Source organism: Homoserinimonas sp. A520 (assembly GCF_054489245.1).
Genome location: NZ_JBTMWX010000004.1, coordinates 1 through 54,990, shown reverse-complemented (window position 1 = coordinate 54,990; position 54,990 = coordinate 1). Strand labels below are relative to the sequence as shown.

The following is a 54,990-nucleotide window of genomic DNA, read 5'->3' as shown; positions in this document are numbered from 1 at the left end:
GCCGGCACCATCCACCACACCGGGTTGTCGCCAGCACCCCAATCGAGCGGGATGAACGGCAGCGCCCAATGCGCGACCGGGTCGCTGATGCGGCTGAACGCCAGCACGATGGTGATCCAGTTCAGCCAGGCGAAGTTGCCCGTCGTCACCAGCCACAACTGGGTCAGGATGATCACAGCGGCGGCAGCGGATGCCACCGGTTGCGGGGCGAACAGCAGGAACGGCACCACCAGTTGCGCGAAATGGTTGCCCAGCACCTCGAACTTGTGCACCGGCTTCGGCAGCAGATGAGCAAACCGGCTCACCGGGTTCGGCATCGGCTGCGTCTCATGGTGGTAGAACAAGGCGGTCAGGTCGCGCCACGACCGGTCGCCCCTGATCTTGATCATCCCGGCCCCGAACTCCAGCCGGAACACCAGCCATGCCGTCAGGATCAGGATCGTGATCGGCGGCGCCACGGCATCCGACCCCAGGAAAGCCACCGTGAACCCGGCCTCCAGCAGCAGCATCTCCCAGCCGAAACCGTAGAAGGTCTGCCCGATGTTCACGATCGACATGTAGAGCAGCCACATCGCCAGGAACACCAGCATCGGCACCCACGGCGGCCCCAGCTGCGGCAGCCCGAGAATGACGGATGCCGCCAGCACCATCCCGACGAAACACACCGTGAGCAGCAGGCCGTCGCTGTACCTCCAGCGGAACAGGGTCGGCCCGCGCAGGAACTTCGCGTGCCGCAAGAGCTCGGGCGCGGGCAGCAGGCCGTGCTCCCCCAGCAGCGCGCGGAACTGGGCGGCCGTCGACGCGAACGCGACCAGGAACATCAGGGCGACGCCGCGTTGCAGCACCACCCTGGCGAACTCGTAGTCGTGCGCGTTGAACCAGTCCACGCTGCGAAGTTACGCCCGTCGGTCGCCGCGCGCTCCCAGCGAGATCGGAGTTGTAATACCGAACTTCTCCCGCAGCGCGAGCGTCGCCGCGTACCACCCGTTCATGCCGTGCACCGCCGGCCCGGGAACCGTCGCCGACGAACACAAGTAGACGCCGTCGAGCGGTGTTCGCCACGGATTCGGCGACACCACCGGACGCTTGATCAGCTGCCGCAGGTTCAACTCGCCACTGTAGATATCGCCGCCGACGTAGTTCGGGTTGTAGTCGGCCAGCTCCGCCGCCGAACTGGAAGCGGTCGCCAGGATGAGGTCTCGGAAACCGGGCGCGAACCGCTCGACCTGCGACGTGACCAACTCAGTCGCATCCGCCTCTGACCCCTTCGGCACATGGATGTACGCCCACAACACGTGCTGGCCGGCCGGTGCCCGCGACGGGTCCAGCACGGTCGGCTGCGTCGCCAGGATGTACGGATGCGACGGCACGCGACCGCGGGACACCGCATTCTCGCCAGCCGCGATCTCGGCCCGGGTGCCGCCCAGATGCACCGTCGGGGCGAGCCGCACGTCCGGGTTCGTCCACGGCACCGGTCCGGACAGCGCGAAATCGACCTTCGCCACACCGGATCCGTAGCGGAACCGCTTCAGCGCCCGGCGGTATCCGGCCGGGACGTCGGCGTCCAGCAGCAGCTTCGTCGACGTGTCCAGCAGTGTCACCCGAGACGGCTCCAGCTCGGCGAGCGACTCCACCATCACGCCGGTCTCCACGCTGCCACCGTGCTCCAGCAGGTCAGCGACCATCACATCCGCGATCGCCTGCGACCCGCCGGCCGGGAACCCCCACCCGCCACCGTGCGCGTGCATGGCCAGCAGCAGCCCGGCGCCGGCGGTCGCCAGCGACGGCTGACGCCCGGCCGCGTGGGCAGCAACACCGGTGAGCATGGCGGGGGCTGCCTCCTCGCGAAAACGGATGTTCCACAGCGACGAACCCTGCTCGAGAGTGCGCAACCCGTAGACGAGGGCGGCCAGCGGATGCGGCGGCACCCGAAGCAGCGTCGACCCCGTGAAATCGACGATCTCGGGCAGCCGCTTCAGCAGGGGCTCGAAGAGGCGCCACCAGGCCCGGCCGTCGCGGCCGAGGGAGTCAGCCGTGCGTTCGAGGTCACGCCAGGCCACGCCGGCCCGGCCATCATCGAGCGGATGCGCGTACGACACCTCGGGGACGATCCACTCGATCCGGTCGGTCAGGCCGAACTCCTGGAAGAATGGGGACGCCATGGCGGCAGGGTGCACAGCGGAGCAGACATCGTGCCGGAAACCCGGCAAGGTGAGTTCACTGGTGCGAACGCCGCCGCCCAGAGTCGGTGCCGCCTCGAGAACCCGCACCGAAAGGCCAGCCCGCGCCGCCGTCACCGCCGCCGCCAGTCCGTTCGGACCGCTCCCAACGACCGTGACGTCGACCATGGGTCCAGTCTGTCACCGACGAGGCCGCTGGACTCGGCGAAGCGCGCAGTCGCTGGGAGTTCCGGGAGAACCCCTGCACTCCCAGACACCCGGTCCTAGCGTGGAGGCACTACGAAAGGAACCACCATGGCCACCATCCAGCACCACGAACCCCCGTACACCGTCGGATATTTCGTCGGAAGCCTGGCAACGGCATCCATCAACCGGAAGCTGTCCCAGGCACTGATCAAACTCGCGCCGGATGAGCTCGAGTTCACCGAGATCCCGATCCGGGATCTCCCGCTCTACAGCTACGACTACGACACCGACTACCCGCTACAAGGCAGAGCCCTCAAGCAGGCGATCGAGTCTGCTGACGCCGTGCTGTTCGTGACCCCGGAGTACAACCGCGGCATCCCGGGTGCACTCAAGAACGCCATCGACTGGGCGAGCCGGCCGTGGGGCGAGAACTCGTTCGCCGGGAAGCCATCCGGTGTGATCGGCGGCTCCATCGGCGGCATCGGCACGGCGGTCGCCCAGCAGAGCCTGCGCAGCGCACTCAGCTTCTGCGACTCCCGCCAGATGACCGCGCCGGAGGCGTACATCCACATCACCGAGGGGCTGATCACGGATGAAGGCGACGTCACCAATGAAGGAACCGCCCAGTTCCTTCGCGGGTTCATGGAGTCATACCTGGAGCACATCACCCGGGTGCTGACGGTGGTGCCGCAGAGGTAGGCATTCCTCGGAGAGCCTCCTCGCGACGCGGTGTTTTCAGTGAAACGCCGCCGCATCCGCGAGCGCGTTTCACTGAAAACACCGCGCGGCTGGTGAGAGGTGAGTTCGGTGGGCTAGTCGCGGGTGAACCAGGGAGGGTAGACCGACACCTTCGTGGTGAACTCCGACGCCGCCAGGATGTCCCTAACCTCATTACGAGCCCGGTCATTGGCGACGCCGATCAGGGTCACCGCATCGAACGGCAGGCGCTCGCGCACCAGCAGTTCGGCGCGCCCCAGCAGGTCCTCGTCGCCACGCATCCGCCCCAGCTCGCGGGTCGCCTGCTCGGGCGTCGTCGCAAACCTGGTGTCGGCATCCGTCGCATCGCCGCTCGCCACCACGCTGTCATCGCGCCCGGCCTTGCCAATCGTGGTCACCAGCACCACATACTCGGCCGGCGTCGTTTCGCGCACGGCCGGAGCCAGCCGGGGGTCAGGCGCAGAGCTGCGGATGTCACGCCACAGCGCCGAATCGGGGCTCACGAAGAAGGGCACGAAACCGGCCACCGGCTCGCCGTCGACGTTCGCCGCACGGCGCTCCTCGCGGTTGTCGGCAGAGGAGATGTCTACAGTCGGCTGGGCTCCGTGCGAATCGGACAGCAGGCATCCGCTGTGCACGATCGCCTCGAGGTTGCGCAGGTGCGTGACGTGGTAGATGCGCTGGTCGACACTCTGGATGGTGGGTCCGGCAGCACCAGCAATTCGCGCCTTCGACTTGGCGCGGGGGCGCACCACCTTGGGGGCCGAAGCTTCGATCTTCGGAACGGGCTTCGGATTGCAGAGGTCGCACAGCGCCTCATCGAGACCGTGAATACATTCGACGACCAAAAACTTCCCCTCGTAACGCGGTGACCCGCCCCTTAAGAATACGTGGTTCGCCTGAACGTGGGGCGGTGCAGACTGGAATGCATGATTCGCAAGCGGGTAATCGTGCGCGGCCGGGTGCAGGGAGTCGGTTTCCGGTGGAGTGCGCAGGCCGAAGCCGAGCAGCTGGGCGTGGCCGGATATGCGCGCAACCTGCCCGACGGCACGGTGCAGGCGGAGCTCGAAGGGCCGGCGGACGCGGTGCAGCGGATGCTCGACTGGCTGCACCACGGACCTCCATACGCCCAGGTGGAGGCGGTCGACGTGACCGACATCGACGGTGCCGATCAGGACGGCGACGGGCGGCCGGGCAGCAACCGGTTCATGATCAGGTAGTCGGCACTGCACCCTCACAAACTCGAGCTGTACACCCGCAACCCGCCCGGGACGTTCCGGATGCGCCAGGCGTAGCCCCCGCCCCGCGCGACCAGCCACACTTCGCCGTCGTGGGCCAGGCCCGGAGTGCCATCCGGTCGTGGACTCACCGCCACCGACAACTCTCCCGCCGTGAAGCTCTCATTTGTCGGAGCGCCCCACAGCAGTCCCAGCCGCCGGAGGAACACTCCCCCACTCCGGCCGAACACCAGCGAGCCGACGGCACGCGCGCGGGTACCGGCGTGGAGAATGCGCACATCAAGCTGCCCATCATCCAGGCGAAGGCGACGCAGCGGGGTCACCGACCCCGCCTTGTTTCGGTTCACCCCGACGAACAACGACCAGACCATGGCCGGTCGCCCGTCGATGGCGAGGTCGACCGGGTCGGAACGCCACAGCACGCGCACCGCAGCCAGCAGACCGGCCACCCACTTGCCGAGCCTCTCCTCGCCGACCGTCCGCTGCTCGACGAAGTCCGGGTAGAGGCCCACGGATGCGGCGTTCAGCACGGTCACCGGAGGGTTGTCGTCAACCGTCAGCTCCGCGACATCCGCCAACACGCCGTGGCCGGCCTGCAGCGCGTCGATGGCGGCCGCCGCCGAGGCGATACCGGCCGTGCCCGCGAAATGGTTGAAGGTGCCGCCCGGAATGAGCAGCAAGGGGAGGTCGGCCGCGCGGGCGAGCTGCGCCACCGCCGCGACTGTTCCGTCTCCCCCGCACACCCCGAGCACGACCGGGCGAGCGGATTCCACGGCCTCCCGCACCACGGCCGCCAGGTCGTCGCCCTCCCGCAGCTGGTGCACCCGCGCAGCCGGCAACCGTTGCTCGACGAGCGGGAGGGGGTCAGCCGAAATCGTGCTGGTGCCCGACGACGGGTTCACCACGATGAACGCCCCGGCGCCGTCGGCCAGGGCCGGCAGCGGAACGGGAACGCCGCCCTCCCTGGCCGGTTGCGCGGGCGCCGGCCGCGGCTTGACGATGAGCGTGCAGAGCCAGGCGACGGATGCTCCGAGCGCGACGCCGCCGACCACATCCGACAACCAATGGGCTCCGGTGTGCAGGCGGGAGTAGGCGACTCCGGCGGCGACCGGCGTGATCGCCGCCCCGACGCGCGGAGACTCGAACGCCACCCCGGCGGCGAACCCGGCGGCGCTCGCCGAATGCCCCGACGGAAACGACCCGGAGGTCGGCGACTTCTTCAGCTGCCGCCCGATCGGAATGTTCTTGAGCAGTGGACGGTCGCCGCCGAAAATCTGCTTTCCGACCAGGTTCGCCAGCATGCTCGCACCGAGCAGCGACGCCGACCCGCGGATGGCTGCCCTCGGGCGACCGAACACCAGCAGCACCGCCGCGATGGTGAACCACAGCGCACCGCGGTTCGCCGACCTGGACAGGCGCGAGTACCCCCGGTCGACCAGCGGATGCGTGGTGCGGGAGTTGATGCGGCGACCCGCGGCCGCATCCATCCTGCGGACCCACCGCGGCAACACCTGCCGGCGGCGCAGCGCGACGAACGGATTGCGGCTCTTCGGCATCAGCCGTCAGCCCTCGTCGTCGATGCGATTCAGCAGGTCCTTCGACGCTTCCGCAATCTCGTCGTGGTCGTACTGGGCGGCCCGGCTCTCCAGCGAGATCACCGCGCAGCGGTGCACCTTCGCGAAGTCGCCGAACGGAAAGCTGTAGTGGCCCTTGGTGTCGTCCGGCATGTCGTCGTCGACGCCGAGGTGCCACTTCGAGTACTCCGCGTATCCGTGCTTCTCGATGAACTTGTTCTCGTCATCCGTGCTCGGAGCGTGCTCACTCCAGTCGTCGCGCTCATCATGCGTCGCCTTGCCGTCGGCGATGAGGCTCTTCGCGTGCGCGTAGGCCTTGTTGTTCAGTTTCACCGTCATCGAAACCTCCTCGGCTTTACGAGCGAGAGTAAAGCGCAGGCGGAAGGCCTGCTTTCAGGGGATGCTCAGCGGTGCGATTGCCGTCCTGCGGCGCGCGGTGTTTTCAGTGGATCGCGGCAACGGATGCGACGGCGTTCCACTGAAAGTACCGCGCGGCGGGTGAGAGGAGCTCAACAGGCGGATGAAGAGGGGCCACGGCTCCGGCCTGACGCGTCAGCCGGCGAGCTTGTCGGCCAGCTCCTCGCGGTACGACGCCGTCACCAGGATCGGGAGGTGGTCCGACGTTCCGCGCGGCAGCGTCTGCACGCTGTCGATGTCCAACCCGACAGACGTGGCCAGGTCGAAGTGCCCGCGGAAGAACTTGTAGCGCGTGTAGGTTCGCTTGTCGCTGAGGGTCAGGTCGTACCCGGACGCGAGCATCCGGGTGTTCAGGCTGTCCTTGAAGATCGGGTAGTTGTAGTCGCCGACCATGAGCGTTGGCAGCCCGGGACCGAGGGCACGCAGTTGCTCGTGCGCGGTCTTGATCTGGTGCCGGCGCAGGGAGTTGAGCGCCGTCAGCGGCGCCGCGTGGAACGACGCCACAACCAGCTCGCGGTCGTCCTTGCCGTCGATCAGGCGCGTGCCGATGAGTCGCTCATGCGCCGGGGTGAGCACCCGATCGTGCAACGACTTCTTCAGCTCGAACGCCTGTGTCTCGACAGCGGTGAACCGCTCGCGCGAGTAGTAGAGCGCCAGGCCCAGGCGGTTGCGACTGGTCGAGTCCGCCAGGTGCAGGGCACCGATCTCGGCAGGCAGGGCGCTGGTGTCGGCCTCCTGCAGGCACAAGACACTCGGCGTGAAATGTTCTGCGAGATCCACGAGTTCGGTAACCGCGCGGTTCTTGCGGAGGTTATAGCTGATGACCTTCACTGCAGTGAGCATCCCCAAAAGTTGTGTGGCGTGAATCTCCAGCCTACGTTCCGAAACTAGCGCACGGAGCCGTCCCACCCCTGTAGTGGGGTGTCGCGAAAAGCTAGCCGCCCAGGAGTTTCGCCTCGATCGCCGGGTCGAGCCCGAGCGTCGGGCGGTCCGGCCGCTGCGGCGCCTCCCCGCCGATCGACTGCAGCCACTCCCAGGTGTCGGCCACCGTTTCGAGGAGGGGGCGGATGCGCAGACCGGCCGCCACCGCCTTCGACACATCGCCCTGGTGCATGGCTTCGTGGTCCTCCCCCGGCGGCAGCCAGACCGGCAGGTCCATCCACGGTTTCACGCCGGCGGCGAGGATCTTCTCGGTGTCGATCCACCGTAGTTCTGCGTCGGAACCGGTCACCTCGAGGCACGCCCGCAGCAGGTCGCCGACCGTCGCCTGACCCACCGGGCTCACCACATTGAACGGCCCGCCGTGGCCGCTCTTGGCGATGGTGAGGCAGAACACGGCCAGGTCGCGGGCGTCCAGATACTGGATGCCGGCATCAGGTGATCCTGGTGCCACAACCGGGCCGCCGGCTGCAATGCGGTTCAGCCACCAGGGCAGGCGGCCGATGTTCTCCCGCGGACCGATGATCAGCCCGGGGCGGGCCAGGATCGCGCGCACCCCGAACTCCTCGACCACGGCCAGTTCGGCTCCGGCCTTCGCCCGGGCGTAGTCGTCGAAGTGCTCGTCGTCGGGGTCGGCGATCACCAGAGCCGCGCCCTCGTCGGCGCCGGCCGGGACCGGGTCGGCGTAGACCGAACGGCTCGACACATAAACGTAGCGTTCGGTGCGATCGCGCAGCAGCGTGGCTGAGCGGCGAACCGCGACCGGAGCCCACGACCAGGTGTCGACCACCACATCCCACTCGCCGTCGCCGAGTGCGGTCAATCCATCGATCTCGTTGCGGTCGCCGTGCAGCGCAGTGACGCCGACTGGTGCCGGACTCGTGCCGCGGCTGAGCGTGGTGACCTCCCAGTTCGCCGCCAACGCCTCATCGACGAACGCGCGACCGACGAACTCGCTGCCGCCCAGCACAAGAAGTCTCATGGTGAAAGCCAACAACACGGCATGGCTCCGCGGAAACAGCTTTCGCTGCAGGCGTACGTCACCGCGCTGCCGCACCGTGGCATCCGCAACCGAAAAGAAGGCGATTCAGATCGATCAGGCACGGTTTCTCCTCCATTCTCCGCTGATCGGCGAAAACCTCCTTCATTTCTGCGGCTCACGAAGGGCACGGCGACCCGCTCATGGATGGCGAACCGACGGCACTCGAAGACAGGTCGACCCCGAAACCAGCCTCCCGGTGCGCCGGGAAGGCTACCGCTGAGCCCGGTGGCCGCCGAACGGCATTATTGAGTCGTCTGCCTAGACGAAGCGGATGGCGTTCTGCAGCCGGGTGCGGATGTCGAACAGCTCGGTACCGCCGATCTGACCCCTGCTGGTCTGCTCTGGGCCCGGAAGCCCGTTGCGCAGCAGGTCGAGCAGTCGCGACCGCTGCACCACCACCGACGGCACGCCGCGCATCTTGCCGAGCACCATGAGAGACTCATCGGTCGCGTCATCCGGAACCACGATCACCAGCGCCGTGAACTTCACCCGAGCAGCCCGCGCCACCCACTTGGCCTCAAGGGACAGCTGGTGCATCGGGCGCTCCCCCGGCATCAGCACCTCGCCGATCAGGTCGCCCTTGCGGGCTCGCACCGGTCCGCCCCAGTCCTCGGACAGCACCGCGAACAAGCCGGTCGGGCCGAGTACGACGTGGTCGACCTTCGAGACACCGCCCGTGAAGCGCGGATTGGCGGCACGAACATCCGTCGCCACGTCGTGCCAGAGCGTGTAGCCGATGCCGAGCGTCGCCAGGGTGCTGGCCGTCGCCTCCTCGGCCAGCGCATCCGCCAGCATGTGTCGAAGCTCGCGGGGGGCGGAACGCACCAGGGCCGCATCGTACGGGTCGGCGATGTCCGTTCCGCGGCCGGCCCACTCGCGAACCAGCGTCAGGTAGCGCTCGCGACGCCAACCCCCCGGATGCCCGTACGACCGGGCCGTCGGGCGGGAGTCCCGGCGAGCGCGCGGCGGCGCCGGAACCCAGGACGCTCCCGGCTGGGCGGCACTGTGCCTGACAGAAACCTGACCCCGGTCGTAGGCGGCGCGGCTCGATGATGTGCCGACCAGTTCCCACGCCCGCTGCACCGCATGGAAGCGCGCCTCGGAACCGCCGGTGTCCGGATGCGCCTCGCGCAGCATCCGCCGGTACGCCTTACGCAACTCGTGAGTGGTCGCCGTCGGCGGGACCCCGAGCACGTCGTACGGCGACGGCGTCAACGGGCTCTCGGGCATGGGTTAAAGGGTAGGGCTACCGTGGGGGTATGGAGAACACCGTCACCGTCGTCGCCGATATCCGCGAGCTCTCGCCGATCCTGCCCGACAAGTTGGGACACACCACAGCGCTGAAGTCGGAGGACGTACGCGTCGTCGTGCTGACCTTCCCGGCCGGACACACCATGAAAGACCACGCCGCACCGAAGACGCTGCTGCTGCAGGCGCTCGACGGTCACCTGCGGGTGACCGCGGGCGGGGAGGTCACCGATCTGGTGCCCGGCGGGATCATGCGGATCGAGAAGCTGGTGCGGCACGAGGTTGAGGCGGTGGGGGAATCGCGGTTGATGCTGACGTTGGTTGGCTAGCCTCGGCAAGCTCGGCTGGTCTCGACGAGCTCGACCCGCTTGACGGTCACTTCGACAGGCTCAGAATAGCGCTCGACGGGCTCAACCAGCAGGGCAGCTAGACGCCTCCGCCGCCACCTCCTCCGCCGCCACCGCCGGAGGAACCACCGCCGCCCGAACCTCCGGACGAGCTGCTGTACGCCGAGGCGGTACTCGCCGCCATCGCGCCGATGCTGCTCGAGAACAGTGCAGCGTTGAAAGGGCCGTGCCCGGCGTACCAGGTCGGCTGCTGGCCGAGCTCCTCGTAGTAGCGCCCGAGCTCGGCCGCCCACTCCTTCTCGTGACCGAACAACACCGCGTACGGCAGCAGCTTCTCGTTCAACTTCACCACCTCGGCCGTGTCGCCAGCGGCAACCGGAGTGGTGATCGCACCCTGCGGTGACTGCAGGTAGCGGATGCGATCGGCCTCCGCCAGCTCGATGTACATTTCCAGCCCACCCAGGTAGTCGCGCAACTCCACGCCAGTCTCCGTCAGTGGGACCTTTGCGACGAACACGAAGCTCGCGATGGCTGCCGCCACTCCAACCCCCATGGGCAGCAGCGGCCAGGCGCCGCCGTACGACTCATCAAGCGAGATCACGCCGAAGATGAACGAGCCGACCGCCGCCGCGACAGCGAGCAGGCACACCAGGGCGATCGCGCCGACCGGAACCTTTCGACGGAAGCCGTTCGCCGTCGCATCCGCCGTCACCCGCTTCATCAGCTTGCCGATGGCGGTGGCCGCCTTCTGGTCGGCCTTCTGCAGGCTGCGAACCTCCTCGAAGTCGAGGGTGTAACCGAACAGGGCGTGCAGGAACTCGCGCTCGTCGGCGTCCGTACCGTCGGCGGTGACGAACTGCAATTGGTAGTGCGGCTTCTTGCCGCCGACCTCGAGCACGCGGATGTTCCCGGCCACCGCCAACCTGAGGATCGCCGCAGTGGTGGCCTTCGCCTGCTTGCCGATGATCACCGAGGAGAGGAACACGTTCGCGTTCTTCGGCACCACGTACTCGGGGATGATCACGCCGCGTCCAGGGGCGTCGCGCAGTCGGCGAGCGCGGGTGAAGCCGGCCAGCGCCGCAGCGAGGAGGCCGATCAGCGCGAAGATGGAGGACACGGCAGGCCACGCGGCGGCGAAGAATCCGCTGTCTCGCGGCTCGAACGTCCCGGGCTCGAAGCCGATCGCGAAGGTCAGGTTCTCTCGCGACCCGAGATCCATCGCGGTGAACGTGAAGCCAGAGTCGGTGGTGGCGACGGACGCCGCCCCACTCTCGCCTTCCCGCCCGGTGAACGCCGCGACGTTTCCATTCAGTGCAGCCAACAACCCGGCATCCAGCGTGACGGTTGCCGTCACCTCGCCGAACGGTTGCCCCCAACCGGTTCCGTTGGTGTCCCAGTAGAACTCGTCCGCATCCGTGTCCGCGAAGAAGCGGGTGACATTGCGCTGGGTGTAGGTGATCACGTAGGTCTGCTCGCCGTGCACATACACGCCGTCGTCGGCGATCGTCAGCTCGAGGAACTCATCCTCCGTTTCGGTCTCGTAGTGCCGCCGGTCACCGTTCTCATCGGTGACGCTCTGCACCTCGATGTCGGTCGGATGCCCGTCGTAGTCGTCCACCAGCAGGCGGCGGATGCCACGGTTCTGGTCGAAGTCGGGGAACACCGCCACCAGGGTCTCGGTGGTGGTCAGCAGGGAGTGTCCGTCGGCATCCCGCGACAGCTCGTACCGGCCGTCGAAGCTCTCGAAGAAGAAGTCGTCGACGTCAGCGGATGCCGGCGCAGCCACCCCGAGGACGAGGGCACCGACCACGGCGATGAGCGAGAGGATGCGTTTCACCCGACCGAGCCTAGCGAGGCCACTGTCGCCGACGCCTCCCCCTCACGGGTGAACCCACCCCACGACATAGCCGGCCGTCACCATAACGGGGGTGCAACTTGCCGGAGGATGTTCATACTTCGTCCATCTAAGAGTGTTGGACTGTAGGCATGACCGGTTATACGGCTCAACACCCGAGACCAGACCACTTCATCCTGCACCTCAGCGACACCCACTTCGTCGCCGGGGACGGCCCCCTATACGGGGCCGTCGACGCCGAGGGCAAGCTGCGCGAACTGTTCGCCGAGCTTGAGGCATCCGGTTCCCGCCCCGAGGCGATCGTCTTCACCGGGGATCTTGCCGACAAGGGCGAGACGGATGCCTACGCCAAGCTTCGCGCCATCGTGGAGCCGGCCGCCCGGCGGCTCGGCGCCGAAGTGATCTGGGTCATGGGGAACCACGACGATCGCGGCAGGTTCCGCGACTCGCTGCTCGACGAGCATCCGTCGACCAGCCCGGTCGACCGCGTGTTCGACGTCAACGGCCTCCGAGTGATCGCACTCGACTCGACGGTGCCCGGTCACCACTACGGCGAGGTGACGGATGCCCAGCTCGCCTGGCTCGCAGACGTGCTCGCCACCCCGGCACCCCACGGCAGCATCCTCGCCATGCACCACCCGCCGGTGCCGAGCGTGCTCGACCTCGCGGTCACCGTCGAGCTGCGCACCCAGAAGCAGCTGGCGGCCGTGGTGCGCGGCAGCGACATCCGCAGCATCATCGCCGGCCATCTGCACTACTCGACCACGGCAACCTTTGCCGGGGTTCCGGTGTCGGTCGCGTCGGCCACCTGCTACACGCAGGACCTCAACGTGCCCGTCGGGGGGACTCGCGGCCGCAACGGCGCGCAGGCGTTCAACCTGATCCACGTGTACGACGACACCGTGCTGCACTCGGTGGTGCCGATCGGCGAATACTCGACGGTCGCCTACGTCACGGCCGAGGAGACCGCGGCCATCCTGGCGAAGAGCGGCATCACCATCCCGCCGGCGGTCAACCCGCACGTCCCCGCGTACGCCGACGACCGGCATCCGCCCACCCGCGAGCTCGCCGTCGTCGGCTAGCTCCGTTGCCATAGTGCCCGTTCCGGAGGATTGCGCCTGTTGCGCGGGGCACTATCCTCCGGAACGGGCACTTCGGGTAGCGCTACTGCGCCTGCTCGACGGGGACGACCACCAGCTTCTCCCAGGGTGCAGGGATCGGGAAGTACTGTTCCAGGAATGACTGCACCGCCACGGCACGCTCGGCGGCTGAGAGCTCCGGGAAGCTGCCGTCGTTCAGGCAGAAGAAGTCGAATGACCGCTTCTTCAGCAGCGAGCTCATCAGGCGGATGCCGGAAAGCGCCGTGGTATCGACGTACTTCACCTTGGCATTCGTCTGCACGATCGCCCGCCCGGTGAGCAGCGCGTAGTAGTGGTACAGCGAGTTGGTCACCGACACGTCGGTGGCCTGGCGGAACGCGCTCGCACTGGTGCGGGCGAAGTCCTCCGGGAACTCGTTCTCCAGTTCCTGCAATACCGACTTGCGCAGCGGTGTCGCCGCATGTTCGAGGTGGCGGGTGATGACGCGGCCGAACTTCTGATGCAGCAGCGCCCGGTTCACCCGCGCCGCGTTCTCGAACCCGCTGCGGGCCACGTTGTTCTCGCCGAGGCCGATGCGGGTGCGTGCCTCGATGAACTTGCTGACGCCTCCTGGAGAGAAGAACATCTCCGGGCGCACCGGGCGACCGAAGAACATGTCGTCGTTGGAATATAAGAAGTGCTCGCTCAGCCCCGGGATGTTGTGGAGCTGGCTTTCGACCGCGTGCGAGTTGTGCGTCGGCAGGTCGTCGAGGTTGCGGAAGAACTGCTCGCTGCGCATCAGCGTGACGCGCGGATGCTCGTCGAGCCAGGCCGGACGCGGCGAGTCGGTCGCGATGTAGATGTTGCGGATCCACGGTGCGAACAGGTTCACCGAGCGCAACGCATACTTGAGCTCGTCCAGCTGGCGGAAGCGCGCCTCAGAACCGTCACCCTCCCCGACGACGTAACTGGCCATGCGGCGGGCCCGCGCACGCTGCCACTCCAACTCGGCGCCATCCACCCAGGAGAAGACCAGGTCGATGTCGAAGTCGACGTCGCCGCCCAGGCGGTCGAACATGCCGACCAGCGTCGGCCAGGTCTCGCCGTACCGTTCGACGGTGTCCTCGATCGCCTCTGCGCGGGGCAGCGACGGGCGCATCAACGCGTTCGCGTTGGGCGCGCTGATCTCGTCGTCGTCATGCCTCCAGAACTCCACCCGCACGCCGTTGGACGCGCCGAAGGCAAGCAGCCCGACCGGCTCGACCCTCGGACGGAACACCGAGAACGCGCGGATCTTCGACCCGGGGGCCCAGGAACCCTCGGCCAGCAGCATGGCCGGGCGCCGGGCATCCGCCTTCACCACCTGGCCTGCCTCGGTGACGCGGGCCGGCTTCGCGTAGAACGGCTCGTTCTGGCACGCCTCGGCGAGGGCCTCCTGCAGCAGTTTGCGGTCGCGGCGGTCGACGGCGAGCACCGGCTGGGCGTGGTCGTCGCGCACCAGCAGGTAGCGGATGCCCGCAACGTCCAGCACGCGGCGGATGAACAGCAGGTCTTCGATCAGTGCGTCATGCGGCGTCGTGTTGTGATTCACCAGGGACAGCAGGCCATTGTGCAGGACAATGTCATCGCGGTTCAATACCCGCGGGGTGGGGACGTTTTCAATCATGGGGGCCCAATCGTTCGAGCCTCGGCAGACCGCCCGGTAGACCGAAGGCTCGGCGGACCGTTAGCTGCCGCCATCTTACCCGCAGAAGCTGGGAGCAGGTCAGGAGCGCGATGCCAGCCAGGCCTCGAACGCCTGGCGGCTGGTGTGCTTCGGCGTGTAGCCGAACTCCTGCTTCAGCTTGGTGTTCAGCAGCACCGGCCGGAACTGCAGGAACTTCGCCTGCTCCGGGCCGTGAGCGGTCGCGCCGATCGCCTGCCCGGCCCAGAGTCCCAGCTTCAACATCCACGGCTGCACCGTCACGGTCTTCTTGCCCATGAGGCGCGCCAGTTCCCGGACGGTCAGCGCACCGTCACCGGTCAGGTTGTAGACACCCGGGGGGCCGTCGGTCGCAGCGCGCGCCATGGCGGCGACGACATCCTGGTCCCAGGCGAAGACGAACGGGCTCTCGGAGCCGGAGACGCGCAGCAGCCGCTTCTTCCGGAACAGGGCGGTGACCTGGTTGTCGACGGTTTCACCGAGGATGGTGCTGATACGGAACACCACCTGCTCAAGTTCCGGATGCCAGACGCGCGCCTCCTCGAGCATCAACTCGACCAGCCGCTTGTGGTGGGAGTAGGAAAAACTCTCGTTGCCGCGGATCGAGTTCGTCTCGACCAGCCAGGCCGGGTTGTCGGCGTGGTAGCCGTACGCGGCGCCGCTCGACGACACCACGATGCGCCGCACCCCGGTGGCGAGGCAGGCATCCAGCACATTGCGGCTGCCCTCGACGTCGACTCGGTACTCGTCCTCCCTGGACAGGTCGCGGCCAGGGTTGACGACCGCGGCCAGGTGCACGACGGTGTTGATCTTGTGGCGCTGGAACTGTTCCAGCAGGTCGTTGGCCTGCGTGACATCCGCTGTCTCGTAGACGACGCCATCGACCCGCGTGGGTGGCTCACGGAGGTCACCGCTGACGACCAGGTCGACGCCCACCCCGAGCTGGGCGGCGAGGCCGGCCACGACCGAGCTCCCGAGGAATCCGTTGCCCCCGGTCACGTAGACCCGACGACCTGCTCTTTCAGATGTCACCGAAGCTCCCCCTTTTTGGCGCGTCGCCTCGCCCAGAAGGTGGCGAGTGCCAGCCCGGCGATGATGTCCCAAATGCCCCACCAGCCGGCGACGATCGCCATGCCGCCGAGGCCGTCGAAGAAGGCGAACACCAGGCCGAGACCCAGACCGGCGTTGCGGATGCCCACCTCGAAGGTGACCGCCTTGGTGCTGGGGACGTCCAGCCCGCTCAGCCTGGCGGTCGACCAGCCGAGGGCCAGCGCGACCGCGTCGTGCAGGAAGACGGCGAGGAGAACGACGCCGATGTAGGCCATGAAGTAGGCCCAATTGCCGATCAGCGCGATCACGATGAAGGCGAGCAGGGCAACCAGGCTGATGCGGCGCACCCACGGCTGCACCTTCGCCATGACCTTCGGCCAGCGGTTGCCGATCAGGATGCCGAGCGCGAACGGCAGTCCGATGATCACCACGATCTTGATGAGCATGTCGACGGCGTCGAGTTCGACCGCCTCCAGGATGGTTGACGCTGTCGGATGCAGGCTGCCCCAGAACGCGAAATTGATCGGCATCAGGAAGATGGCGAGCAGGTTGCCGACCGCCGTCATCGACACCGAGAGGGCGACGTTGCCGCGGGCCTGGTTGGTGAGAACCTGCGAGATGTTGCCGGGCGGGCAGCAGGCGACCAGGATCATCCCGAGCGCGATCGACGGGCCGACGTTCAGCAGGAAGGTGAGCCCGAAGGTGACCGCCGGCAGCAGCAGGAACTGCGCGGCAAGGGCGACGGTGATGGCTTTCGGCATGCGGAGCACGGCCCGGAAGTCGTCGACCTTCACGGCGAGCGCGATGCCGAACATGATCAGCGCGAGCACCACGTCGAGCGCGAGCAGCGACGTCGGATTGAAGTTGAGGGTGACCTCGTCGATGCTCACTTGCGCTCCCCGCTCGTGTGCCCTTCGGCAGGCTCAGGGGGTCTCGACGAGCTCGACCCGCTTTTCTGCAACCGCTTGATGTGGCGCTTCACCACGCCGCGGTAGGCGTCCTTGTTCACGTAGTACGACATCCGCTCCAGCGCCAGGTACTTGTAGCCGCCGGTCAGGTCGGGCCAGGGTCCCGCCGCCTCCGCCTCGAACAGCCGCCGGGCATCCGCTGGCGCCGCCAGGTATTGCGCGACCAGTTCCGCCTGCTCGTACCGCCCCTGCCAGCCGATCCCGCTCGCTTCGATCATGCCGAGCACATAGATGCCGTTGAAGGCATGTGTGTCGGTTTCGAGACCAAAGATGTTCAGGAACAGCTTCGGTGCCATGCCGGTCCAGTTCAGGTGCTTCCGGTCGATGAACGGGTAGTTCAGCTTGTAGCCGGTGGCCAGCACGATCAGGTCGTAGTCGGATGCGCTCCCATCCTTGAAGTGGACGGTCTCACCCTCGAAGCGGTCGACATCCGCCCTCACCCGCAGGTCGCCCTGACCGAGGTGGTGCAGTACCAGGGTATTGACGATCGGGTGCGACTCGTAGATCTTGTAGTCGGGCTTCGGGAAGCCGAACCGCACCGGGTCGCCGGTGAAGACCTTGAGCACGCGCGAGTCGACGAACTGCTTGATGCGGGCAGGGAGCGGGCGGCCCTGGTTGAGGGTGTCGGCCGGCTTCCCGAACAGGTAGCGCGGCACGAAGTAGTAGCCGCGGCGCACGCTCATGTCGATGGAGTCGGCGTGGTGCACGGCGTCGACCGCGATGTCGCAGCCGCTGTTGCCCGCTCCGATGATCAGCACGCGCTTGCCGCGAAACACGTCCGGCGACTTGTACTGGCTGGTGTGGATGATCTCGCCGGAGAACTCCCCCGGGAAGGTGGGGACTGACGGCTCGGCGAGGGTTCCGTTGGCGAGGATGACGCCGTGGTACAGGCGGCTGCCCTTCGACGTGGTCACCCGCCACTTGCCGCCCTCGGGCCCGACCGACTGGACCTCGGTGTTGAACACGTAGTGCTTCACGAGGTCGAAGTGTTCGGCGAACGCCGCGAAGTAGCGTCGCAACTCGGCGTGGTTCGGGTAGTCCGGCGTGCCGTCCAGCATCGGGAACTCGGTGAACTCGGTGGTCGTCTTGCTCGAGATCAGGTGCGCCGACTGGTACACGGTGCTGCGCGGGTTGTCGATGTTCCAGAGCCCGCCGACCTCGCCGGCCGCCTCATACCCGTCGAACGGGATGCCCAGCCTGCTCAGGTTGCGCGCACCGGCCAGACCGGAAGGCCCAGCGCCGATGATGGCGTAGCGAGCGGCGGAGTCACCCACACCTGCCTCGCCGCGCATAACCCACCCTGCAGTTCGATTCCCCCGAAAAACTGTCTCGAACAGTATGGCAGTTGGGGTCGGATTCTTCGTGCCTTATGGCAGCACCGCCACCAGCGTGGCGAAGGCTAGCGCAAGGATGGCGGGCACGCCGAGGATGTGCGCGCCAGCCGCGCGCAAGGCACAATGACACCATGGCTGCCAGAGTGAGCACCACCGACCGCGTACACGGGCTGCTGCGCGAAGAGATCGTCACCGGCACGCTGGCCGGCGGCTCCCTGCACTCCATCTATGGGCTGGCGGAACGACTCGGTGTCTCCCGCACCCCGGTGCGCGACGCAGTGCTGCGGTTGGCGGATGCCGGAATGGTCACCATCGAACGCAACCGCGGTGTGCGCATCCGCGGGGTCAGCGTGCAGGACATCCAGAAGGTGTTCGAGGCCAGACTGCTGTTGGAGGTGCCTGCCGCCGCGCACGCAGCCCGCCACGGTTCTGACGAACTGCTGCAGGAACTGGGCGATCGCGTGCGCGGCCTGACCGGCGCTGTGGAGCAGCATGACGTGGGCGAGTTCACGCGACTCGACCGCGAGCTTCATCGCGCCATCATCCTGTCCACCGGCAATGAGCGACTGGCCGGGATGGTGGAGTCCTTGCGGGATGCCACCCAGGCGCACGGCGTCTCGACGATCGACCGTTCCCGCAGCATCCGTGATGTGCAGGTGGAGCACGTGCCGATTGTGGATGCCATCCGCTCCCGGGATGCGGATGCCGCCGCAGCCCTGATGCAAGACCACCTCACCACCACGGGGCTGCTGTTGATGCGCCAGGTGGCGGCGACCGCCGGCGAGACGCCACCCGATCACTGGGTGTCGACACTAGCCCCAGCAGAGTGAACTACGGTTCAGGTGAGGACGAGGTTGCTGGGAACTGCGCCTGCGGCGTCCAGCAGTGCCGCCCTGTCGCATCCGGCGTCGGCGAGCGCCTCAACCAGACGATTCAGCGCCTCGGGCGGGGGTGGGCTGTCGGGTTGACCTGCATCAGAAGAGAGCACGAGCATAGGTCCGGCTTCGCGAGCGACCTTCGCCAGCAGGTCGATATGAATTCCCGGTTGGTGCCACAGTTGGAAGGCAGTGATCTCGACGTGAACGCCACGCTCTGCCAATTCACCGATTTCCGCGGGGCCCATTCCCGGAACCGTATACGACGGATGCGTTAGAAGAATCCGTGAAATTCCCCGAGACTGTGCCTCATCGACCAACCAGATGCACTCCTTCCGGCTGACATGGCCGGTACACAGCACAGCGTCATGTTCCGCGATCAGGTCCAGGATATGGCGAGCGCGTTGCGCCGTGCCCCCATGACTGCTCACAAGCGGAGGCAGCGACAACGCTCCAACCTCCAGTCTCGCATCCAGGTCGCGGAGCCTCGGCAGCCCCGCCTTCTGCTGGGTATGAGAGTCTGCCGTGGGAAACCACACCATCCGTCCGCCGCTGGCCAGAGCCGCAGCCACCGCCGCCGGGTTTATCCCACCAACCGCGTGGTTGAGTGCAACGCCTCCGACGATGTCCAGGGAGCTGCGTCGACTCAACGCCGCAGCACGACCAACCGTCGGTTCATGATGGGACTTGAGCACGAACCCGGTGAAGCCGGCTGCCTCATACTGTGCGCAAATTTCGTCATCGAAGCCGATCCGGTCGATCACGTCGGGGGCGGCATGCACGTGGGCATCAAACACGGCTGTCCCGGTCAGGGTCGGCAAGCAAGCTCGCTATCAGCTGTGGCCTGGCTTCTTCAAGCAGCGGAACATCGGCCCTCAGGCACCGCAGAGCGTCCAGGTCAAGTGTGGCGTGGATGATTTCAGTTCCGCTGCCGGCTTGAGCAAGCACTCGGCCCCACGGGTCAATGATCCTTGAACCGCCCCAGAAGTTGTGGCCGTCCTCTTCTCCTACCCGGTTGGCGAAAACCACGTAGCACTGAAGTATGCGTGCTGTGTGAGTGAGGATGAGCTCCCAGCTCTGCGCCGACTCGCTGGCCGAGTTGTCGCCGATGCTCGCGGTGGGGACGAGGAGCACTTCAGCGCCCGCGTGGGCGGCCAGCCACGGCATGACCGGATGCCACGCATCGTTGCAGATCAGAGTGGTGACAGCGACACCGTTCACGCTGGCTGGTTCCATGCGGTCGCCGGGCGCATACAGCAGGTGCTCGTTCCACGGTGCGTACGAGACCGGATGCAGTTTGCGCTGAACACGTCGAGCGGCCCCGAATAAGACGGACGAGTTGTAGGGCTGGCCGCCGGCATTTCTCTCGACCAGTCCGACACTCACCACGCTGCCGGACGCCGTGAGGACAGCCAGTCGTGGGTCGTCGACATCGAGCGCTGGGGGCAGTCGATCAGCATTGAACGCGTACCCGGAGACGGAGAGTTCGCAGGTGACGATGAGGTCGGCAGGCCCGGCAGCCGCGGCCAACTCGTGGATTTCGCGAAGGTTCTCGACGACGGCGCCGCGGACTGGCGCGGTCTGCAGGACCGCCACTGAAAGTGAAGTGGCGGTCCCGGGCATTACTCGGGAGGTAGTGGTCAAGCCGAGAGACCGTTTTCTTTCAGCCAGGCCGCAGCAACAGCCTCCGGGGACTGGCCATCGACATCGACGGATCCATTCAACGCCTGAAGCGACTCGTTGGTGAGCAATTCGGTCACGCCTGCCATGACCTCCTCGATCTCCGGGTGGGCGTCCAGCACATCCTGCCTGACCGTCAGGGACAGATTGTAGAACGGGAAGAAGTTCTTGTCGTCTTCGAGAACGACCAGACCGAGCGCCGCAATCCTTCCGTCGGTGGCAAAAGCTTCACCGAAGTTGCACGGATTGCCGGTTGCGATCGAGTTGTAGATCGGCCCTTCGGCCAGCGTCGCGACCTTGTCCTGCGGCACATTGATACCGTACGACTTCTTGAGTCCCTCCCACCCGTCATCACGCCCGAAGAATTCGGCTGCCCCGCAGAAGCTGGCTTCCTCTGGAGAGCTCATCGACAAGGCTGCGTAGTCCGACAGCGTCTTCACCTTCAACCGATCGGCGGTTTCGGCACTCACCGCGATCGCGTAAGTGTTGTTGGCGGCGGCCGGTGGCAGCCACACGATCTGATTCTCCTCCAGGTCCATGTCGCGGACCTTCTCGTACTGCTCTGTCGCGTCGGGCACGACCTCCGTCTGGGTCAGGTGGGCCGTCCAACCGGTCCCCGTGTATTCCCAGTAGAGATCGATGTCACCGCTTTCCTCGGCGGCACGGACTGTGGCCGACCCGCTGAGGCTGCAGACACGCTCGACCGTCGCACCTTGTGACTCGAGTCGCTGCGCGGTGATCTCGCACAGCACCAACTGTTCGGTGAAGTCCTTGGACCCGACCGAGATGGTGACGCCGCTCAGCGGTCCGTCGACCTTCTCACCGGTCGACGTGTCACCCGGCGCATTGCCGCTGAGCGAGCATCCGCTCAGAATGAGCGCGCTAGCGCCCACCATTGCCAGAAGTGCAGTTTTCCGCATATCAATCTCCTTTGATCGTGATGGTGGTGAAACTAGACCTGCTATCAGAGGCCTTTCGGCCGTAGATATCGCTCACCGACGCCAGCCAGCCAATCCACGAGGAGGGCAAGGGCGACAGTGAGCAGGCTCCCGACAACGAGCACCGGAAGACGATTGAGGACGATGCCAGTGGTGATGATGGACCCGAGTCCACCGGCATTCGTGAAGGTGGCAAGCGTTGCCACTCCGACATTGAGGATCAATGCGACCCGGATGCCGGCGAGGATCAGCGGCACTGCCAACGGCAGCTCGATGCCGCGGAGCACCATGCCCCGGGTCATGCCCATACCGCGTCCGGCATCAATCACGGTGGGGTCCACCTGCTGAATTCCCACCATTGTGTTGCGTAGCACCGGCAGGAGGGCGTAGGCAACCAAGGCGACCACCGCCATCCAGAAACCGACCCCGAACAGGATGGCAAGCAGCACCAGCACGCCAATCGACGGGATCGCCTGGCCTCCGCTGGCGAACGCGAGCACTGCCGGGCTGATGCGCCGGGCGACACTCCGAGTAAGAAGGATTCCCAATGGGATGCCGATGAGGATCGTCGCAATCGTCGAGACAACAACGAGGCCGACGTGCTCCCGAGTGGCGGCCAGGATCGTAGACGGAGCCAACGCTCGCGCCTCAATCGAGTCCAAGCTGGCGAGATTGATATAGAGAAAGACTCCGGCGATGATCGAAACCGCGATCGCAGGCAGCACCCAAAGGCTCGCCGAGCGTTGCACGCCGGTGGACCGCGTGGTCAGGACGGTGCTCATACCGGTACCTCTGCCGTATCGGCTGCCGTCAGCAACAGTTCCTGGAGGCTGATCTCAATGGTCCCCTGCTCGACGGACTCAACGCTGATCCCGGCTGCGCGCCGGGTCAACGCCTGCTCAAGTGCACCTTGCACCGTCATGTCCTCCGCGACTGTTATCGGGTTCATCACCGGTTCGGTGGCGCGAACCGAGTCCTTCCGGATGATGTCGCCCACCGTGAGCAGGGAGAGCCGCCGGACTGCCGCGCCGGCACCCACGAATTCCGTAACGAATTCGTCCGCCGGATTGGTCAGGATCTCAAGCGGGGTTGCGAACTGCGCCACCCGCGAATTGTTGTCGAAGATGGCGATGCGATCACCAAGCCGCAGCGCCTCGTCAATGTCGTGGGTGACGAAGACGATCGTCTTCTCCAGTAGTTTCTGCAACCGCCGGAACTCGTCCTGCAGCATCTTTCGGGCGATGGGGTCAACCGCAGCGAAGGGCTCATCCATCAGCATGATCGGCGGATCGGCAGCCAACGCCCTGGCCACACCAACCCGCTGCTGCTGACCACCGGAAAGCTGGCGCGGATATCTGGCCGCGAATTGTGCAGGGTCGAGCCCGACCAGTGAAAGCAACTCGTCGGAGCGCTGCCGACGCTGGTCCTGCGGCACTCCGTTCATCTTGGGCACGATTCCGACGTTGTCGCCGACAGTCAGATGCGGCAACAGCCCAACATGCTGGATGACATAGCCCATCCGCCTGCGCAGGATGTCCGCATCCACGTGCGTGACGTCTTCACCGTCAATCCAGATCTTGCCAGTTGTCGGCTCGACGAGCCTGTTGATCATTCGCAGGGTCGTGGTCTTGCCGCAACCCGAAGGGCCGACGAAGACGACGAATTCGCCAGCGTTGATAGACAGCGACAGCTCGTTCACGGCCGCGCGTTCTTGGTTTGGATAGTGCTTGGTAACACTTTCGAGCTGAATCATGGTGCCGGAACCTGGGGTGGATGCGTTAGACATTGAGACCTCGCGGTGTCGTGAGTTTTGCGGTGAGCAGGAAGATCAGATCGAGGGCGAGCGCCACCAAGACGACGCCGATAACGCCCGTGAGCACCTCGTTGAGAGCATTGGCGCCGCCGATTCGAGCCAGGCCACGGAAGATGAGCTCACCTAGTCCGGGCCCATTGACAGCGGCGGCAATGGCGGCCGTTGCAACCAGCATGATCGTCGCCACCCGAATCCCGTTGAGGATCACCGGCCAGGCCAGAGGTAGCACGATCGTCCTCAATCGTCGCCGATTGCTCATGCCCAGGCCGCGTGCCGCGTCGATGATGGCTGGATCGACCCCGGCGATACCGGTGACCGTGTTCTGGAGGATCGGGAAGATGCCGTAGATGACGAGTGCGGCCAACGTCGGGCCGGCACCCAGGCCGAATAACGGGATCATCAAAGCGAACAGGGCATATGACGGAATGGTCAACAGAGTGCCGGTCACCGAAAGCAACGCCCGACGGAGCATGGGCCGGGAGTCGGCCCAGAATCCCAGGCCGACTCCGATCACCGCAGCTGTTCCAACGCTGATCAGTACGACTTCGACATGCTGCTGCATGAGGAAGAGCACTTGACCGGCATTCGCCGCCAGGTAGTCGACGATGGTCATACCGAGTTGACTTTCCCTGCTGCAGTGATGTTTGCGAAAGCAGTGGAAAAGAACCCGTCGAGACGATCGACAACGCTTTGGAAGATCGGGTTGTCGTCGAACATCCATTCCGTGTGCCCGTGACCTTCGAGGAGCATCAGCTCCTTCGGCTCCTTCGCGGAGTCGTACATCAGTTGCGCCTCCTCGACCTTGTGGAGTTGGTTGTCAGTCCCGTGCACAACCAGCAACGGGCGCGGAGAAAGCTTTGCGACCTGCTCTCGCGGCTGGAACTGAAGCAGTCGGTCTGCCGACTCGAGGGTGACTCCTGAGCCGAAGCCAGGAGCCTGGTACAGGGTCTCCCCGACGTAACCGTCTGTTCGCGGGTCAAGGTTGAGCCGGACGATGTCCCAGGGATCGGTGATTTCGGAGCGTCCATTTGTGGAGCGGTTACCACGGTCCTCCTGGACGCGGGTCAGCAGGCTGTGCCACGACGCCTCATCGTGCATCTTGTGGGTGGACTCGTACCCATCGGCGATTCCGTTGCAACAGGCAACGGCCTTGACTCTCTCATCGTCGCCAGCCTCGTAAACAACCACCCCGCCGCCGAGACCCCAGCCGAGCAGTCCGATCCGGTCCGCGTCGATTTCTGGATGAGCGGACACGCGGTCCACTGCAGCCCGGACGTCTTCGGCCCATTCCTGCGGGATGAGCCTGCCGCGCTCGCCCTCGGAAAGCCCGAAGCCCCGGTAATCGAAGGCAAGCACCGCAAAGCCACGGGGCCCGAGCGTGCGGGCGAAACGCTCCGGGTGAATGACTTTGAGTCCTTGGTACCCACTGCACGGGATGATCACCGGATACGGCGCACCCGCGCCATCGTCATCGGGCAGGTACAGGTCGGCATCCAATCGAAGCCGAGAGCTGAAGAAGGGTAGTGGGATACGGCGCATATGATCCTCCAAGATCGTTGTTGTGCGGTTGGTGGTCGGAAATGGCGGTACGCCTTAGTCGTAGACGAGTGCGGCGGAGAGTTTGGTGGCCGTGGCGACCACATGGGATGCGATCTGTTTGAGCTGCGGCTTCACCCGAAAAGTTGGACCTGACACGTTGACGGCAGCGACGATGCGGTCGTGGCCATCGTGGACCGGAGCAGCGATGCCCATCAGGTCCGGTTCGAAAAGGCCATCTGCCACTGCGTATCCCCTCGAACGGGCCACGGCAATTGCATCGATGATCTTCTGCGTCTCCGGGCGGGTGAAATCGTGAAGTTCGTCGAGAACGCTCGCAATGTGTGCGTCATCGTGCTTCATCACCAGCGCGATGCCCGACGAGGTATTCCAGATTGGAACCAGGCGGCCCACCCAACCAACCGCTTCGAGTGATCGGGTCGAGCTCTCGGTGTGAACGGTGAGCACTTGCTGGCCGCTCAAGACACTCAGGTGTGCGCGATCGCGCACTGTTCCCGCGAGCACCCGCAGCAATGGGATGCCAGCGCGAATGAGGCGTTGATCGCCGGCCTGGGCCATCAGGGTGAACAGCCGCCAACTCAGCCGGAACCGTCCAGTTTCGTCGCGTTCCACCAGTCCGGACTCAGCGAGACCTTTAAGCTGCCGGGATGCCACCGACTTGTCGCGGTCGAGTGCACGCGCAACCTCGGCGACGGTCATTCCGTCAGGTGAGCGGTGATCGGTAGCACTAAGAATCTCCAGTGTTGCCATCACCTTCGAGGCTCCATCGCCTCGGGCAGTTCGTTCGACCATAGGCAGACCATGGCAGTCGCGTTCGAGCAACGCAACGACGAGTTGCAATTACTGCAACTATTCGTCGGCGGACCCTCGTGTCGTAGTAGCATGCTACTCATGTCGATTGCCAGCGCTTCCCCTCGATCCGAAGCCGCGGAACGCAGCGAGCTGTCGAGGATGCTTGAGCGGGAACTGCCGGGCAAGGTCGACTCCGGCAGCAGGCGGCGCGCCGAATACTCCACTGACGCCTCCAACTACCGCGTCGTTCCCGAGGTCGTCGTCTTCCCCAGCGAGACCGACGACATCCTCGCGGCGCTGGAGGTCGCCCGCACCACCGGCACACCCGTCACCATGCGCGGCGGAGGCACCTCGGTCGCCGGCAACGCGGTCGGCCCGGGCATCGTCATGGACCTCTCCCGGTCCTTCAATCGGATCATCGACGTCGACCCTGAGTCGCGCACTGCACGCGTGCAGCCCGGCGTCGTGCAGGGGGCGCTGCAGAAGGCGGCCGCCCCGCACGGCCTCCGCTTCGGGCCGGACCCCTCCACCTGGGCGCGCTGCACGATCGGCGGGATGATCGGCAACAACGCCTGCGGCTCCCACTCGCTGCAATTCGGCCGCACCGCCGACAATGTGCTCGAACTGGACGTCGTCGACGGCAGCGGCAAACGGTTCGTGGCAGGGCAGTCCCTGGAGCAAGTGGTCGGCCTCGACACGTTCGTCAGCGACAACCTCGGCCTGATCCGCACCGAACTCGGCACCTTCGGCCGGCAGGTCTCCGGCTACTCACTCGAGCACCTGCTCCCCGAGAACGGACGCAACCTGGCACGCGCGCTGGTCGGCACCGAGGGCACCTGCGTGTCGGTGCTCGAGGCCACCGTGCGGCTCGTCGACACGCCGCTCGCCCCCTTCCTGGTGGTGCTCGGCTACCCCGATATGCCTTCGGCAGCGGATGCGGTGCCCACCCTGCTGACGCACCGCCCCGGTGCGATCGAAGGGCTGGATGCCCGGCTTGTCGACGCGGTGCGCAACGCGCAGGGAGACACTGCGGTCGCCGACCTGCCCCGCGGCGCCGGCTGGCTGCTCATCGAGCTGTCGGGAAGCGATGAGGCTGAGACGTTCGACCGCGCCGAGAAGCTGGCCGCTGCATCCGGAGCGCTTGACCACCGCATCATCCCGCCGGGGGTCGAGGCTAAATCGATCTGGCGCATCCGCGAGGACGGCGCCGGCCTTGCCGGCCGCACACCGGCGGGGAAGCAGGCGTGGCCCGGATTCGAGGACGCCGCCGTGCCGCCGGAGAACCTGGGCGCCTACCTGCGGGAGTTCGACGAACTGACCGCCAGCCACGGCGTCGAAGGCATGCCGTACGGCCACTTCGGTGACGGCTGCATCCACGTGCGCCTCGACATCCCGCTGGAGCGGGACGGCAGCGCCCTGCGATCGCTGATGGAGGATGCCGGACGACTGGTTGCCAGGCACGGAGGATCCCTCTCCGGGGAGCACGGCGACGGACGAGCCCGTAGCGAGCTGCTGCCGCTGATGTACTCCGCAGAACTCATTACCGCGTTCGCCAGCTTCAAGAACCTGTTCGACCCGCGCGACCTGATGAACCCCGGCGTACTGGTGCGGCCGCAGCCGATCGACCGGAACCTGCGCCGCCCCGCCGCGCTGCCGCTGGTACGGGTGAACGGGTTCGCGTTCACCCACGACGAAGGCGACTTCACCAAGGCCGTTCATCGCTGCGTCGGCATCGGCAAGTGCCGTGCCGATAACACGGCAGCCGGCGGCTTCATGTGCCCGTCGTACCTGGCCACCGGCGACGAGAAGGATTCCACCCGCGGGCGGGCCCGGGTGCTGCAGGAGATGGCGAACGGCACGCTGGTCACCGGTGGCTGGAAGTCGCCGGAAGTACACGACGTGCTCGACCTCTGCCTGTCCTGCAAGGCCTGCGCCAGCGACTGCCCCGCCGGTGTGGACATGGCGGCGTACAAGTCGGAGGTACTGCACCGCACCTACGAGGGGCGGATGCGCCCGATCACCCATTACGTACTGGGCTGGCTGCCACGCTGGGCACGACTGGTGGCACCGGTATCGCGCCTCGCCAACGCGGCCTTGGGCATCCGCCCCCTGCAGAAGCTGGTGCTCTGGGCCGGCGGCATGGACACCCGTCGCTCGATCCCCCGCTTCGCCGACAGGTCGTTCAGCCGGTCGAAGGGACGCCCGGCCACGACGGGCACGTCGAAGAAACAGGTTCTCGTCTGGGTGGACTCGTTCTCGGACAACTTCACGCCCGACATCGCCCGCGCCGCCATCACCGTGCTGGAGTCGGCCGGCTACGAGGTCATCGCGCCAGCCAACCCGGTCTGCTGCGGCCTGACCTGGATCACCACCGGCCAGCTCACCGGCGCCAGGCGCATCCTGTCGAACCTCATCGACCAGTTCCACCCGGTCGTGGCACGAGGCATTCCGATTGTCGGGCTGGAGCCGTCGTGCACGGCCGTGTTGCGTTCAGACCTGCGCGAGCTGTTCGCCGATGACCCGCGCGCCACGGCGATCTCCGATGGCACCTACACGCTGGCCGAACTGCTCACCGCGCCGGCCCCGCTCGGCCCCGAGAGCTGGACCCCGCCCCGCCTCGACGGGCAGGAGCTCGTCGTTCAGCCGCATTGCCACCACCACGCGGTCATGGGCTACGGCACCGACCTGGCCTACCTGGAGACCCTGGGTGCCGAGGTCACCGAATTGAGCGGATGCTGCGGGCTGGCGGGCAACTTCGGCATGGAGAAGGGGCACTACGAGGTCTCGGTGGCAGTGGCCGAGAACGCGCTCCTTCCCGCGCTGCGAGCGGCATCGCCCGGGTCGACGCTCCTGGCCGACGGGTTCTCCTGCCGCACGCAGGCGACCCAGTTGGGTGGGGTGGACGGCGTGCACCTGGCCGAGCTGCTTGCGGAGGCGCTGAAGCGGGGCTAGCCGCAACCCAGAACCGGCTCGCGAACGGTAGCGTGCCACTATCCCGTTGATCGGACAAGATTGGACACCCCAGTGGACCTCATCCCCCAATGGCAGCTTCGTGCCCGTTTCGCCCAGGCGCTCTCCGGCCTGTATGGCACGGAAGTTCCGGCGTACACGACGCTCGTCGAGGTCTCGCAGGAGGTGAACCGCGACTTCGTGGCGGCGAACCCCGACACCGCAGACCGGTTCGGCAGCATCGACCGGGTGACGGCTGAGCGCCACGGGGCCATCCGCGTGGGGAGTCCGCGTGAACTCGCCCAGGTCGCCCGCGTCTTCGGGGCGATCGGCATGGAGCCGGTGGGGTTCTACGACCTGCGGGACGCCAAGCCCAACCCGATCCCGGTGGTGTCGACGGCGTTCCGCCCGATCGACCGCGACGAACTGGCCCGCAACCCGTTCCGGGTCTTCACCTCCCTCCTGGTCCCTGAGGACCGCCGGTTCTTCTCCCCAGAACTGGAACAACAGCTCACCGACTTCATCGGCGCACGCACCCTGTTCTCCGACGAGCTGCTGGAGATCGCCGACCGGTCCAGCAGCAGGCGGGGGTTGAACACCAGCGACGCTGACCGCTTCATCGAGTTGGCGACGGCAGCATTCGCGCTGTCGCCGGGGCCAGTGGACCGGGCCTGGTACGAAGCGCTGGATGCGATCTCCAGCGTCGCCGCGGATATCGGCGGCGTGGCATCCACCCACATCAACCACCTCACTCCGCGCGTTCTCGACATCGACGAGCTGTACCGCCGGATGAGCGAGCGCGGCATCCAGATGATCGATGCCATTCAGGGTCCACCGCGGTGGGATGGTCCTGACCTCCTGCTGCGCCAGACCTCCTTCCGGGCTCTGGCCGAACCACGGGCATTCCGGGAGCCGGACGGATCGACCAGCACCGGCGACCTGCGAGTCCGTTTCGGCGAGGTGGAGGCCCGCGGCATTGCGCTGACCCAGTCGGGCCGAGACCACTACGACTCCATGGTCGCGGAGGTCGACGCCCGCCAGACCGCCAGCGGCAGGCCGCGCCCCGAGGTGGCGCGGGAAGTCTGGGGTGAACTCTGCGCGGCAACCGAGCGGGAGCTGCTCGAACGTGACCACGCCTTCTTCAACTTCACCGTAGTCCAGGCCGGTGCCGAGGGCGCGCCAACCGACCTGCTCGCCCTGCTCGATGGTGGCTGGCTCGTCGCCGAACCGATCGTCTACGAGGACTTCCTGCCACGTTCGGCTGCCGGCATTTTCGCCTCAAACCTGTCGGGCGACGGCAGCGTCGACTCTTCAGCGCGCATCGCCGTACGAGACCTGCCGTGGATGTCAGAGCAGCTCGGCGTGCCGGTGCGTGACCCCTATGCGCTGTACTCCGCGGAACGCCAGTCATCGTTCCAGTCGGCCGTGACCGCGCTCGGTTTCGACCCTGAATCCGTCAGCACTCCCTGGGACACCGTGCGCTGACCACGTCAGCCGTTGGTGAGCACCTCGTCGAGCGCGTCGACGAAGAAGTCCGCACTGGCACGGCTGAGACACATGGGTGGCTTCACCTTCAGCACGTTCTGACGTTCCGAGGTGGGCTGCATGATCACCCCGAGTTGCAGTAGTCGCTCACAGACCGCCTCCGTCTCCAGGGTCGCCGGCTCCAGGGTGTCTGGATCCCGCACCAGTTCGATACCGAGGTACAGCCCCATCCCGTGAACCGCCCCGATGACCGGATGCCGTTCGACCAGTTCACGCAGCCTTGCCACCAGGTGGTCGCCGACCTCGGCAGCGTTGGCTTGTAGCCCTTCGTCCCGGATGACATCCAGCACCGCGAGACCGGCCGCACAGCTCACCGGGCTACCACCGGCCGAGGAGAAGAAGTTTCCCTCCCGCGACAGGGACTCGGCGATCTCCTTGCGGGTGATCACCGCACCGAGCGGGTAGCCGTTGCCCATCGCCTTGGCGATGGTGATGATGTCGGGCACAACTCCCTGCTGCTCGACACCCCAGAAATGGTGGCCGAGGCGGCCGTAGCCAACCTGCACTTCGTCGGCGATGCACAGTCCGCCGCGCTCGCGCACCTCCTCGTACGCACCGGCCAGGTACCCGTCGGGCAGCACCACACCGCCCGCGTTACCGAGGATCGACTCGCAGATGAACGCGGCCGGGTCTCGGCCCGCGTCGACCATCCCGTCCAGCTGGTCGCGCAGGTCATCGAGGTAGCGCTCGGCGCTGTCGGCACCGCGGTACTTGCCGCGGTAGGAGTTTGGGACCTCTGCCACCTCGACCCAGTCCGGACGGTTCGCCAGCGCGAACGGATTGTCGTAGGCCGAGGTGGTGACGGCATCCGCCCCCATCGACCAGCCGTGGTACGCCTCCCGCAACGCGACCACCGGACGTCGGCCGGTGTGCACCTGGGCGAGGCGCAGCGCGAGGTCGACAGCCTCGGTGCCGCTGTTGACCAGCAGCACTGTGTCGAGCGACGGGTCTGGCGCGAGTTCGACCAGTCGCTCACTCAGGTCGGCGAGCGCGCGGTACAGGAATCGCGAGTTGGTGTTCAGCAGCGCGAGTTGGTCGGCGATCGCCTTCACCTGGCGGGGGTGGCTGTGCCCGATCGCGGCGACGTTGTTCACCATGTCCAGGTAGACGCGTCCGTCTGCCCCGATCAGGTGCTCCTTCCAGCCGCGCTCGATCTGCGGCGGTCTCAGGTAGTACCGCTCCTGCGCGCTGGCGAAAATGTGGGACCGCCGCTCAAGCTCGGCGTCGGCGTCGAACGGGTTCGGCACCGGGTCGAGGCCGATGCTGGACGCCGGGTCGGTGACCGCCTTCCACTCCTTTGCTGCGGATGGCGCGACGAAGGTCGGCACCTCCGCCTGGCCTGCCGCTACCCGCTGAACCCGCAGCCTGCCCAGCCCGTCGCGTTGGTCGCGGAGGGTGCCAAGCGACTCCCCCACCGCCACGTGGTCGCCTACCGCCACGGTCGGGTTGAGGCCCGACAACCTCAATTCCGACCCGTCCACGGAGAGGCGCACCGTGTCATCCGTCACCAGCAGCACATCAGTGTCCTGCGGTGCGAGCACGTCGGTGTTAGCCGCCGCGAACAACTCCCACGCCAGGGCGAGCGTCTCCGGTTCGGTGGTCGAGTTCGCAACCGAGCGCGTCAACCGACACTGGCCGTAGGGAGCGGCAGCAACGGATGCCCTGGTCAGGGCGTCCGTGGCGATGGCCCACTCGGCATCCGGTTGCAGCCAGCGGCCCTCGTTCACCCGGGGGGAAGTCACCGAGAAGTCCAGGAGTTCGACCTTCCCGGCCAGCAGTCGGCCCGAGCGGCCTAGTGCCGCGCGGATCGCCTCCTCCGCTTCGCCCCAGTCCAGGCTCGTCGCCATCTGGGACTGCTGCCACTCGTGGTCGGTTCGTTCGACGGCGTAGTCGTTGCCCGCCTCCAGGCCGATCTGGTGTTCACCGCTCACCACCAGCACGGCGGCCCGCAGCACCACGAGCGGCCAGAGGGCGACGACCTCGTCGTCGGTGAGCGGCACCTCACGGTTGAAGGCAGCCACGACCGCGAGCGCTGACCGAGCGTCGTCAACATGGTGGAGTACAGACACGAGCGTCACCGCGAGCTCGGCCACCAGCCAGCTGTTGGCGAGGTCGCCGAAGTCGATGACGCCGGTTGGGATCAACACCCCGTCGCGGTCTTCACCGAGCACGTTGTCGTCGGTCACATCGCCGTGGATGGGCTGCACGCGCAGGCGGTCGCTGACCCTGCCGAGCCGCCGGGCGGCGGCTTCGGCTGCGGAGGCGACCACCTCGCGACGGCCGACATCCGCCACACTGTCGATCAGGCGGTCGATGACGCGGGTGGCACTGCGGAGGTCCCACTGCAGCTTGCGGTCCAGGCCCTCGCTCTCGAAGTCGGCGAGGCCGCGGGCGACAGTTCCGCAGATGGCACCGAGGCCGTCCAACTGCTCGTCGCTGAAGGTCGTGGCGCTGGCGAGTGGCACACCGTCGAGGTAGCTCAACATCCGCACGCTCTGCGAATCATCCTCCCGCTGCCATTGCTGGCGGGTCATTCCGTCGAGGCCGGCAATCGGCTGGGGAACGCGGACCCCACGCTCGGCCAGGTGCACCAGCGCAGCATCCTGGGCGAGCAGTTCCTGCTCGGAGAACGCGCCGTTGTCGACCTTGAACAGGTAGCCCTCGGCCTCCGCCTCGATGAGGAAGTTGCGGTCCTGATTGCTGCCCAGCTCGCGAGCAGTGCCCACGATGCCGAACAGTTCAGCGACAGCCGCCTCAGCGTCGGCTGGCGTAACGTTCGGCCGGGTGAGTTCTCGCCCGTCGAAGAAGTCGAAGGTTGTCACTGCCGGCTCCTTCGACTCTGGTGTGGCGTCAGGACTTGTTCACGCGCCCTCGCACCCAGCCCACGATAGCGGTGGCGATGAACAGAATGATGCCGACAACCGCGAGCCAGAACAAACCCTCAAGCACGAAGCCCAGCACTGACAGGGCCAGCCAGATGACCAGGAGGATGACGATGACGGTCCACATGCCCACACCCTACGTCGCCGGGCCTGAGGTTGCACGAGAATAGAGACATGCCCCTTCCCACCACCGACACCGTCGTCAGCTACCCGGCCGGAGCGGTCATTGCCACGGCAACCGTTCTGCACACCGAACCGCAGGAGGATGGCCGCATCGCCGTGCTGCTCGATGTAACCCCCTGCCACCCGGTCGACGCCGGCTGGCCGGACCAGGGACCCGACCGCGCCACCATCGCCTGGGGACACTCCGTGGCCGATGTGCTCGATTGCGTCGTCGGGGCGACCGATGGCATCCGCCTGCACCTCGGAGTTGATATCCCGGTGCGGAAGGGCACCGAAGGCTGGACCTTCGTGGTCGCGCACCTGGTCGAGGTCGCACCGCCGGAAGGCCAGGAGGTCACCGTGACGGTCGACGCAGAGTACCGGCGGGAGCTCTCCATCGGCCACACCGCATGCCACCTCGCCTCGCTCGCCCTCAACCGCGCCCTCGCCGACCGCTGGACGAAAGAGGTGTCAGCGGATGCCCTCGGCTCACCGAACTTCGACCAGGCCGCGAACGACTCCTCGACGATCGTGCAGAACGGGTCGTTCGACACCTATCGCCTCAACAAGTCGCTGCGCCGTAAGGGATTCGTCACCGACGGTTTCGCGGAAGCGCTGCCCGCGGTGACGGATGCGGTCAACGCCCAGCTCGTGTCCTGGGTGGCATCCGACTCCCCCGTGCGCATCGACGGCGACGGCGAGTTGCTCACCGACCGCCGCCTGTGGGTGTGCACCCTGCCGGACGGAGAAGCCGTCATCCCCTGTGGTGGAACGCACGCGTCCAGCCTCGGCGAACTCCGCAACCTGCAGGTCACCCTCGAGCTCGATGAGGCCGAGGGCACTCCCGTCCTCTCGATGCGAACCGCCACCGCCTGACCCGCCCCTGGTGACGGCGCAGCACCGCTGCCAGAATTGCGGACATGGAGGCCAGCATGCGAGCAGTGATGCGGATGTCTGCGGCAGCGGTGATGCTCGTCGCCCTGGCCGGCTGCACCACCGCGGCACCGGAGCCGTCCCCGCCGACCTCCACGGCACCCTCGGTGACAACGCCAGCCGCCCCACCGGCGTCCACCGGACCGTTCAACCAGGAACTTCACGACGAACTCGTCGCCATGCTGGAGCGCGACCAGGCTCCCGACAGCGGGGGCGAGAGCAGCCAGGCCCGCACTGACCGCCTCGAGGAGATCATCCTGGAGTTCGGCTGGCCCACGATCGGCCTGGTCGGGGATGACGGCGACGAGGCGGCATGGGCGATCGCCCAGCACTCCGACCTCGACCCCGAATTCCAGCGGTTCGCCCTGGAGCAGTTACGAGCGGCCGCCGCAATCGATCAGGCCTCCCCCGGCAATCTGGCGTACCTGGAAGACCGCGTCGCGGCGGGCGCCGGCGAGCCGCAGACCTACGGCACCCAGGTGCGCTGCGGCCCGGATGGGCCGGTTCCGGCGACCCCGATCGCGGACGAAGCCGGATTGGAGCAACGGCGAGCGGATGCCGGGCTCGCTCCGTTTGCGGATTACCTGGCCGAGATGACCGCCATCTGCAACGAAGTTCCCGAATAGTGCCTACGGAGCCTGCTGCCCGTTCTCCACTGAAGCACCGGAGATGTTCACCAGCCACCTGACGCCGAACTTGTCGACGCACATTCCGAAGCTGTCACCCCACGGTGCCTGCACCAGGGGTTCCAGGATCTCGCCGCCCTCGATGAGCTTCTCCCAGTAGCCCCGCAGCTCCGGGTCGTCGTCCCCGCTGAGGGAGACGGAGAAGTTGGTGCCTGGCTTGAACTCCATGCTGCTGGGGGTGTCCGCCCCCATCAGGGTGAAGCCTTTGTCGGTCTCCAGCTGGCCGTGCATGATGAGGTCCTGCTCGGCCGGGTCCTCGCTGGCCTGAAATTCGGCGAACGTGTTCAGGGTGAGGTCACCGCCGAAGACTGTCTGGTAGAACTCCATCGCCGCGCGGGCGTCGTTGCGGAAACCCAGATACGGGTTGAGCCTGCTTGCCATGATCTGCTCCTTCTGCGTCGAGTGTGCGGCCTATTATCTGCCGGTCGACGCAGGAGCGCGATACCCCCATTTCCACCGGCGAGCGGATGCTGAGGCCCGCTTTTCAGAGGCTCAGTTGCCGCCGGTGGAAGTCGAAGTGTTTCGTCGGATAGGCGTACACCTCGGCGAGGCTCATCTCGGTGTCGAAGAACGGGTCCCACCGGTCGGGGAACGGCATGGTCCGCTGCAGCCTGGATGCCGGTGCTGCGCGCAGGCTGCGGGCCAGCGATTCCAGAACCCGGTCGAACTTGGCCGCCATCCGCCGGTGATTGAACCAGCTGGCCGCGAACACGGATCCCCAGTAGTTGACGAAGTCGAACGGCACGGTTCCGGCGTTCAGGAGTGCCGCGAAGCCGCGCCCGATCGGGCGCGGCAGGCGACTCACCACCCTGACCAGGGGAATGAGCGCCTGCACGACCATGTAGCCGAACACCAGGTGGAACAGCAGTTGTTCGTTGGTCCAGCGGGTGCCGATGGAGCGGCGGCGCAACTGGTCTGGCGTGGCATCCGCCAGCAGTTCGCGAAGTTCGCTGCGTGCGCGTGCGTACCCGGCCAGTGTTGCCACCGTGCTCGGCTCCGCCGCATCCATCGTTCACCACCCTGTTATCCGGCATGCTACTCCGCTGCTACGGCGTTGCGAGCTGACGGTCGAACGGTCCCTGGTCGAGGCGGAACGGCGGGTAGTCGTCGCGCAGCAGGGAGGTGTAGGCGTAGACCCGGTAGACCCAGCGGTGGATTCCCATCACCAGGTCGAAGAGCCCCCGGTTGTACGCTCCGGTGAAGAGCAGGACGAGCGCGGCGATGAACACAAGCAGCCCGACCAGTCCGCCGGCGCTGGGGCCGTCGGAGAAGACCCAGGCCAGCCCGGCCAGGATGCCGATGATGAGCAGGTGCGGGAGGGCGAGCAGCCACGACTTGACCAGCACCTTCCAGCGGGACAGCCGCTCCGGGTACTCGACGTCGAAGGTGGCCGGGAAATCGGTGCGGGCGAGTGTGAACGGCGGGTACTTATCGGTGGCCAGCACGCCGGTGGCGTAGAACACGACTCGCCAGTTCCAGCGGAGAACGCCGACGACGTACTCGAAGAGGGTGGCCGGGTAGCGGCCGGTGAACAGGATCATCACGCCGGATGCCAGCACGACGATCGGGAAGGCCGCCCATAGGAAGGCCAGCACGATGAAGTGCGGGATGGCGAGCAGCCACTTCACCAGCCACATGCCGCGGGAGAGCGTCGGGTCGAGTTGACCCTCAAGCTTCGTGGGGTATCCGGCAGATTCGACCGGTGCAGTGCGGATGCTGCGGCCGAGTCCCACGGCTCCGACCAGGATGAGGGTGACACCCACGGCGAGCGCGGACAGCCCCCACCACACGTTGTCGATGTCTTCGAAGAGGCGGTGCGATCCCGCAATCGCCAGCACGCCGGCGATGAGGGTGGCCATATGCAGGCCACTCATTTTCAGGCGCTGCGGCCTGCTTGGTTCGGTGATAGTCATGGTTAGCTTCCTTGGTTTCGGTGGTTCGTTGGGGTGGTGGTGCGCAACACGACGTTGCCCTTCTTGTGCCCGGTGTCGACGTGGCGGTGCGCTTCGACGATCTCGGTGAAGGCGTAGGTACGGTCGATGACCGGCTGGTAGCGGCCGGACTCGGCGAGGCTGACGATGTACGCCAGGTCGTCGGCGGTGTACTTGCCGATATTGGGGGTGATGAGCTTGCCGCTCTTCCGGCTCTGTCCGCGGGATTGCACGAGCGCCTTCAGGTCGGCGATCACCAGCAGCAGCGCGCCGCCGGGCTTGACCGAGGATTCGGCCTCAGCGAACGGGGCATTGCCGACGCAATCGACGATGACGTCATATTGTTTGCCCTCGGCGAGGAAATCATCCGCCGTGTAATCGATGACGCGGTCGGCGCCGAGTGAGGTGACCAGCTCGCGATTGGCCGTGCTGGTGACACCGGTCACGTGCGCGCCAAGGTGCTTGGCCAGCTGGACGACGGCGGTTCCGACGGCTCCGGATGCGCCGTTGACCAGCACGGTATCGCCCGGCTTGATCGCGACCTGGTTCAGGAAGCCGCGGGCGGTGGTGCCGCCGAAGGGGAGGGTGACCGCCTGCTCGAGGGAGAGGTTCGCGGGGGCGCGGGTGATCGCGCCATCGTGCGGGACGCAGACGTACTCCGCGTGGCCACCGAACTTGCCTCCCAGCATCGCGATGACCCGGTCACCAGGGGTGAAGCCGGTGACGCCTGTGCCGACCGCTTCGACGACGCCGGCGACGTCCATTCCGAGCACGCGCCGGCTGGGGCGGAACAGGCCGATACCGAAAGCGGCGAGAACGCTAAGGCCGCCGGGGATGTCGCGGCTGCGTGCCCGGTAGTCGGCGGCACTCACGGTGCTGGCGTGAACCTTGACGAGCACTTCGCCGGCCTTCGGGGTGGGCTTGCGTACCTGTTCGAGGTGTACGACCTCGGGGGCGCCGAACCGGCGGTAGACGGCCGCCGTCATGGTGGTGTGTGTTGTCATGCTTCGATTTTTGCGCGCCATGCGGGCACCGGACATCGGCAGATCGGCCTGACTTTGATCAGCCGAAAGTACGGCTCCTGTCTCGTCCTCCGTCCCGATGTTTTCCGCCCTGGATCAGGCGAGCATCGACACATGACACGAGAACTTGCTGGTCGAGTAGCCCGCGAGCGCAGCGAGCAGGCGTATCGAGACCCCCACGAACAAGGCGTTCCCAGAGGTAGTGGCGCCCCACGCCGCCGCAGCGGATGGCTGGCCGTCACCGGGCTCCTCCTGCTCAGCCTCATTCCCGTGCTGGGCGGTGCCTTCAGGCTCACCGACCTCACGGGTGGCGTTGTCACGGCCGACAACGCCCGGTTCTTCGCCTCGCCGATCCCGGTCGTGGCCCACATCATCGGCGCCACGGTCTACACCCTTCTGGGTGCATTCCAGTTCGTGCCGGCACTTCGCGGCAGGCGCGCCTGGCACCGGATTGCCGGAGGCATCCTGATCCCGGCCGGGCTCGTGGCCGCTGTGTCCGGTTTGTGGATGGCCGCCTTCTACTCGTCACCGGACGGGGACAGCCCTCTACTGATGGGCATCCGCCTGGCTTTCGGCTCGGCGATGGTGGCGAGCATCATCCTCGGGATTCTCGCCATCAAGCGCCGGAACTTCGCTGCGCACGGCGCGTGGATGACCCGTGCCTACGCGCTCGGCATCGCGGCCGGCACGCAAGCCGTCGTGCTGGCGATCTGGATCATCGGGGTCGGACCGGTCAGCAGCTTCACCGAGGCGCTGCTCATGGGCGCCGCCTGGGTGATCAACGCCGGCGTCGCCGAGCTGGTGATCCTCCGCCGCGCATCCGTCGCCCGCCGCTGATGCCCTCGTATCATGAGGGAGTGACCGGTCTCCTGCGCTCCGCGTGGAACGCGCCAGGCGCAGTTCCCCCACCGCCGCGGCGGGTGTGGAGGGACTGGGCGCTGCTGGCGTTCGTAGTCATGTTGGCTCTTCTCGAGACCCTGGTCCGCACACAGTTCCCCGAACCGGGCACCCCGCCACTCACGCAGCCCCTGGTGGCTCTGGCTATCGTTCTTGCGGCGGCACCAACCTTGTTGTGGAGGCGGACCCGGCCGCTGCTCATGCTGGCGATCGCCTTCGGCGCCACTGGCCTAGCCACCCTATTGCTGGGTGAGGCGATGCTCTTCGCCGGCGGGTTCGTCGTCTTCACGCTCTACGCGCTTTTCCGGTGGGGCAACGGCCGGGCCCTGGTGGTCGGGTCCGGGATTGTTCTGGCCAACCTGGTGCTGTCCGCGGTGAGAGGCACCTCGCTCGGCGACCTGATCGGGGAAGCCGCATTCTTCGCCATCGTTCTCACCCTCGCGATTGCCCTCCGGTTCCGGGCCCGCGCCAGAATGCGGGAGTTGGACCGCGCAAAGCTGTTGGAACGCGAGACGCTCGCCCGCGACCTGCACGATACTGTTGCGCACCACGTCTCGGCGATCGCGATCCGCGCGCAGGCCGGGCTGGCGGTGGCTGCACTGAAGCCGGAGGCTGCGACGGATGCCCTCCGCGTGATCGAGGCGGAGGCGTCCAGGACGCTGGCCGAGATGCGCTCGATGGTGCGCGTATTGCGTCAGGGCGAAGCGCCGGAGTTGGCGCCGGGCAGGAGCCTCGCCGACATCGAGCAGCTCGCGAACGAAGAAGTGGCCGGCCCGCGCGTGGATGTTCGGGTGGCCGGTGACACGGCGAGCATCCCGCCGACGGTCGCAGCCGCGGTTTACCGCATGGCGCAGGAGTCGGTGACGAACGCTCGCCGCCACGCCCGTGGCGCCTCCCTCATCGACGTGGTCGTGGAGGCCGACCAGGGCGGTGTGCGGTTGACGGTGACCAACGACGGTGAGGTGGCGCCGGTCTCCACCCCGGGCTACGGCATCACTGGAATGCTGGAACGCGCCTCGCTCCTCGGCGGCACCTGCCAGTCCGTCCGCGCGCCCGGCGGCGGGTGGGTCGTGACCGCGGTGCTCCCTCGTGTTGGATGGACCACATGACGATCCGCGTGCTCATCGCCGACGACCAGGAGCTGGTGCGCACCGGGCTCAGCATGATCCTCGACGCGCAGCCCGACATCGAAGTGGTGGGCCAGGCATCCGATGGCATTGAAGCGGTGGCCCTCGCCCGGAGCCTGCGACCTGATGTCTGCCTTTTCGACATCCGGATGCCCGGCCAGGACGGCATCGAGGCGACCCGCGCGATCGCGGGGCCGGGAGTGCCCGACCCGATGGCGGTCGTCATCATCACCACGTTCGATCTCGATGAATACGTCTACGCCGCTTTGCGTGCCGGTGCCCGCGGGTTTCTACTCAAGGACGCCGGGTCAGAACTGCTCGGTCAAGCGGTGCGGGCCGCCGCCAGCGGTGACGCCCTGATCGCCCCGAATGTGACGGTGAGACTGCTCGAGGCGTTCGCGGATGCGGCACCGGCAGCACCGGTCGCCCAACCGATCGAGCCGCTCACCCATCGCGAGGAGCAGGTGCTCGCTGCCGTCGCGCGCGGCCTGAGCAACGGCGAGATTGCCAGCGAGCTCTACATCACGCTCAGCACGGTGAAGACGCACCTGGCCAGCCTGATGACGAAGCTCGGCGCCCGCAACCGGGTCGAGATCGCCATCTGGGCGCACGAGACGAAACGGGTTCCCGGGCGGTCGTAGGCCGCTACTTCAGCAGTCGGGACAGCACCCGGTCGGCGAGGGGTTTGCCGCCGGTCTGGCAGGTCGGGCAGTACTGCAGGGTGGAGTCGGTGTAGATCACCTGCCGCACAGTGTCGCCACAGATCGGGCATGCCTCGCCGGTTCTGCCGTGCACCCGCATGCCGGATTTCTTCTCTTTCTTGAGTTCGGATGCTGCCAGCCCTTCCGACCGCGCGATGGCTTCGCGCAGGGTGGTCTGCAGGGCGTCGTAGAGGCGGCCCACTTCATCCGCCGTCATCGATGCCGGCTTGAAGGGCGACATCTTGGCGACGTGGAGGATTTCATCCGAGTAGGCGTTGCCGATGCCGGCGATGGTCGACTGGTTGCGCAGCACGCCCTTGATCTGCGCCCGGCCGGCGGTGGCGAGGATGCCCTGGAATCTGTCTTCGGTGAAGTCCTCGCTCAGGGGGTCGGGGCCGAGTCGGGCGATGCCCGGGACATCCGTCGGCTTGCCGACCAGGTAGATGGCGAGGCTCTTCTTGGTGCCCGCCTCGGTCACGTCGAGTCCGGTGCCGTCGTCGAGGATGAGCCGGGCAGCTAGCGGGCTCTTTCCGGTGCGCGCCGGTGGCGGCTTCGTGCCGTCGTTCCACCGCACCCAGCCGGCGCGGGCCAGGTGCATGACCAGGTGAAGGTCATCTACGCGCAAGTCGAGGAACTTGCCGTGCCTGGTCACCGAGCGGATGCTCTGCTCCTCGATCGCGGAGACCGGCGGGTCGAACGTCTTCAGCGCCGCGAACGACAGGAGCTCCAGCCGAGCGGCTACCCGACCGCGGAGGCGGCCGTCAAGGTCGGCGGCGAGCGCGTGCACCTCGGGGAGTTCGGGCATGGTTCCAGTCTGTGGCGGGCAGCCGACATCGTCCACTGCCGTCGTGGCGGATGGCCCACAATTGTTCATCTGCTGTTTGATGGTGGCACGGCTGCGCACACCTAATCTCAATCCGTGAGATCGCCCACCGACACGGAATACCGCATCCTTCCTGCCGAGATCGGGGCGGATCGCTTCGCTGTCGCATTGGGCGCTGGGTGGGACTGGCCGGTGGCCGGATGCTCGTCGCTGGCAGAGTATGTCGAGCTTGCGATCGCCGCGCCCGGCCGGCGGTTCTTCTGGCTGCTCGGCGACGACCAGCCGCTCGGGTTCTTCAGGTTCGCCCACAACGACGCCCTGCGCCGGTTCGAGACCGGGACCTACCTCGCACCCGAGGCGCGGGGAACCGGCGCGAATCGGGTGATCAAGCACTCATCGATTGCGGCGTTCCAGGCCATGGGCTTGCCGTTGTCCGCACTGGTGCGCGACGAGAAACTCCGATCGCTGGCCGCGATGCGTCGTATCTCGGGTGGACCTGGCCAGTTTCAGACGGTTGCGCCAAACACGCTGCGTTGGGTCTTCGACCTGCATTCCTCGACGGTCGACCCCGAGAGCGTCAGCCAGCAGGTGCACTCACAAGTGCTCGAACATGCCGGCGAATTCAACACCACTGCTTGCCACGCAACCAGGTTGGTCCCGCTGGCGTTTGATCCGTACCCGCAGCAAGGTCGATGCAGCGGGCTACTTTCGCGTGGTTATTAAACGAATTCGTTAGGTATCCAATTCCCATGAAACCCCAGCGGAATTCGCTGTGGGATTTGGATCCTGGCGACCGGGCCAGACGCGATATCTTGCGCCGGGATGATGACCATCTCAGCAGACGCGTTTGCCAGGTCACTGACAAACGTCATCAGCCAACCGTCGTCTTCCGCTGCTCCTTCGTGCCGCGGCACAAAGACAGCCTCCACTCCTGCCTTCCCGCTACCGTATGCATACGACTCAGTCACTCCGCTGTCCACATGTTGCTTCAGCACCTCACTGCCCTCGCGGCCTCGTGAACTGAAGTAGCCGAACTTGTGCTGTCGGCCCGTGCGGGTGGTCATCGATGCGAGGCATTTCCTGTGCCCTATCGTCGAGACGCTGAACGGTTGCTCGCGCGGTTTTCGGATCGAGAATGAATCGGTCCAGTTTGGACGGCGACTCCGTGGGACCCGTCCTGTCATTGACGAACATTCGGTCGTAGCTGACGCCGTCCAGTGCTACGGTGCCGTCTGGCAGGTCGTAGGCGTTGAGGATGTGGAAGACCGACGTCTGGTATGGGAGAGTGCACCGGATGATCTCCGACGTCGTGCCGTCCCGCGGGATGAGCACCCATTGCGTCTCATACTCGAAGTCCCAGGCGTACGGAAAATCGAAGCCCGCGTCCTGCAGTTCCCGACTGAAGTTGACCGGTCCATCTAGGAAGATCGCGTACCTCGAGGGATGAGTTGCTCGCTGCGCTGCCCGGCATAATCGCCGAAGCCAGCCTCAACGAGACCATTCAACTCGTCAGCGCCGCGATGTTCGACTTCGCGAACGCGGCGGCGCGAGTCACTGCTGCCGCCTATGAAACCGAACGGCGCTCGTGGACCGGCCGGCAAGCCGCCCGTCAGCACTCGGTGCTGAAAGCTGTGGGAGAGGCCGCGCAACCGCCGGAGGGAGCCGAGCAACTGCTCGGCAGTCGATTCGATGCTGGCCACCTTTTCGCGCTGTCCTGGTCGGATCAGTCCATGGATCTTCTCGACCGCGGCGCCACGATTGCGGCCTTCGCCAGGCAGGCTGGCGAGCGCATGGGTGCGGTGAAGTCACTAGCCGTCGAGCACGAAAGCCGTACGCACATCTGGTGGACGTTCGGCGCAGCCGTCCCAGCCGCGGCACTCGTGGGACTTCGGGATGAATCCCTGCCGGCGTGGATGCGGTTGGCTGTCGGCCCGGGTGGAACCGGCGTGGAGGGGTTCCGTGACAGCTACCAGGGGCCCAGCAGTCTGCGCGGCTCGGTCGGCTCTCCGGGAAGCGACAGCTCTGGACCTATGACGACACCAGCCATCTCTCACTCATGCTCGCAGATCCAGCGGCGGCAGTTCGATTCATCAAACAGGAGATCGGTCCGCTGCTCGGTCGCAGTCAGCGTCTCGGGCAGATCCGGGACACGTTACGGCTGTACCTCGCGGAAGGCAACAGCCTCGTGGCGGTCGCTCAGATGCTGCATCTTGCCCCGAACACTGTTGCCTACCGTGTCAGCCAGTCAAGCGAGCTATTGGGAAGAGCGGTCAGCAAAAGATCGCAGCAGATCTTGCTCGCCCTGCAGCTCTTCAGTGTGGTCGAGGAAACCGAGCTGGACCCAACCGACTAAACCGTCGATCACGCGTCACCGCTCGCCAACGCACCTACCGCAACACGATGGCGTTCGACTCCGGCACTGCGAGTTCCAGGAGATCCCCCACGTACTTGCCGGGGGAGAGTCGGCGAGCGGAATCCGGGATGGTCGCGAACACGGTTGTGGCATCAGTCAGAGGGACGTTGACACGGTACGCATCCCCCAGGTAGCTCGAGTCGATTGCCCGACCACTGAATCTATAGTGAGGCTGGTCCTCAGCAGCCTGCGCGGCGAAGACCACATCGCTACCCTGAAACGCGATGCGGTCTCCCCTCATCGGCGCATCCCGCTGCGGCGACCCAATCAGCGATCCCCCGCCCACTAGGTCGATGTTGCCGGTGACGGGATCCGCCTCCGCCACCTCGAGGATGTTGTCGAAGCCGACGAAGTCCGCGACCCACACCGAAGATGGTCGAGCGAAGATCTCGTGCGGGGTTCCGGCCTGCTCAACCTTGCCCTTGTTAAGGACGACGACGTAATCGGAGACCGCGAGTGCCTCCTCCTGGTCGTGGGTGACATAGACGGAGCTGTAGCCGAACTCGTCGTGAAGACGACGGATTTCCGTGCGCATTGACAGGCGGAGCTTGGCGTCGAGGTTTGACAGCGGCTCGTCGAAGAGCAAGAGGCCGCTCGCTGAGACGAGACTGCGGGCGAGTGCGACGCGTTGCTGTTGCCCGCCCGACAGCTCATGTGGATACCGGCCGGAGAGACCATCGAGGCCGACGGTTTCAAGCGCTTGAGCGGCCCGCGCTCCGGCTGCGCGGCGGTTCACGCCGCGCAGCCGGAGCGGATATGCGACATTCCCCAGCACGGTCTTGTTCGGCCAAAGCGCATAGCTTTGGAACACCATCCCGAGGTTGCGCTTGTTGGGGGCACAAGTCGGCCTGCCACCACGTCGACGAAGACGTCGTCCCCGAACTGAATGCGCCCCCGGTCGGGCACCTCCAATCCGGCGAGGCATCGTAGAGTTGTCGTCTTGCCGCACCCGCTAGGGCCCAGCAAGGTGGTGAAAGACCCCTCGTCCAGATTGAGGGTGATTCCCTCCACCGCGACGCTCCCGCCCGGGTAGTGCTTGGCGATGTCGTCGATGATCAGCGACCGCATGTGTGTTTCCTCCCAGGCCGTGCGGCCGGTTATTTGCCGAAGGCCTCTTTGATGAGGGGAAGCAACCTTGCCCTCGATGCCTCGATCACTTCATGCCCGACAATCTCGGTCACGCCGCTCTCCTTGATCGATGTCCACGGGGCTGCGGGGTCCGCGGCTTCGACGTTGAGCGGGGTCAGACCAGCAGCGGCATCGGACTTCTGTGCGCTGAAGATATTCAGGAACTCCAGGAAGAGCTTCGCGGCGTTCGGGTGCGGGGCCCCTGGAGGAGGATGTGTTTGTGGGAGACCAGCGGGTTGTTCTTCGCGAAGACGCTGAAGCCGACGGAGCGCCGGACGCGGCCGCACCAAGCATCGGTGACGCTGGCGCACCAGGCATGAAAGCGTACTCACCCTGGAGCAGACCGCCGATCGCCTGGCCGTAGTCACCCTTCACGATCGTGTTCGCACCAATCCCGGGGAGGTCTTTCTCGTCGAGCCCGCCATTGTTCAGAAGGTAGATCAGCGCGCCCTGCTGGGGGCCCGGGATGCTCGGGTCTCCCATTCCGAGGAGACCCTTGTATGCGGAATCCGCCAGGTCGGACCAGGAAGTGGGCATGCCGCCCGCCTGCTCGACTCGCGGAAGGAATGCGCCCAACCCGAAGAACCCGACGAACGGCACGCTGAACCGGTGCTCTGGGTCGATGATGTAGTCAGCGGACGATTCGAGCCCGGCCGGCACGGCGAGAGTGCGCACTTCGTACGGCTCGCTGAAGTTGCCCGTGGCCTCATCGCTCACGTAGAGCTGGCCGTCGGGATTCTGGAGAATGTCTGCCACGAAGTTGCCGGAGGCCTTCTCCGCCGAGAGCGCCTGCACCAGTGGCGCACCGATCAGTTGTTCGGCGGTGACTGGGATGCCTGGGAACATTTCCTCGAAGAGTTCGATGGTCCCTTCCATGTCGCTCGGGAGACCCGTATAGATGACGAGTTTGCCTTCTTCCTTCGCGGATTCGTAGAGCTCAGTCAGGTATTTCGCCTGATCATCCGTGATCCGCTCCGCAGACGGGTCGACGATGTACTCGCCAGCGCTGACGGGCTCGGTCGGCTCGGTGGCGGCGGCGCACCCGCTCGCGATCAACGCCAGGCCAGCGACCATCGCAATTGCCGCGATTGGTTTCCTCATGTGTTACTCCTCTGTATTGATGGATGGGTGGATGGAAGTCCGGTGTCATCGACCCGACCGTCAGCGGTCCTGACGCTCCGGCGCGCGCGTGGGTGCCGTGCGGACTGCGCCGGGATCGCACCGGTCCAGTCAGGGTCGCCAGCGTCTGCGGCAGTCAGGGCTCTGGCCCGGCCGGTGGGCTTCGCCACGAGCCGTTTTAGCATCTGGACGATCCCCGTGACTATCAGGATTTCGATGACGAACAGCACGAAGATCGTGGCAGAGCTGACGATGTCGGCAGTTGTATAGAACTCGTAGATCTTCACTGCGAGCAGCGACTGCCCGCGCGGGCTGAGCAGAAGTGGAACGGCGAGCGAGCCCGAGACGACGACGAAGCACAGCAGCCAGCCGTTGAGCGCGCTCGGGAGCAGGAGGCGGAAGAGAACCCCGAAGAGCGCCCGCACGCGAGATCCTCCTGAGACGCGACTCGCCTCCTCCAGCTCGTTCGGAATCTGCGCAATGATCGAGGAATTGGGCACCGAGCTCTCCCCCGAGTTGATCGTAGCCACGCAGCAGCTGTTCGCCCCCAAGTGCGCACCACCAGATCCCAGCACCCTGGTGGAGCGGGATATCCAATACGGCCCAGAGGAGCGGCACCGGCTCGACGTGTTCCACCGAGCTGCGACCGCGAGCCTTCCCGTGCTGGTCTTCGTGCATGGTGGGGGTTTCGTCGCGGGAGACAAGCGGTCGGCAGCGCTTCCGTTCTACGGGAACATCGGCCAGTTCGCGGCACGCGAAGGGTTCGTTGGAGTGACCATCACCTACCGGCTCGCGCCTGCGCGCCCGTGGCCTGCTGGCACGGAAGATATCGCCCGCGTTGTCTCATGGTTGCGAGCGCACATCAGCGAGTACGGCGGAGACCCAGAGTTGATTTTCGTGGCCGGACAATCCGCAGGCGCAGTTCACGTCGCCGGATACGTGGCACACGATCGGTTCCACGTCGAGAGTGGAGCCGGCATCGCCGGAGCGCTCCTGCTCTCAGGCATCTATGACAATGCTGCGGCGGCTGCGAACTCCTTCCACACCGCATACTTCGGTGACGACGAGACCGCATACCCGGCGACATCGACGTTGTCGGGTCTCGCCGCCTCCGACGTGCCCCTGCCCTTCTCGGTGTCCGAGTTCGACGTTCGCGACTTCCAGCGGCAAGCGGCACTGCTCGTGCAGGAATTCGCCATCAGCAGAGGGGACTATCCGGCGATGATCCACCTCCGCGGGCACAATCACCTTTCTCCGGTGATGGCAATCGGGTCCCAGGAGGACTCGCTCGGACCGGAGATCGCGGGGTTCATGAGCGCGACGTCAGGGCACGAATTCGACTGTCCGTCCCGGAAGGCTAGCCGCCGCTGAACCTCGCTCGCAGGTCGGCCTTGCGTACCTTCCCGGTCGCCGTGCGCGGCAGTTCGTCGACAACGACCATGTTCTTCGGGATCTTGTACCGAGCGAGACGGCCGTCCAGGTGGGCTCGAAACTGTTCGTAGGTGACGGATGCCCCGTCCCGCACGGTCAGCACCGCCCACGGTACTTCGCCCCACTGATCGTCGGCGACGGCAATCACTGCGACACCGGTGACACCGTCAATATCGTTGATCAGGTTCTCGATCTCAGCGGGGTAGATGTTCTCGCCGCCGGAGATGATCATGTCCTTCAAGCGGTCGGAGATGAACAGATAGCCATCCGGGTCGAGGTGCCCCAGGTCACCGGAACGGAACCAGCCATCGGCGGTGAAGGCCTCTGCAGTGGCATCCGGTTTGCTGTGGTAACCCGGGAACACGTTGGGACCCGCAATCTCGATCTCGCCGATCGTGCCGCGAGGCACCATCGCACCGTGTTCGTCGGCGATACGCACCTCGGTGAAGAAGTGTGGGAGACCGACGCTGCCCTGCTTCATGCGCGTCATCCTCGGGGACAGTGATGTCGCGCCCGGAGAGGTTTCTGTCATGCCGTAGCCCTGGGAGAACGACAGCCCGCGCTCCTCGAACGAATTGAGAATCCGGGTGGGCACCGCAGATCCACCGCACGTGAGTTTCGCCAATGTCGACAGATCGGTCGCACCCCAGTCCGGATGGTCGGCCATCAGCTGATAGGTCGTCGGCACGCCCGAGAGCATCGTCACCCGATGGCGCTGGACCTGGGCGAGGGCTCGCCCCGCCTCGAAGCCCTTCTCCAGCACGATCGTCCCCCCCTTCAGAATGACTGGGAGTGCACCCATGCCAAGCGATGCAACATGGAACAGCGGCGAGATCATGAGTGCGACATCCGTCGAGACGACGTCGTAGTCGACGAGGCAATTGAGCGCGACCCAGGTGAGATTCTGGTGGGTGAGCACGGCGCCCTTGGGCTTTCCGGTGGTGCCCGAGGTGTAGATGATCGCAGCGGGATCTTCCAGCGCGACGTCGGCGTCGGTGTGCCCGGTCGCGGTCGTGAGGGTGAGCCGGGCCAGCCCAGGCGCCTCAGCGGTACCGTCACCCGTCTGAACAACGTGATCGATACGGGCATCCTGCACGCCTGGCAGGATGCGCTCGGCGAACTCCGGGTCGTGGATGAGCACACGGGCTCCGGAATCGGTGAGCAGGTATGCGATCTCGGGTGCCGCCAGGCGGGTGTTGATGGGCACGAAGACCGCGCCCAGCTGCACCGTTCCGAAGAGCACCTCGAGAAACTCCGGGCTGTTCTCCCCCAGGTAGGCGACGACATCGCCCTTGCCGATGCCGCGCTGTGCGAGCAGCACGGATATCCGATCAGCCTCGTCCGCCAATTTGCGGTACGTGAACGTCTGGTCGTCGAAGATCAACGCGACCTTGTCTGGGCTCTTGAGGCGGCGCTTCGCCAGCCAGGCGCCGATTCCGTGATTGTGCATCCTTGCGAGGTTCCTCTCCATCGAGGCCTTCCCGGGTCGACACGCTGACGCGCCGACCCGGGAAGGTAGGGGTCAGGCGTAGAAGCGGTAGATGCCTCGGGCGACGACGGCGGGCTTGGTGCCGCCCTCAATCTCAATGGTCTGGTCGACGGCGAACTGGAGTCCTCCGGTGATCTCGGCGACCTCGGCGATTACGGCGTTCATCCGCACCTTCGAACCGACCTTCACGGGAGTGATGAACCTCACTTTGTCGAGCCCGTAGTTGACCTTGGTGCTGACGTCCACATCGAACAGCTCGGACCAGAACTTCACCGTGAGTGACAGTGTCAGGAAGCCGTGCGCGATCGGGGCGCCGAACGGGCCGTCCACGGCGCGCTCGGGGTCGACGTGAATCCATTGCTGGTCGTCGGTGGCGTCGGCGAACTTGTGGATTCGGTCCTGGGTGACCTCAAGCCAGTCCGACCAGCCGAGGTCGGTGCCGGCGAGAGCTGCGGCGTCGGCGTAGGCGACGATGGTTGTCATGGGTGCTGCCTTTCGTGGGGGAATGCGGATGGCGGTTCACGCGAACGCGGATCGGCCGGTGAGGGCTCGTCCGACGATGAGTGCGTTGATTTCGTGGGTGCCCTCGTAGGAGTACACCGCTTCGGCGTCGGCGAAGAAACGGCCAACGTGTTCGTCGAGAACGATGCCGTTGCCGCCGACGACCTCGCGGGCCAGGGCGACGGTCTCTCGCGCTTGCAGCGCGGTCCACATCTTCGCCAGCGAGGAGTCCTCGTCGCGGTAGTGACCGGCATCCTGCTGGGTCGAGAGCTGCACGACCATCCCGAGCGACGCGGTCACGTTCCCGAGCATCCGTGCCAGCTTCTCCTGCACGAGTTGGAACCCTCCGAGCGGTCGGCCGAACTGCTCGCGCCGGTTGACGTACTCGAGGGCCGCCTCGAAGGCTCCCGCCTGGATGCCGGTGGCGATCCAGGCGACGTCGGAGCGCATGCGGCGTAGCAGCTGCCCGACGTCGCGGAATGAATTGATGTTCTGGAGGCGGTCGGCTTCGGTGACCTGCACGCCGTCGAGGGTGATGGTGGCGTTCTGCATGATGCGCAGCGAGATCTTGTTCTGGATCTTCTCGAGCGTGAGGCCGGTAGCATCGCGGGGAACGAGGAAGCCCTTGATCTGCCCATCGGCGACATCCCGCGCGAAGACTGCGATGACGTCGGCCTCGAAGGCGCCGCCGATCCAGCGCTTCACGCCGTCGAGGGTCCAGGTGTCGCCGTCGCGTCGGGCTGTGGTGGCCAGCCCGCCGGCGATGTCGCTGCCGTGGTCGGGCTCGGTCAGCGCGAACGTTCCCTTCAGTGCGAAGGTGCGGATGAGCGGATCCAGTCGCGCCGCCTGCTCGGCGGAGCCTCCCACCGAGACGGTGGTGCGGAAGAGCCCGGACTGCGCGTTGTACCAGGTCGCCAGTGATGCGTCGGTGCGCGCCAGGACGAAGTTGCGGAACCCGCCGAACAGCGTGGTCCCCGCCTCGGGGGTGCCGCGCAGTTCTGGCGGGTCCATGAGGTCGAGCGGGATGAGCGCATCGCCGAACGCATCCGGCAGTTCTGCGCGTTCCCAGGCGTCGGCGAGAACCGGGCGGATGTCGCAGGCGAGGGTTTCGTCGAGGCGGGCGAGTACACCCTGCGCTGCCGGGCTCAGATGCCGGGTGAAGCCGTACGGGTCGCTGGGCAGTTGCACGGCGCTATCCCGACAGTCCGAGAAGGCGAGCTGCGTTGTCGCGCAGGATTCCGGGCATCACCTCGGGCTTGAGTGCCGTCGTCTTGACGTCGGCGAGCCAGCGGTCGGGAGTCAGGAGCGGGAAGTCCGACCCGAACAGCACGCGGTGCTTCAGCACCGAGTTCGCGTACCGTACGAGCTCCGCCGGAAAGTACTTGGGGCTCCAGCCGGAAAGGTCGATCCACGTGTTGTGCTTGTGGGTCGCCACCGAGAGGGCTTCGTCCTGCCACGGTACTGAGGGGTGAGCCATGATGATTTGCAGGTCCGGGAAATCGGCGGCGACCGGGTCGAGCAGGATGGGGTTGGATAGCCCCAGCCTGAATCCGTAGCCTCCGCGCATTCCCGCGCCGATGCCGGTCTGGCCGGTGTGGAACAGGGTGACGGCGCCGAGGTCCTGGATCGCCGAGTACAGCGGGTAATAGGTCTCGTCGCTGGGGTCGAACCCCTGCACGGTGGGGTGGAATTTGAACCCGCGCACCCCGTGGTCTTCGACCAGTCGTCGTGCCTGGTCGACCGCCGCACTGCCGAGCGGGTCGACGGAGCCGAAGGGGATCAGCACGTCGTTGTTGCGCGCGGCGCCCTGGGCGATCTCCGCGCTGGAGATTGCTGGGTGCCCGAGCCGCGTGGTCGCGTCCACCGTGAACACGACTGCCGCCATCGAGCGCTCGCGGTAGTAGGCGGCGACGCTGTCCAGGTCCGGGCGCGGGGCGTCAGCGCTGAAGTAATTCGATGCCGCCGCGACGAGTTCGGCTGGCAGGGACGAATGACCGTGCTCGTCCATCTCGATGTGCACGTGCATGTCGATGGTGGTCAACGCGTCGACGTTGATCGCGGGTTCGTAGCGGATCATCGGAGCCTCCGGGGATAGCGGGCGCGTTGCACTGCGGGTCAGGCGGACGGTGCAGGTCGCTGGAGCGCTTCGGGCAGCGGGGGGAATGTCTCTCCGACCGACTGCTGATTCGAGCCGATGCTGTTCGGGAACTCGTCGGCCAGCGCCTCGTAAGTCCAACCGCCGTCACGGTAGGCGGTGACAACAGGCTCGGGGTGTGACCAGAGTTGGATGCGGTCGCCGCCGACGCCGATCGCCTGGCCGGTGACGTCTGCCGCGGCATCCGATGCGAGGTACGCGACGAGCCCCGCGACATCGCCGGAGGTGCCGAATCCGAGGTCGTGACGGAAGAAGGCCGGCATGGGCTCGTTCTGGGCGTCGGCCTCGACCGCCGCGGCGAAGTAGGGCACGGTCGCGGTCATCGCGGTCGCGGCGACGGGGATCACGGTGTTGGCGGTGATTCCGGCCCGCTTGAGTTCGAGGGCCCAGGTGCGCACCATCCCGACGATGCCGGCCTTTGCCGCTGCGTAGTTGGTCTGGCCGAAGTTGCCGCGCTGCCCGGTGGGTGAGCCGATGCAGATGATCCGACCGGCGACGCTGTTTTCGCGCATGTGCGTTGCGGCTTCGCGCACGCAGGTGAACGTGCCGCGCAGGTGCACGTTGATGACGGTGTCGAAGTCGTCGTCGCTCATCTTCCACAGCACCGTGTCGCGCAGCACGCCGGCGTTGGTGACGAGGATGTCGAGGCGGCCGTAGGTGTCCACGGCGGTAGCGACCAGCTGCTTGGCGGTCTCGGTCGAGCCGACCGGAGCGACCACGGCGACGGCTTTACCCCCGGCGGACTCAATGGTCGCGACAGCTTCAGCGGCGGTCCCGGCATCCACATCGTTGATGACGACGGATGCCCCCTGCCGGGCGAGCTCCTGGGCGTAGGCCAGACCGAGCCCGCGACCCGATCCAGTGACGATGGCGACTTTGCCGTCCAGGGGCGTGGCAGTGGTGGTCATGGGACTCCTTTGTTGCGGGCTCACGGGTCGTTCTGGTCCATTGAAGCCGTTATCGTTGAAAACGTCAATTATTGACATTACTATCATTTGCTAGGCTCAGCGGCATGCCCAAGCAGACAAGCGGATCGCCAATCGATGGCGCACCCGAAGTGACGGAGTCCGCCCTCGCCGACGACGTCAGTTTTCTGCTCGCCCGCGCGAACGCCCTCTCCCTGGCGGCGGGCAACGCCGCGCTCGCTGAACATGGCCTGCGCGCGCGGTCCTATGCGGTGCTGGCGCTGGTCAGCGAAGACTCACGCCCATCCCAACGGGAGCTGGCAGAGTACCTCCGGCTTGACCCGAGTCAGGTCGTTTCCCTGGTGGACGCACTGCAAGCGCGCGGCCTGGTACGTCGCGAACCCGACCCGGGAGACCGCCGGGCCAACGTCGTCGTCGCCACCGAGGACGGGCTGGCCCTCTACCGGCGCGCGAAGGTTTCCGCCCGCGAAGCAGAACGAGGCCTGCACCGCGAACTGACCGCGGCTGACCGCGAGCAGCTGGCGGCGCTGTTGCGCACTCTCGCGTTTCCGTCCTGAGCGCGCGAGGGACGGTCGCGCCACGGCTGGGACGATCTTCCCGCTAGTGGCGCTCCGGTCCGGCCGCCAGGAATCGTCCAACCGCATCCGTGACCGCGACGGCGAACCGCTAGAGTTGAGCAACCTCCACCCACTCGTCCACCACATGCAGCCCGCCACCGGCTGGGCCGCAGACCACGGTCGGCACGCCTGCCGCCTGCCAGAGCGCCGACTCCATTCAGTACGGCGCACCAGTCGCGGCTGGCGAGGATGCGCCGGCGGATTGCAGCGCGTCGGTGAGCAAGTTGGTGAACTCCGCAGCCGAGCCCGAGGCATCCGCCTGCCACGCATCTCGTGAATGTGCGAGCCGAACCTCCGACTCGAGCCCCGTGTCGCCGCCGTGATCGGATCGACGAGCGCCTGCACCTCATCGAGCGCGTGCGCCGGGGACTCGCCTGGCAGAATCCGGCGCTCGACCACGCTGTTCGCTGTCGCCGCGACGGTGAACGGGGCGCTGCCCGCACGCACGACTGTCGCCATCAGCGAGCCGTATGGGAGAAGCGGATGCCCTGGCCGGTGTCGTATCGCGTCGTCAGCGTCGGCGACCGCAGCGAGCAGTTGACCAAGTGCGCGGATCGTGTCGACACCCTCATCCGGCTGCCACGAGTGGGCCGCTGTGCCCCGGAAGGCGACATCGACCAGCGTGGCCCCGGTGGGCCGCCGCGATGTGGAGCCACGTGGGCTCGGCGATGAGGCAGAGATCCATCTCGCGTTCGGCGAGCTCCCGGAGGACCGCCTCAGCCCCGACACTGGCGTCCTCCTCGTCTGCTACGAGCGCAACGATGACGGTGCCGGGCGCGTCGGCTGCGGCGAGCTGCTCCGCGGGCCACCACCAAACCGGCCACACCCCCCTTCCTGTCGCTCGTCCCCCGACCGTAGAGTCGGCCCGGCTCGATGTGCGGCGTGAACGGGGTCAGCATCCACTCCACACCGACGGTGTCGAGGTGGCCGTTCAGCACGACGGTGCGCCCGGGCGGGAACCGGTGCGCTCGGCGATCAGGCTGACTCTGCGCGGGTCCGACGGGGCCGGAACCAGCAGGACCGCGAAGCCCGCAGATTCCAGTCGGAATGCGAGGTGTGAGGCGATCCGCCCCTCGCCGGCGGCTTCCGGGACCAGACTCGGGCTGACCGAGTCGATCGAGACAAGCATTGCAGTGAGGTCTACGGCAGCGTTGCCGGGAGTCATGTCTGGCACGCCCTGACGATAGCAGCGAGTGCTCAGACTCATGGCCGACGCGGAATGCGCCGACGTCATCAGCACTGGCGGACCGAGTCGGACCGCCCGCGGAATTCGTTTGGTGCCCCTAAGGGATTCGAAGCCGACCTCGAGCATCTTGCTCTCCGGCATGCATCGGCAAAATCCGCCGAATTACGCGGATTGTGAAAGCTGAGCGCCATCAATCCGTGACCTGGGTGCTCGACACCGCGACGACCTACCTCGAACATTGAACTGGCGCAGCTGATCGTCGCGGGCAGGCGCCGCGTCGTCAGACGACGAGGAAGTCGAGCAGTCGCTGGGGATCTTCGCGTACGTCGGCGGCCGGCGAGTCGAGCACGATCGCGCCCTTCTCCATGGCCAGGACGCGTGTGGCGAATTCCACGAGCGGCTGCGGCGATTGGTCCACCAGGACGATGACAGCTCCGGCGCCGGCGATTTCGCGGAACGCCGCCAGCACGTCGCGAACGAGCGAGGGCTGCAGGCCTTGTGAGAATTCGTCGACGAGGATCGCCTTCTCGCCCGCCAGGATCGCGCGCGCGAGTCCGACCTGCTGCTTCTGCCCTCCGGAAAGGTCACCGGCGTTGACGTTCATGCGTTCCCGGATCACGGGAAACAGTGCGGTGACATCCACCGGCGGCTCGTGGCCGCGACGGCGCGCCAGGGCGAGGTTCTCCGCGACCGTCAGGCGCGGGAAAACGCCCCTATCGTCGGGCAGGAGTGACAGGCCAGCGCGCGCCGCGAGATCGGCGCGGCCCGAGCGAAGCGGCATTCCGTCCAGGATCACTTCCCCGTCGATCGCGGGCAGGTGGCCGGCCAACGTGCGC

Annotated in this window: 56 protein-coding genes and 2 pseudogenes (1 of these 58 only partly in view); 16 read left to right on the top strand and 42 right to left on the bottom strand. The window is 66.3% G+C overall.

The window, feature by feature from the left end; translation table 11 throughout:
- Together ACX3PH_RS11300 and ACX3PH_RS11295 are read right to left on the bottom strand one after the other, a co-directional pair.
- Positions 1-887, bottom strand: partial view of a lipase maturation factor family protein gene (locus tag ACX3PH_RS11300; protein WP_459092531.1) — the 5' portion only. 547 nt of this gene lie to the left of the window's left edge; the window shows 887 of its 1,434 coding nt (coding positions 1-887); it begins with the start codon at positions 885-887; its stop codon lies beyond the left edge, outside the window.
- Between the two features lie 9 nt (positions 888-896).
- The gene (locus ACX3PH_RS11295; RefSeq protein ID WP_459092529.1) at positions 897-2,348 is read right to left on the bottom strand and encodes a phytoene desaturase family protein; all 1,452 of its coding nucleotides are present in this window, start codon (positions 2,346-2,348) and stop codon (positions 897-899) included.
- Positions 2,349-2,474: 126 nt separating this feature from the next.
- Here ACX3PH_RS11295 and ACX3PH_RS11290 point away from each other — a divergent pair, with 126 nt between their 5' ends.
- A complete protein-coding gene (locus ACX3PH_RS11290; protein WP_459092527.1) occupies positions 2,475-3,065 on the top strand; it encodes an NADPH-dependent FMN reductase in 591 nt (196 codons plus the stop codon).
- A gap of 113 nt (positions 3,066-3,178) precedes the next feature.
- Here the strand turns inward: ACX3PH_RS11290 and ACX3PH_RS11285 are convergent, their stop codons facing one another.
- Entirely contained in the window at positions 3,179-3,931 is a 753-nt protein-coding gene (locus ACX3PH_RS11285; protein WP_459092525.1) for a DarT ssDNA thymidine ADP-ribosyltransferase family protein, read from the bottom strand.
- Positions 3,932-4,012: 81 nt separating this feature from the next.
- Between ACX3PH_RS11285 and ACX3PH_RS11280 the strand changes: the two genes are divergently transcribed.
- Positions 4,013-4,303 carry an acylphosphatase gene (locus ACX3PH_RS11280; protein ID WP_459092523.1) on the top strand — a complete coding sequence of 97 codons (291 nt, stop codon included), beginning with the start codon at positions 4,013-4,015 and terminating at the stop codon, positions 4,301-4,303.
- A gap of 14 nt (positions 4,304-4,317) precedes the next feature.
- Here the strand turns inward: ACX3PH_RS11280 and ACX3PH_RS11275 are convergent, their stop codons facing one another.
- From ACX3PH_RS11275 to ACX3PH_RS11255, 5 genes are all read right to left on the bottom strand, one after another.
- Positions 4,318-5,877, bottom strand: a complete 1,560-nt coding sequence (locus tag ACX3PH_RS11275) for a bifunctional phosphatase PAP2/diacylglycerol kinase family protein (RefSeq protein ID WP_459092521.1) — start codon at positions 5,875-5,877, stop codon at positions 4,318-4,320.
- Between the two features lie 6 nt (positions 5,878-5,883).
- The gene (locus tag ACX3PH_RS11270) at positions 5,884-6,234 is read right to left on the bottom strand and encodes a hypothetical protein (protein WP_459092519.1); all 351 of its coding nucleotides are present in this window, start codon (positions 6,232-6,234) and stop codon (positions 5,884-5,886) included.
- Positions 6,235-6,447: 213 nt separating this feature from the next.
- Positions 6,448-7,143 carry an endonuclease/exonuclease/phosphatase family protein gene (locus ACX3PH_RS11265; RefSeq protein WP_459092878.1) on the bottom strand — a complete coding sequence of 232 codons (696 nt, stop codon included), beginning with the start codon at positions 7,141-7,143 and terminating at the stop codon, positions 6,448-6,450.
- A 103-nt stretch (positions 7,144-7,246) separates the two neighbouring features.
- Positions 7,247-8,233 (bottom strand): NAD-dependent epimerase/dehydratase family protein, encoded by a 987-nt coding sequence (locus tag ACX3PH_RS11260; RefSeq protein WP_459092517.1) that lies wholly within the window; start codon positions 8,231-8,233, stop codon positions 7,247-7,249.
- A 318-nt stretch (positions 8,234-8,551) separates the two neighbouring features.
- On the bottom strand, positions 8,552-9,523 hold the full coding sequence (locus ACX3PH_RS11255; protein ID WP_459092515.1) for a J domain-containing protein: 972 nt from the start codon (positions 9,521-9,523) through the stop codon (positions 8,552-8,554).
- A gap of 29 nt (positions 9,524-9,552) precedes the next feature.
- On the opposite strand from ACX3PH_RS11255, the gene ACX3PH_RS11250 reads away from it, so the two are divergent.
- Positions 9,553-9,870, top strand: a complete 318-nt coding sequence (locus tag ACX3PH_RS11250) for a cupin domain-containing protein (RefSeq protein WP_459092513.1) — start codon at positions 9,553-9,555, stop codon at positions 9,868-9,870.
- A 97-nt stretch (positions 9,871-9,967) separates the two neighbouring features.
- Here the strand turns inward: ACX3PH_RS11250 and ACX3PH_RS11245 are convergent, their stop codons facing one another.
- Entirely contained in the window at positions 9,968-11,725 is a 1,758-nt protein-coding gene (locus ACX3PH_RS11245; protein WP_459092511.1) for a DUF2207 domain-containing protein, read from the bottom strand.
- A 149-nt stretch (positions 11,726-11,874) separates the two neighbouring features.
- Here ACX3PH_RS11245 and ACX3PH_RS11240 point away from each other — a divergent pair, with 149 nt between their 5' ends.
- On the top strand, positions 11,875-12,825 hold the full coding sequence (locus ACX3PH_RS11240) for a phosphodiesterase (RefSeq protein ID WP_459092509.1): 951 nt from the start codon (positions 11,875-11,877) through the stop codon (positions 12,823-12,825).
- An 82-nt stretch (positions 12,826-12,907) separates the two neighbouring features.
- On the opposite strand, the gene ACX3PH_RS11235 is transcribed toward ACX3PH_RS11240, so the two are convergent.
- From ACX3PH_RS11235 to ACX3PH_RS11220, 4 genes are all read right to left on the bottom strand, one after another.
- Positions 12,908-14,488: a stealth family protein gene (locus ACX3PH_RS11235; RefSeq protein ID WP_459092507.1), complete on the bottom strand. Its 1,581-nt coding sequence runs from the start codon at positions 14,486-14,488 to the stop codon at positions 12,908-12,910.
- 99 nt (positions 14,489-14,587) lie between these two features.
- Positions 14,588-15,556: an NAD-dependent epimerase/dehydratase family protein gene (locus tag ACX3PH_RS11230; protein WP_459092505.1), complete on the bottom strand. Its 969-nt coding sequence runs from the start codon at positions 15,554-15,556 to the stop codon at positions 14,588-14,590.
- Positions 15,553-16,464 carry a bile acid:sodium symporter family protein gene (locus ACX3PH_RS11225; protein WP_459092503.1) on the bottom strand — a complete coding sequence of 304 codons (912 nt, stop codon included), beginning with the start codon at positions 16,462-16,464 and terminating at the stop codon, positions 15,553-15,555. The genes ACX3PH_RS11230 and ACX3PH_RS11225 overlap by 4 nt, the downstream gene beginning before the upstream one ends.
- Positions 16,461-17,834 carry a flavin-containing monooxygenase gene (locus ACX3PH_RS11220; protein WP_459092501.1) on the bottom strand — a complete coding sequence of 458 codons (1,374 nt, stop codon included), beginning with the start codon at positions 17,832-17,834 and terminating at the stop codon, positions 16,461-16,463. Before ACX3PH_RS11220 ends, ACX3PH_RS11225 begins: the two co-directional genes overlap by 4 nt.
- A 173-nt stretch (positions 17,835-18,007) precedes the next feature.
- Between ACX3PH_RS11220 and ACX3PH_RS11215 the strand changes: the two genes are divergently transcribed.
- Positions 18,008-18,706, top strand: a complete 699-nt coding sequence (locus tag ACX3PH_RS11215) for a GntR family transcriptional regulator (protein ID WP_459092499.1) — start codon at positions 18,008-18,010, stop codon at positions 18,704-18,706.
- Positions 18,707-18,714: 8 nt separating this feature from the next.
- Here the strand turns inward: ACX3PH_RS11215 and ACX3PH_RS11210 are convergent, their stop codons facing one another.
- From ACX3PH_RS11210 to ACX3PH_RS11175, 8 genes are read right to left on the bottom strand one after another with little or no spacing between them, the layout of a single operon-like run.
- Positions 18,715-19,572: a DUF6282 family protein gene (locus tag ACX3PH_RS11210; protein ID WP_459092497.1), complete on the bottom strand. Its 858-nt coding sequence runs from the start codon at positions 19,570-19,572 to the stop codon at positions 18,715-18,717.
- Entirely contained in the window at positions 19,541-20,374 is an 834-nt protein-coding gene (locus ACX3PH_RS11205; protein ID WP_459092495.1) for a carbon-nitrogen hydrolase family protein, read from the bottom strand. The genes ACX3PH_RS11210 and ACX3PH_RS11205 overlap by 32 nt, the downstream gene beginning before the upstream one ends.
- 17 nt (positions 20,375-20,391) lie before the next feature.
- The gene (locus ACX3PH_RS11200) at positions 20,392-21,351 is read right to left on the bottom strand and encodes a glycine betaine ABC transporter substrate-binding protein (protein ID WP_459092493.1); all 960 of its coding nucleotides are present in this window, start codon (positions 21,349-21,351) and stop codon (positions 20,392-20,394) included.
- Positions 21,352-21,395: 44 nt separating this feature from the next.
- Positions 21,396-22,151, bottom strand: a complete 756-nt coding sequence (locus ACX3PH_RS11195; protein ID WP_459092491.1) for an ABC transporter permease — start codon at positions 22,149-22,151, stop codon at positions 21,396-21,398.
- A complete protein-coding gene (locus ACX3PH_RS11190; RefSeq protein WP_459092489.1) occupies positions 22,148-23,122 on the bottom strand; it encodes an ABC transporter ATP-binding protein in 975 nt (324 codons plus the stop codon). Before ACX3PH_RS11190 ends, ACX3PH_RS11195 begins: the two co-directional genes overlap by 4 nt.
- Before the next feature lie 25 nt (positions 23,123-23,147).
- Entirely contained in the window at positions 23,148-23,795 is a 648-nt protein-coding gene (locus ACX3PH_RS11185; RefSeq protein WP_459092487.1) for an ABC transporter permease, read from the bottom strand.
- Entirely contained in the window at positions 23,792-24,721 is a 930-nt protein-coding gene (locus tag ACX3PH_RS11180) for an alpha/beta hydrolase (RefSeq protein ID WP_459092485.1), read from the bottom strand. Before ACX3PH_RS11180 ends, ACX3PH_RS11185 begins: the two co-directional genes overlap by 4 nt.
- Positions 24,722-24,775: 54 nt before the next feature.
- The gene (locus ACX3PH_RS11175) at positions 24,776-25,531 is read right to left on the bottom strand and encodes an IclR family transcriptional regulator (RefSeq protein WP_459092483.1); all 756 of its coding nucleotides are present in this window, start codon (positions 25,529-25,531) and stop codon (positions 24,776-24,778) included.
- Positions 25,532-25,630: 99 nt separating this feature from the next.
- Here ACX3PH_RS11175 and ACX3PH_RS11170 point away from each other — a divergent pair, with 99 nt between their 5' ends.
- The gene (locus tag ACX3PH_RS11170) at positions 25,631-28,483 is read left to right on the top strand and encodes an FAD-binding and (Fe-S)-binding domain-containing protein (protein ID WP_459092481.1); all 2,853 of its coding nucleotides are present in this window, start codon (positions 25,631-25,633) and stop codon (positions 28,481-28,483) included.
- A gap of 72 nt (positions 28,484-28,555) precedes the next feature.
- Entirely contained in the window at positions 28,556-29,965 is a 1,410-nt protein-coding gene (hglS, locus tag ACX3PH_RS11165) for a 2-oxoadipate dioxygenase/decarboxylase (RefSeq protein WP_459092479.1), read from the top strand.
- Positions 29,966-29,970: 5 nt separating this feature from the next.
- On the opposite strand, the gene ACX3PH_RS11160 is transcribed toward hglS, so the two are convergent.
- Both ACX3PH_RS11160 and ACX3PH_RS11155 read right to left on the bottom strand, forming a co-directional pair.
- Positions 29,971-32,847, bottom strand: a complete 2,877-nt coding sequence (locus ACX3PH_RS11160) for an aminotransferase (RefSeq protein ID WP_459092477.1) — start codon at positions 32,845-32,847, stop codon at positions 29,971-29,973.
- Positions 32,848-32,875: 28 nt separating this feature from the next.
- Complete coding sequence (locus ACX3PH_RS11155; protein WP_459092475.1) at positions 32,876-33,034, bottom strand: hypothetical protein; 159 nt, start codon at positions 33,032-33,034, stop codon at positions 32,876-32,878.
- A gap of 47 nt (positions 33,035-33,081) precedes the next feature.
- On the opposite strand from ACX3PH_RS11155, the gene ACX3PH_RS11150 reads away from it, so the two are divergent.
- Positions 33,082-33,945 (top strand): metal-dependent hydrolase, encoded by an 864-nt coding sequence (locus tag ACX3PH_RS11150; RefSeq protein ID WP_459092473.1) that lies wholly within the window; start codon positions 33,082-33,084, stop codon positions 33,943-33,945.
- Positions 33,946-34,001: 56 nt separating this feature from the next.
- The gene (locus ACX3PH_RS11145; protein WP_459092470.1) at positions 34,002-34,628 is read left to right on the top strand and encodes a DUF6624 domain-containing protein; all 627 of its coding nucleotides are present in this window, start codon (positions 34,002-34,004) and stop codon (positions 34,626-34,628) included.
- Positions 34,629-34,631: 3 nt separating this feature from the next.
- On the opposite strand, the gene ACX3PH_RS11140 is transcribed toward ACX3PH_RS11145, so the two are convergent.
- The 4 genes from ACX3PH_RS11140 to ACX3PH_RS11125 all read right to left on the bottom strand — a co-directional run bounded on the left by ACX3PH_RS11140 (position 34,632) and on the right by ACX3PH_RS11125 (position 37,623).
- The gene (locus ACX3PH_RS11140) at positions 34,632-35,069 is read right to left on the bottom strand and encodes a VOC family protein (protein WP_459092468.1); all 438 of its coding nucleotides are present in this window, start codon (positions 35,067-35,069) and stop codon (positions 34,632-34,634) included.
- A gap of 103 nt (positions 35,070-35,172) precedes the next feature.
- Positions 35,173-35,697: a DinB family protein gene (locus tag ACX3PH_RS11135; RefSeq protein WP_459092466.1), complete on the bottom strand. Its 525-nt coding sequence runs from the start codon at positions 35,695-35,697 to the stop codon at positions 35,173-35,175.
- A 37-nt stretch (positions 35,698-35,734) separates the two neighbouring features.
- Positions 35,735-36,601 (bottom strand): DUF4389 domain-containing protein, encoded by an 867-nt coding sequence (locus ACX3PH_RS11130; RefSeq protein WP_459092464.1) that lies wholly within the window; start codon positions 36,599-36,601, stop codon positions 35,735-35,737.
- A gap of 2 nt (positions 36,602-36,603) precedes the next feature.
- The gene (locus ACX3PH_RS11125) at positions 36,604-37,623 is read right to left on the bottom strand and encodes an NAD(P)-dependent alcohol dehydrogenase (protein WP_459092462.1); all 1,020 of its coding nucleotides are present in this window, start codon (positions 37,621-37,623) and stop codon (positions 36,604-36,606) included.
- A 132-nt stretch (positions 37,624-37,755) separates the two neighbouring features.
- Here ACX3PH_RS11125 and ACX3PH_RS11120 point away from each other — a divergent pair, with 132 nt between their 5' ends.
- From ACX3PH_RS11120 to ACX3PH_RS11110, 3 genes are read left to right on the top strand one after another with little or no spacing between them, the layout of a single operon-like run.
- Positions 37,756-38,478, top strand: coding sequence for a DUF2306 domain-containing protein (locus ACX3PH_RS11120; protein WP_459092460.1), 723 nt, complete (start codon positions 37,756-37,758; stop codon positions 38,476-38,478).
- A gap of 20 nt (positions 38,479-38,498) precedes the next feature.
- Positions 38,499-39,647: a sensor histidine kinase gene (locus ACX3PH_RS11115; protein ID WP_459092458.1), complete on the top strand. Its 1,149-nt coding sequence runs from the start codon at positions 38,499-38,501 to the stop codon at positions 39,645-39,647.
- Complete coding sequence (locus ACX3PH_RS11110) at positions 39,644-40,306, top strand: response regulator (protein ID WP_459092456.1); 663 nt, start codon at positions 39,644-39,646, stop codon at positions 40,304-40,306. The genes ACX3PH_RS11115 and ACX3PH_RS11110 overlap by 4 nt, the downstream gene beginning before the upstream one ends.
- 4 nt (positions 40,307-40,310) lie before the next feature.
- Here ACX3PH_RS11110 and ACX3PH_RS11105 read toward each other — a convergent pair whose 3' ends face one another.
- Positions 40,311-41,171, bottom strand: a complete 861-nt coding sequence (locus ACX3PH_RS11105; protein ID WP_459092454.1) for an Fpg/Nei family DNA glycosylase — start codon at positions 41,169-41,171, stop codon at positions 40,311-40,313.
- Positions 41,172-41,285: 114 nt separating this feature from the next.
- Between ACX3PH_RS11105 and ACX3PH_RS11100 the strand changes: the two genes are divergently transcribed.
- Positions 41,286-41,912: a GNAT family N-acetyltransferase gene (locus ACX3PH_RS11100; protein ID WP_459092452.1), complete on the top strand. Its 627-nt coding sequence runs from the start codon at positions 41,286-41,288 to the stop codon at positions 41,910-41,912.
- Here the strand turns inward: ACX3PH_RS11100 and ACX3PH_RS11095 are convergent.
- Both ACX3PH_RS11095 and ACX3PH_RS11090 read right to left on the bottom strand, forming a co-directional pair.
- Complete coding sequence (locus ACX3PH_RS11095; RefSeq protein ID WP_459092450.1) at positions 41,909-42,253, bottom strand: carotenoid oxygenase family protein; 345 nt, start codon at positions 42,251-42,253, stop codon at positions 41,909-41,911. The two genes, ACX3PH_RS11100 and ACX3PH_RS11095, sit on opposite strands and share 4 nt — an antisense overlap.
- Entirely contained in the window at positions 42,186-42,617 is a 432-nt protein-coding gene (locus tag ACX3PH_RS11090; RefSeq protein WP_459092876.1) for a carotenoid oxygenase family protein, read from the bottom strand. The genes ACX3PH_RS11095 and ACX3PH_RS11090 overlap by 68 nt, the downstream gene beginning before the upstream one ends.
- Before the next feature lie 628 nt (positions 42,618-43,245).
- On the opposite strand from ACX3PH_RS11090, the gene ACX3PH_RS11085 reads away from it, so the two are divergent.
- The gene (locus tag ACX3PH_RS11085; protein WP_459092448.1) at positions 43,246-43,542 is read left to right on the top strand and encodes a helix-turn-helix domain-containing protein; all 297 of its coding nucleotides are present in this window, start codon (positions 43,246-43,248) and stop codon (positions 43,540-43,542) included.
- A 34-nt stretch (positions 43,543-43,576) separates the two neighbouring features.
- Here ACX3PH_RS11085 and ACX3PH_RS11080 read toward each other — a convergent pair.
- The 3 genes and pseudogenes from ACX3PH_RS11080 to ACX3PH_RS11070 form a co-directional block, all read right to left on the bottom strand.
- Positions 43,577-44,670 (bottom strand): annotated as a pseudogene (locus ACX3PH_RS11080) (ABC transporter ATP-binding protein).
- Positions 44,671-44,760: 90 nt separating this feature from the next.
- Positions 44,761-45,831 (bottom strand): type 2 periplasmic-binding domain-containing protein, encoded by a 1,071-nt coding sequence (locus tag ACX3PH_RS11075; protein WP_459092446.1) that lies wholly within the window; start codon positions 45,829-45,831, stop codon positions 44,761-44,763.
- Positions 45,828-46,349, bottom strand: coding sequence for an ABC transporter permease subunit (locus ACX3PH_RS11070; protein ID WP_459092444.1), 522 nt, complete (start codon positions 46,347-46,349; stop codon positions 45,828-45,830). Before ACX3PH_RS11070 ends, ACX3PH_RS11075 begins: the two co-directional genes overlap by 4 nt.
- Here ACX3PH_RS11070 and ACX3PH_RS11065 point away from each other — a divergent pair.
- Complete coding sequence (locus ACX3PH_RS11065; RefSeq protein ID WP_459092442.1) at positions 46,330-47,220, top strand: alpha/beta hydrolase; 891 nt, start codon at positions 46,330-46,332, stop codon at positions 47,218-47,220. The genes ACX3PH_RS11070 and ACX3PH_RS11065 overlap by 20 nt on opposite strands.
- On the opposite strand, the gene menE is transcribed toward ACX3PH_RS11065, so the two are convergent.
- The 5 genes from menE to ACX3PH_RS11040 form a co-directional block, all read right to left on the bottom strand.
- Entirely contained in the window at positions 47,207-48,730 is a 1,524-nt protein-coding gene (gene menE / locus ACX3PH_RS11060) for an o-succinylbenzoate--CoA ligase (protein WP_459092440.1), read from the bottom strand. The genes ACX3PH_RS11065 and menE overlap by 14 nt on opposite strands.
- Before the next feature lie 72 nt (positions 48,731-48,802).
- A complete protein-coding gene (locus ACX3PH_RS11055) occupies positions 48,803-49,252 on the bottom strand; it encodes a MaoC family dehydratase (RefSeq protein ID WP_459092438.1) in 450 nt (149 codons plus the stop codon).
- A 36-nt stretch (positions 49,253-49,288) separates the two neighbouring features.
- A complete protein-coding gene (locus ACX3PH_RS11050; protein WP_459092436.1) occupies positions 49,289-50,458 on the bottom strand; it encodes an acyl-CoA dehydrogenase family protein in 1,170 nt (389 codons plus the stop codon).
- 4 nt (positions 50,459-50,462) lie between these two features.
- Positions 50,463-51,347, bottom strand: a complete 885-nt coding sequence (locus ACX3PH_RS11045) for an amidohydrolase family protein (RefSeq protein ID WP_459092434.1) — start codon at positions 51,345-51,347, stop codon at positions 50,463-50,465.
- A gap of 38 nt (positions 51,348-51,385) precedes the next feature.
- Positions 51,386-52,333, bottom strand: coding sequence for an SDR family NAD(P)-dependent oxidoreductase (locus ACX3PH_RS11040; RefSeq protein WP_459092432.1), 948 nt, complete (start codon positions 52,331-52,333; stop codon positions 51,386-51,388).
- A gap of 104 nt (positions 52,334-52,437) precedes the next feature.
- On the opposite strand from ACX3PH_RS11040, the gene ACX3PH_RS11035 reads away from it, so the two are divergent.
- Positions 52,438-52,908 carry a MarR family winged helix-turn-helix transcriptional regulator gene (locus ACX3PH_RS11035; RefSeq protein WP_459092430.1) on the top strand — a complete coding sequence of 157 codons (471 nt, stop codon included), beginning with the start codon at positions 52,438-52,440 and terminating at the stop codon, positions 52,906-52,908.
- A gap of 393 nt (positions 52,909-53,301) precedes the next feature.
- On the opposite strand, the pseudogene ACX3PH_RS11030 reads toward ACX3PH_RS11035, so the two are convergent.
- The 4 genes and pseudogenes from ACX3PH_RS11030 to ACX3PH_RS11015 all read right to left on the bottom strand — a co-directional run.
- Positions 53,302-53,697, bottom strand: a pseudogene (locus ACX3PH_RS11030) (peptidase dimerization domain-containing protein); the annotation flags it as partial.
- A complete protein-coding gene (locus ACX3PH_RS11025; RefSeq protein WP_459092874.1) occupies positions 53,685-53,867 on the bottom strand; it encodes a M20/M25/M40 family metallo-hydrolase in 183 nt (60 codons plus the stop codon). The pseudogene ACX3PH_RS11030 and the gene ACX3PH_RS11025, both read right to left, overlap by 13 nt.
- Before the next feature lie 32 nt (positions 53,868-53,899).
- Entirely contained in the window at positions 53,900-54,142 is a 243-nt protein-coding gene (locus tag ACX3PH_RS11020) for a hypothetical protein (protein ID WP_459092428.1), read from the bottom strand.
- A 292-nt stretch (positions 54,143-54,434) separates the two neighbouring features.
- Positions 54,435-54,990, bottom strand: a 556-nt coding sequence (locus ACX3PH_RS11015; protein ID WP_459092426.1) for an ATP-binding cassette domain-containing protein, incomplete at its 5' end; no start/stop codon positions are given.

What these genes read in the sequence shown, in the direction of transcription:
- ACX3PH_RS11205 (WP_459092495.1), bottom strand. Translation starts at nt 20,374, where the DNA reads ATGCCCGGGACCGCCACTTCACTTTCAGTGGCGGTCCTGCAGACCGCG.
- menE (WP_459092440.1), bottom strand. Translation starts at nt 48,730, where the DNA reads ATGCACAATCACGGAATCGGCGCCTGGCTGGCGAAGCGCCGCCTCAAG.
- ACX3PH_RS11260 (WP_459092517.1), bottom strand. Translation starts at nt 8,233, where the DNA reads ATGAGACTTCTTGTGCTGGGCGGCAGCGAGTTCGTCGGTCGCGCGTTC.
- ACX3PH_RS11200 (WP_459092493.1), bottom strand. Translation starts at nt 21,351, where the DNA reads ATGCGGAAAACTGCACTTCTGGCAATGGTGGGCGCTAGCGCGCTCATT.
- ACX3PH_RS11110 (WP_459092456.1), top strand. Translation starts at nt 39,644, where the DNA reads ATGACGATCCGCGTGCTCATCGCCGACGACCAGGAGCTGGTGCGCACC.
- ACX3PH_RS11235 (WP_459092507.1), bottom strand. Translation starts at nt 14,488, where the DNA reads ATGATTGAAAACGTCCCCACCCCGCGGGTATTGAACCGCGATGACATT.
- ACX3PH_RS11120 (WP_459092460.1), top strand. Translation starts at nt 37,756, where the DNA reads ATGACACGAGAACTTGCTGGTCGAGTAGCCCGCGAGCGCAGCGAGCAG.
- ACX3PH_RS11025 (WP_459092874.1), bottom strand. Translation starts at nt 53,867, where the DNA reads ATGCTGACCCCGTTCACGCCGCACATCGAGCCGGGCCGACTCTACGGT.
- ACX3PH_RS11180 (WP_459092485.1), bottom strand. Translation starts at nt 24,721, where the DNA reads ATGCGCCGTATCCCACTACCCTTCTTCAGCTCTCGGCTTCGATTGGAT.
- ACX3PH_RS11215 (WP_459092499.1), top strand. Translation starts at nt 18,008, where the DNA reads ATGGCTGCCAGAGTGAGCACCACCGACCGCGTACACGGGCTGCTGCGC.
- ACX3PH_RS11040 (WP_459092432.1), bottom strand. Translation starts at nt 52,333, where the DNA reads ATGACCACCACTGCCACGCCCCTGGACGGCAAAGTCGCCATCGTCACT.
- ACX3PH_RS11195 (WP_459092491.1), bottom strand. Translation starts at nt 22,151, where the DNA reads ATGAGCACCGTCCTGACCACGCGGTCCACCGGCGTGCAACGCTCGGCG.
- ACX3PH_RS11280 (WP_459092523.1), top strand. Translation starts at nt 4,013, where the DNA reads ATGATTCGCAAGCGGGTAATCGTGCGCGGCCGGGTGCAGGGAGTCGGT.
- ACX3PH_RS11240 (WP_459092509.1), top strand. Translation starts at nt 11,875, where the DNA reads ATGACCGGTTATACGGCTCAACACCCGAGACCAGACCACTTCATCCTG.
- ACX3PH_RS11290 (WP_459092527.1), top strand. Translation starts at nt 2,475, where the DNA reads ATGGCCACCATCCAGCACCACGAACCCCCGTACACCGTCGGATATTTC.
- ACX3PH_RS11185 (WP_459092487.1), bottom strand. Translation starts at nt 23,795, where the DNA reads ATGACCATCGTCGACTACCTGGCGGCGAATGCCGGTCAAGTGCTCTTC.
- ACX3PH_RS11085 (WP_459092448.1), top strand. Translation starts at nt 43,246, where the DNA reads ATGCTCGCAGATCCAGCGGCGGCAGTTCGATTCATCAAACAGGAGATC.
- ACX3PH_RS11145 (WP_459092470.1), top strand. Translation starts at nt 34,002, where the DNA reads ATGCGAGCAGTGATGCGGATGTCTGCGGCAGCGGTGATGCTCGTCGCC.
- ACX3PH_RS11125 (WP_459092462.1), bottom strand. Translation starts at nt 37,623, where the DNA reads ATGACAACACACACCACCATGACGGCGGCCGTCTACCGCCGGTTCGGC.
- ACX3PH_RS11255 (WP_459092515.1), bottom strand. Translation starts at nt 9,523, where the DNA reads ATGCCCGAGAGCCCGTTGACGCCGTCGCCGTACGACGTGCTCGGGGTC.
- ACX3PH_RS11105 (WP_459092454.1), bottom strand. Translation starts at nt 41,171, where the DNA reads ATGCCCGAACTCCCCGAGGTGCACGCGCTCGCCGCCGACCTTGACGGC.
- ACX3PH_RS11220 (WP_459092501.1), bottom strand. Translation starts at nt 17,834, where the DNA reads ATGCGCGGCGAGGCAGGTGTGGGTGACTCCGCCGCTCGCTACGCCATC.
- ACX3PH_RS11140 (WP_459092468.1), bottom strand. Translation starts at nt 35,069, where the DNA reads ATGGCAAGCAGGCTCAACCCGTATCTGGGTTTCCGCAACGACGCCCGC.
- ACX3PH_RS11295 (WP_459092529.1), bottom strand. Translation starts at nt 2,348, where the DNA reads ATGGTCGACGTCACGGTCGTTGGGAGCGGTCCGAACGGACTGGCGGCG.
- ACX3PH_RS11035 (WP_459092430.1), top strand. Translation starts at nt 52,438, where the DNA reads ATGCCCAAGCAGACAAGCGGATCGCCAATCGATGGCGCACCCGAAGTG.
- ACX3PH_RS11250 (WP_459092513.1), top strand. Translation starts at nt 9,553, where the DNA reads ATGGAGAACACCGTCACCGTCGTCGCCGATATCCGCGAGCTCTCGCCG.
- ACX3PH_RS11055 (WP_459092438.1), bottom strand. Translation starts at nt 49,252, where the DNA reads ATGACAACCATCGTCGCCTACGCCGACGCCGCAGCTCTCGCCGGCACC.
- ACX3PH_RS11150 (WP_459092473.1), top strand. Translation starts at nt 33,082, where the DNA reads ATGCCCCTTCCCACCACCGACACCGTCGTCAGCTACCCGGCCGGAGCG.
- ACX3PH_RS11175 (WP_459092483.1), bottom strand. Translation starts at nt 25,531, where the DNA reads ATGGTCGAACGAACTGCCCGAGGCGATGGAGCCTCGAAGGTGATGGCA.
- ACX3PH_RS11190 (WP_459092489.1), bottom strand. Translation starts at nt 23,122, where the DNA reads ATGATTCAGCTCGAAAGTGTTACCAAGCACTATCCAAACCAAGAACGC.
- ACX3PH_RS11170 (WP_459092481.1), top strand. Translation starts at nt 25,631, where the DNA reads ATGTCGATTGCCAGCGCTTCCCCTCGATCCGAAGCCGCGGAACGCAGC.
- ACX3PH_RS11135 (WP_459092466.1), bottom strand. Translation starts at nt 35,697, where the DNA reads ATGGATGCGGCGGAGCCGAGCACGGTGGCAACACTGGCCGGGTACGCA.
- ACX3PH_RS11075 (WP_459092446.1), bottom strand. Translation starts at nt 45,831, where the DNA reads ATGAGGAAACCAATCGCGGCAATTGCGATGGTCGCTGGCCTGGCGTTG.
- ACX3PH_RS11095 (WP_459092450.1), bottom strand. Translation starts at nt 42,253, where the DNA reads ATGACCACCCGCACGGGCCGACAGCACAAGTTCGGCTACTTCAGTTCA.
- ACX3PH_RS11065 (WP_459092442.1), top strand. Translation starts at nt 46,330, where the DNA reads ATGATCGAGGAATTGGGCACCGAGCTCTCCCCCGAGTTGATCGTAGCC.
- ACX3PH_RS11045 (WP_459092434.1), bottom strand. Translation starts at nt 51,347, where the DNA reads ATGATCCGCTACGAACCCGCGATCAACGTCGACGCGTTGACCACCATC.
- ACX3PH_RS11155 (WP_459092475.1), bottom strand. Translation starts at nt 33,034, where the DNA reads ATGTGGACCGTCATCGTCATCCTCCTGGTCATCTGGCTGGCCCTGTCA.
- ACX3PH_RS11275 (WP_459092521.1), bottom strand. Translation starts at nt 5,877, where the DNA reads ATGCCGAAGAGCCGCAATCCGTTCGTCGCGCTGCGCCGCCGGCAGGTG.
- ACX3PH_RS11270 (WP_459092519.1), bottom strand. Translation starts at nt 6,234, where the DNA reads ATGACGGTGAAACTGAACAACAAGGCCTACGCGCACGCGAAGAGCCTC.
- ACX3PH_RS11130 (WP_459092464.1), bottom strand. Translation starts at nt 36,601, where the DNA reads ATGACTATCACCGAACCAAGCAGGCCGCAGCGCCTGAAAATGAGTGGC.